Genomic DNA, 57671 nt, shown 5'->3' on the forward strand with positions numbered 1-57671 from the left:
ATTCCCGCTTATAAAAATCAGCTGCTGCTTCTTTCAAGAACGAATAGCCGCGAAAAGGGGGATATTTATGATAAAGGGGATTGGTTACAGCCTGCTGTGCCGACCGGACGATATGATCCGGCGTAGGCCGATCAGGGTTACCTTGCGCAAGGTTGATAACATGATGCCCCTCAGAAGTGACTTTACTTACGTCTTTGACCAGTTTAGCGAAAAACTGCTGAGGAAGGTTTTCTAATGTTTTGGAAGGTTTGAAATTTTTCATAAGACGCTCCTTTTGAAAGATTCTTGAAATTCTAGTAGCTTATGTTATATGGTTAAGGGAAAAAGTACAGCTAATTTTTTGAATATTGCGAGGAGTGTGGTTATATGGCTTTAAGGATAGCATGCATGCAGATTGATATCGAGTTTGGTGATCCGGAAAAGAACAGACAAACGGTGAAAGAAGAATTCCACAACTTGTTTCAGAGAGAAAAAGATCTTGATGTAGTCGTGCTTCCAGAATTATGGACGACCGGATATGATCTAACAAGGCTTGATGAAATATCTGACAAAGAAGGGACGAAATCAAAAGAATTCCTTTCCAACCTTGCTAAAAAATACAGTACCAATATTGTCGGAGGTTCTGTAGCCAAGAAAAGCGGCGGGTCCGTGACCAATACCCTGTATTCTTTTGCAAGGAGCGGAGAGCTTCTCGGCGAATACAGCAAGGTCCATCTGTTTAAGCTGATGGATGAGCATCATTACCTTTCTGCCGGCAGCAGCAGCGGGGCTGTCACCATTGAGGGGGTGCCTTCAGCCGCTTTTATTTGCTATGACATCCGCTTTCCGGAATGGATGAGAACCCACACGGCCGGAGGGGCAGAAGTCCTGTACGTTGTCGCTGAATGGCCGCTGGCAAGGGTGAATCACTGGCGAACCCTTCTGTTGGCCCGTGCCATTGAAAATCAATGTTATATTGTTGCCTGTAACAGGTGCGGCAGTGATCCGAACAATGAATTTGCCGGCCATTCGATGATCATCTCCCCATGGGGTGAAATACTTGCAGAAGCCGGAGAAGGCAGAGAAGTGATAACCGCTGACATCGATTTAACAAAAGTAAAAGAAGTAAGAAAGCAGATACCGATTTTTCAGGATCGCCGTCCGGAACTATATTAAGTTGTTTATGACCCCAATCTCATAATTATTTCTTTTTCCAGATATTCTTGTCATGCGTGGTCCGGTACTTCTGATAACCACTTCAAAGGATAATATGAAGTCACACACCCTCTTGTTTTTGTCAAGCCAATATAATTACAGCAACAGTAAGCTCGGGTATAATGAAAGAAAAAAACGAGGGAATTCTATGGCCAAAAAACGTTACGAGAATCTGGACAATATAAGCAACCAAAAATCATTAACTGATTTAATGAAGTGGTTCAAGGAAAGACGCAGCAAAGTAAAGGATTTAACGACTCAAATCCCTCATAACTCTGTAAAAGACATCAAGAAACTGCAAAACAACAGGGAAGAGCAAACCATCACCTGGATCGGCCATTCAACATTCCTGATCCAACTGAACGGCATGAATATCCTGACAGACCCTGTATGGGCGAAGAGGATGGGGGTGGGCAAGAGGCTGACCGAACCGGGATTGACGTTAACAGATATCCCTGAAGTTGACATTGTCGTGATCTCTCATGGACATTACGATCACTTAGACTTTGCTTCTATTAAAAGACTGAGGGGCAACCCGGTATTTTATGTTCCGGAAGGACTTCGGTCTGCCTTTACCAGAAGAGGTTACCAAAAGGTGAAAGAAGCGAACTGGTGGGATACCTTTAATGAAGGGGCGCTGAAAATCGATTTTGTCCCGGCTCAGCATTGGACAAAACGCACCCTGACCGATACCAATACCTCACATTGGGGTGGATGGGTATTCCGGGCTGAAGGCAGTAAACCGATTTATTTCGCAGGAGACACAGGATATTTCAGAGGATTCAGGGAGACAGCCGCAAGATTGTCACCTGAAATAATTTTAATGCCCATCGGCGCCTATGAACCTGAATGGTTTATGAAAGACAGCCACATCAATCCGGAGGATGCCGTCAAAGCCTTCACAGAGATGGAAGGGAAACTCTTCATTCCCATGCATTATGGTGCATACCGCCTTGCCGATGATACTGGGGATGAGGCATTGGAGCGACTATATGCTGAATGGGAAAGAAGAGAACTGGAAGCCGGAAAATTAAAGGTCTTCAACCTTGGAGAAACATTGTGGATGTGACCGATAGTATAAAATATTTGAGTACTGAAAGGTAAAGTTGAGTTTCCCAGAAAAATTAATCCGCCACTATTTTGCCCCTTTTGAATATATATGATTATTAGGATTGACAAAAGGAGGTATGCATCACTATGGCTGTACTTAAAGCCCCGGAAGCACACGTGAAACTTTTGGCAAGATTGATGAGGGCAGAAGCGGAAGGTGATGGACGTCTGGGTATGCTGACAGTTGGGAACGTCGGAGTGAACCGGGTCATTTCAAACTGCCTTGATTTCAAGGAATTACGAAACCTCAATGATATGGTGTATCAAAGACCGGGCGGATTTGAAGCGACTGTGAAAGGATATTTTTATCAGCGTGCAAGAGAGAAGGATATAGGGTTGGCAAGGCAGGTTATTAAAGGGTGGAAGTATCATCCAGCTTCCTATGCCTTGTGGTTCTACAGGCCGGAAGGGGACTGTCCGCCGACCTGGTATGACCAGCGCAATGTCGGCAGGTTCAAATCACACTGCTTTTTTGCACCAAGCCGCGAAGACTGTCCACAAGTGTATTTTTGATTCTGTTCAACTTGATACAAATCTGACGCTGAAAAGGGAAGGTGCCAACCATGCACCTTCCCTTTTTCGATTGGACACTAAATAAATAATTTGTTTTTCACCAGCAAAGTTTACAAAAAAATCGACAGGTTATGATATAACTAATACAGACAGAGTGAACAGGAGGAAAGAGATGCTGATAAAAACAATAAAGACCTACATAGAAGAAGAGATGAAAGAAAACAAAATTGAGTTGTTCTCTGACGAAAGGGTGTTTGCTGAGGAGAATGGTTTGCTGCCAGAGGGCAGTGCCATTGAGCCATTAGACGATACGGTCAGGTTTCACGATGCCTTAATCGAGAGAGTGGATAAAGAAACAGAAGAATTAATAAAAACAGAAGAAACACCACAGTTTTTACAGACGCCCGTCAATTTTGTAAAACAACACCCAAACGAATTTTTATATGTGGACAGCAAGTGGTTTGATCTCATTAGAGTGGACGGACTTACCCTTGAAGTGGATGATGTTTTTGGGCATTATAGCGTCCTTACGGGAATCAAGCAGCAGAAAAAGACTGGTAATGAATTCAAATCGCTGCTGGCAGCCAAGCTGAACGGTGGAGAAGAAAATATTCAGCTTATGTGGAATGATAAAGATGGACTTTTTGATCTGAATTTTTCACTTGATAAGCTGGAAGGATTCAATGAGAATGAATCACTCGCCAGAACATTGCAGCTGATTTATCACTTCTTATTTGAAGTGGTAAAAGAATTGGAAGCAGCTAAATTATAGAAAAGGCTGGGACAAAACCTGTTTTCGCAATGAATGTGTCTGAGTAAAAAGAATGGATTTCCGCTCCAGGTGCACGACTCCGCGGGGCGGGCGGTGAGCCTCCTCGGCTTTGCCTGCGGGGTCTCACCTGTCCCGCTAGTCCCGCAGGAGGTCGCGCACCTTCCGCTCCAATCCCCCTACGTTCAGGGAGCAGCGGTAAATAACCTTATAAGTAACATTTTTAAGATAAGAGCATAATAACATGAATGAACCGCAAGAAGTCAATAGTATATATCCTTGACCTCATGCGGTTTTATTTTCGAAAATTTCTGCATAAATCAATTGGTTTTCAACTTATGTCCCAGCCTCTATATTTTCCATCGCAAGGTTAATGATATGACCTTCTTCATGAACTCTTCAAACGTAAAATGGGGACCGTTTGTCTGGTTAAACCATGTCCGGACTGTTTCCATCAACCAGGAAGGGAGCGGCCTTCCATCAATGAACCTGTAATATTGTTCATACCCTTTCTTCAAGTACTCCCACCGCTGATCATTTCCAGGCTGGACATACTCTGACACATCAATGATTTTCACCCGGCCATTTTGCAGCATGATATTTTTTAAATGTATATCTCTCGGGTTGAGGCCAAGACTGCGGATATAGTCACGGGCAGCTTCTACTTCGTGGATCACAGAGGGTGGAATGCTGACACCCTGAAGGAGGCAGTCATAAAGAGTTACACCTTCTTCATAACTTAAGACAAGAAAATTATCGCCGCTTCCACATTTCCTCGAAAAAGAGGGATAATCCCCGATACGGTTATAGACCTGTTCCTCAATGGCCTTCTTGAACACTTTCTCTTCTGCATAGACTTTAAAAGCAAGATCAGGAACCAGCTTAGAGCGAAACACTGCTGCATCGGTACCTGTCCCGATTAAAAGGAGGCCCTCTGTATTTCCATCTATTGAGACAGGCTCATTATTGGGACTAGCTTTAATTTGCAGTTTGCTTAATAGGGGTATTACCGCCTGCCACTCTTCCTTCATAGTTTTCACTCCTATTTTCTCTTATTCTTATAGTATAGTATAAGAAAACAAATGAAATGAGGAAAAAGATGTTTATCCCAAAAGAATTTAAAGTCGAAGATGAGAAGCAGCTACTGCAATTTATTGAAGAAAACAGTTTTGGCATATTGTTTTCTCAAGACAGCGGCCAACCTCAGGCTACACACTTACCTTTTATCCTCTCAGACAAGAAGAAACCGGAATTAATCGGCCATATCGCCAAAGCAAATTCTCAATGGAAAACCATGGACGGAAAGCAGGTGCTGGTCGTCTTTTCCGGACCTCATTCTTACATTTCGGCATCCTGGTATAAGGATAGAAAGAATGTTCCTACATGGAACTATGTGGCGGTACATGTACATGGTACGGTTGAAATTATTACAAAGCAAGCTGAATTACTATCGATTTTAAAAGAATCAGTGAACTTCTATGAAAAAGAATTACCCACCCCTTGGACACTTGATCAAGAACAGGAGACGGTTAACCGGCTTTTGAACGGCATCATCGGATTTAAGATTAACATTGAGAGAATAGAAGGAAAGTGGAAGCTGAACCAGAATAAAAGCAAAGAGAATAAAGAGGAAGTCATCAAAAACCTCAGAGAGCAAAAAATGTATGATTCAGACATAATCGCTGATTTGATGGAAGAGGAGGGGGAGAATTGATCTTTGAGATGACCTATCAAGTAAGAGTAGAGGAATTCTCCCAGGCCGTTCATTGGTATAAAACGCTTTTAAACAAGGAGCCTGACTTTGCCCCGCATGAAAATTTTGCTGAGTGGAAAATCCTCCCGGGATGCTGGATTCAGGTATCAAGAGGAAAACCCTCACAGGGAAGCGGACCGATCCGCTTAGGGGTTTACAATATAGAAGAGGAACGCAAGCGGCTTTTGAAAGAGTTCCAAATGGTATCCTTTGAAATTAACAGCAGGGAAGAGGTCCCTGTAAAATGGGCAACATTCCAAGACCCCTGGGGCAATCAGATTGGATTTTTCGAATATTTGAATGAAGAAGAGAGAGACCTGAAAATAGATGAAGTTTTGGGAGGCAGTAAAGAGAGCTGGTAATACACCAGCTCTCTTTGTTTATCTTTAACTCTACATTGACAAAAGTCAGAAAAAACAACCCATTGAACGTTTTTGAAAGAAAATGAATTTTTATGATTGAAAAATGAAAAGGCTTACTTTATAATGAAGGTAATTCATATTGAATTGGAGGATTAACATGCTTACTCCAGAACGCCAGCAGATCATCCTGTCTTTAGTAAAAGAAAAAGGGGTCGTTAAGCTGCAGGAATTAATTGAAGAAACAAACGCATCAGAATCGACTATTAGACGAGATCTAATTCAATTAGAAGATGAAAAAAAATTAAAAAGGGTGCATGGCGGAGCTTCCTTGCTGCAAGGAAAAAGAAGTGAGCCAAGCATGACAGAGAAATCATTCAAAAACCTTCATGATAAAATTTCAATCGCTAAAGCGGCGGCTTCGTTCATCGAGGATGGAGATTCCATTTTCCTTGACGCCGGAACAACCACACAACAAATGATTTCTTTTCTTGATCAGAAGGACTTAACTGTTGTGACCAATGGAATTACGCTCATCGAACCACTGCTTGAAAAAGGCATCACCACATACCTGTTGGGCGGTGCCGTCAAAGGATCTACCCGGGCATTAATCGGGAGAGCGGCTTACGTAACTTTGAAAACCTACCGTTTTGACAAGTGCTTTATAGGAACAAACGGTGTGGATCTTGACTATGGCTACACCACACCGGATCCTGAGGAAGCGCTGATCAAGCAGACAGCTTTAGAACTTTCTCAAGAAGGATTCATTCTTGCCGATCACTCAAAAATCGGAGAAGTATCTTTCAGCAAAATTGCTGACATAGAGGAAGCCACGCTTGTCACCAATAAGACCAGCGAAACCATTCACCTATATGAGCAGCGAACTTCACTAAAGGTTGTGACAACATGATTTACACACTGACACTGAACCCCTCCATTGACTATTTCGTCACTGTAGAAGAATTAGCCATGGGGGAAACAAACCGAATGGAGCAGGAATCCAAGGCTCCAGGGGGAAAAGGCATAAACGTATCACGGGTCCTGACTTCATTGGGAATCGATAATACGGCATTAGGATTTTTAGGAGGATTTACCGGCCAGTATATCCTTGATGAATTACAAAAAGAAAGCATCAATACAGACTTTATCAAGGTGAACGGCGATACCCGCATCAACATTAAACTCCGCGGTCCAGAGGAAACAGAGATCAATGGCATCGGCCCGGAAATAACAGAAGAAGCATTGTCCGGTTTAATAGCACAGCTTGACCGGTTAACTAAAGGTGACGTCCTTGTCCTGGCAGGAAGCATTCCTGCTGCTATGTCTTCCAGCTTTTACGAACAGGCAATTGGGCAAGTACAGAGCAAGGGAGTCAAAATCGTTGTAGATACAACGAAAGAAAAACTGTTGGACGTGTTAAAATACAAGCCTTTCCTGATTAAACCGAATCATCACGAGCTGGGTGAATTGTTTGATGTATCCATCACTACGAAAGAAGAGGCTGTCCCTTATGGTCAGAAGCTTGTAGAGATGGGTGCCGAAAACGTTATCGTATCAATGGGCGGCAATGGAACAATGCTTTTCTCAGCCAATACAGCACGGTTTGCACCTGTTCCACAAGGAGAGCTTGTCAATTCTGTAGGAGCCGGGGATTCGGTAGTAGCCGGTTTCCTTGCAGCCTATCAGCAAACGGGAGACCCGCTCAATAGTTTCCGTTACGGAGCTGCGGCTGGAAGTGCGACTGCTTATTCTTCAGGCTTCTGTACAAAAGAAACCATTGAAAAACTGTTAGACCAAATAGAGATAGAGCCTATTACGGGGAGGGACTGAACATGAGGATTACAGAATTATTAAAAAAAGATACAATCATCCTCAATTTGAAAGCAGCTTCAAAAGGAGCTGTCATCGATGAACTTACATCAAAGCTTGATGATGCGGGCAAATTGAACGATCGACACCTTTTTAAGAAAGCGATTTTAGCAAGAGAAGAGCAAAGCACGACAGGAATTGGTGAAGGGATCGCCATCCCCCATGCCAAAACAGCGGCAGTCAAGACTCCCGCGATCGCTTTTGGACGCTCAACGGATGGGATTGATTACGAAGCACTAGACGGCCAAAACAGCCATCTATTCTTCATGATCGCAGCTTCTGAAGGAGCAAACAACGCCCATCTTGAAACATTATCACGCCTATCATCTCTATTGATGGATGATGCTTTCAGAAAGAAATTGTTGAGTGCAGCAACTGAAGAAGAAGTTCTGAATTTAATTGATGAAAAAGAAAAGGAAGTACTGGAAGAGGCAGAACCTGAAAGCACACCTGGAATTACAGGAAAAGTGTTAGCTGTTACAGCATGCCCTACAGGGATTGCCCATACGTATATGGCGGCTGATTCCCTTAAAGCCAAAGCGAAAGAAAAGAATATTGATATTAAGGTTGAAACCAACGGTTCCAGTGGAGCGAAAAACCAATTAACAAAAGAAGAAATCGAAAATGCTGTGGCGATCATCGTAGCAGCTGATACGAAAGTCGAAATGGAACGCTTCAAAGGGAAGAGAGTCATTCAGGTTCCCGTAGCTGAAGGAATCCGAAACCCTGAAAGCCTGTTGGACAGGGCGGTCAATGGTGACGCACCTGTTTACGAAGGCAGCGGAAAAGCGTCCGAAGAAACAGGAGAAGCAAAAGAAACACGCAGCGGTTTCTATAAGCACTTAATGAACGGTGTTTCTAACATGCTTCCATTTGTTGTCGGCGGCGGTATCTTAATTGCAATTTCTTTCATGTTTGGAATTGAAGCATTCGATCCTACTCACGAAACGTATCACCCAATTGCAGAAGCATTGATGACAATCGGTGGCGGTTCAGGTGCTTTTGGCCTGATGATCCCGGTTCTTGCAGCATTCATTGCGATGAGTATTGCTGACAGACCTGGTTTTGCTGCAGGTATGGTCGGCGGTTTCCTTGCAGCTTCCGGAGGCGGCGGATTCCTTGGCGGACTGATTGCCGGATTCCTTGCAGGTTATATTGTTCTTCTTTTAAAGAAAGCTTTTGCCAAGCTTCCTGATTGGATGGAAGGGTTAAAACCTGTATTGCTTTATCCTATTTTCGGTATTTTAATCACTGGCCTCATCATGTTGTTTGTTGTTAATGAACCAGTAGCTTTCCTTAACGAACAGTTACAAGAGTGGCTTGGCGGTATGGGAACGACCAACCTTGTTCTGCTGGGTCTTCTCCTCGGCGGTATGATGGCGGTAGACTTGGGTGGCCCGATCAATAAGGCAGCCTTCACATTCGGTATCGCGATGATCGATGCAGGAAACTTCGGACCTCATGCAGCTGTAATGGCTGGAGGTATGGCACCTCCGTTAGGATTGGCGCTTGCTACTACTTTCTTCAAGAGCAAATTCACTGCTCAAGAAAGAAAAGCGGGAATCACTTGCTACTTCATGGGTGCATCCTTCATTACAGAAGGTGCCATTCCATTTGCGGCAGCAGATCCCGGACGCGTAATTCCTTCGGCGATTGTCGGCTCAGCAGTAGCTGGCGGCCTTGCAATGGCATTCGGAATCGGCCTTCCTGCACCACACGGCGGACTCTTTGTCTTCCCAATCGTAAACGGAAATCCATTACTTTATCTTCTGGCCGTATTAATCGGTTCAGTAGTAACAGCATTAATGGTTGGATTCCTGAAAAAACCTATTAAGCAATAATGTAAAAAGTGAAGGTCAGCTAGGCTGATCTTCACTTTTTTGATCAAGGTTTTGTTCATTCATTACATCGCTTTTTCTTAAAATCGATGAACAGATTAGCGCTTAATATTAAAACGAAGACCTGTTCAAGTGCTGAACAGGTCTTCGTTTATGAAATAAGTCATTTAGCTTTCTGCAGGCATTCAGTGCTTCAAACGATGCTTATCTCCAACCCGGGCGGCCATAACCCCAGACTGGACGGCCAAATCCGTATCCATAGCCAGGTCTGCCATAACCCCAGCCCGGACGGCCATAACCCCAACCTGGGCGGCCGTATCCATAACCGTACCCAAAACCGCCAAAACCAGCAGCCGTACCTAAAGCCAGCAAAGGAAACAATAGTCTTTCATCCTGTTCATGAACTGCGAATCCATCTCTATACATAAGCAACCTCCTAAATATATGTTCGCAATATAATATGGAAAATAATTGGTTTCGTTTCTCCTTGCGGCAAAAAGAGGCTCGCCCCGCACTTCACTACTTTAAAGCGCTAAGAGGGACAGTCCCTCTTAGCGCTTTAAAGTGTTAAACAAAGAACAGGTTTTCCCAATAATGGGACTTGTTTTTTAACATTGTTCGGAAAAGCTAAGAAAAACAAGGAATGAGGAGGGAAATCATGCCTGAATTGCCGGAGATGGAAAATTACAAAAAACTGCTGCTGGAGCTCATTCAGAATAAGAGGATTTCAGAAGTTGAAGTAGGAAGGGGAAAATCGATCAATCTGCCCGTTGCTCAGTTTTCTGGATTGGTCCAAGGGCAAACAATAAAAAATATAACAAGACGAGCAAAGCATTTGCTGTTTCATCTGGAAAATGATGTAGTATTAGTATTGCATTTGATGCTCGGAGGCTGGATGTTTTTCGGAACTGAAGAAGAAAAACCCGACAGGACCATCCAAATACGATTATCATTTGGAAATCAACATTTATATTTTATCGGATTGAGGTTAGGGTATTTACATTTGTATAAAGGAAAGGCACATGCCGAGAAAGAGTTTGAAGACCTTGGACCCGAACCGCTGTCTCCGAATTTTAACGAACAACAGTTTCTTACTCTCACAGCCAAAAGACGGGGCAGGCTGAAAACGACCCTGTTGAATCAAAGCTTCCTATCAGGAATCGGCAACTGCTATTCAGATGAAATATGCTTTTATGCAGGATTACACCCTGAAAGAAAATGCAACGAATTGACCGGCCACGAATCCCGCCAACTATTCCTTTCGATGCAATTCATTTTAAATAATGCCGTAGAGAGCGGGGGTTACATGGAGGAACCTTTATACTCGGGAGACTCATTGACTGGCGGGTATACTTCCAAATGCCGTGTATATGACCGTGAAGGAGAAGCATGTTTCCGCTGCGGCAGTGTTGTTATCAAAGATGAAATCTCTTCAAGGAAAACATTCTACTGTGAGAACTGCCAGAAATAAGAAGGATTGATTATGTCAGCCTTGAAGATGCGAACCATATTAGTTACCACTCATTTAAATGCAGTAAAAGAAAAGGTGATACAAATTGGAAAAACTGAATGAACTTCATGAAGAATCCATCCTGGATACAAAACGGAAAATCAAAGAAGATATCTACCGTTTCATGGAAACAAAAGAATCCATTCCAACATTTGAAGACTATTTAAATGAAAGAATTCATTACATTGAACAACTTTGGATAAATGTATGGTTGAATAAGGTGACCAATTTTATCAGCAGAAGTGAAAAAAAAGCTTTTCTGCGGGACAGGGATTATGAAGTTGAGGGGGTAGATAAGAAACTCATCAATAAGGTTTTCCGCAATGAAATGAGATCTTACAAACCTTTTAATGTAATTCCATGGTTGAAAGAATTGGCTGAATATAAACCAGGGCAGTGGGAAGAACGCTATGAGGCAGCAAGGGAAGGCTATTTGCTCAGGTTGGCTCAAGAGAAAATTGAAGCGAAACAAAAAGAGGTTACAAGTGAAATTACAAAGGACCTGGCAAGACACTTTCAGGAACGGAAACAACAACTGTATATTCCAGTACGGTTTGCCGTTGCTCAAAAACTTGCCAGTGATTTAAAGGAAAAAGTCTGCTACCGCCATGTCGATACGTTCATGCTGGAAGAACAATTAGAAGAACTCGGACCTTTTAACCCTGAAGATTATCGTACGCTTTCAGAATTCTTCCAGGAACTGAATGGCCTGATTCACCGAACTCTCCACAGAGGAAGAAGTTATTGGGAATATGAAACCTATTACTATGTTTACGAAGAATTCGTTTCCAATTTTGCACTTAAAACGTTTCCTAAAACCTTCCTCAGCCAGATTTCAGAAGAGCAGCATGCTGCTTTCAAAGAAGCATTTGAGGATGAAATGACTTCTGACGATATTCGAAAATGGATACAGCATGAATTGATTGATCAGTCTCTTGTTTATATGGATCACCTCCAAGAGGAGTATGTTGATGATCTGCTAAAGCTTGCAGAGATTCCATATGATGAACAACTTCATGCAACTATTTACGAATCAGACTTGAAACAGCGGGAAGAAAGAAAAGCTGCCGAACTGGCCGAACTAGAACGAAAAAGACAAGAAGAAGACCGGATGATGAACGACATTTTCGGGAGAGAATACAGCGTTTCATTAGGCGGCATCACACGCTACATCCTTCACATAGGCGAAACGAATACCGGAAAGACGCATCATGCCCTTGAGAGCATGAAAAAGGCTGACAGCGGTCTATACCTCGCCCCATTAAGATTGCTGGCATTGGAAGTCTTTGACCGACTTAATAATGATGGCGTTCCATGCGATCTTAAAACGGGTGAAGAAGAAAAAACCGTCCCGGGAGCCCGACATGTCTCAAGTACCGTGGAAATGTTTTACGAAAAAGATGAATTTGATGTTGTCGTCATTGATGAATCTCAGATGATGGCAGACAAGGACCGGGGTTTTTCGTGGTACAAAGCAATTACTAAAGCCCGGGCAAGAGAAGTTCACATCATAGGGAGCCGGAATGTCAAACCGATGCTTCTTGGGCTGCTTGAAGACTGCGATATAGAAGTCCATGAATATACCCGCGATATTCCCCTTGAGGTAGAACCTCGCGAGTTTTCACTGAAACACGCAAAACGGGGAGATGCCATTGTCTGTTTCTCCAGGAGAAGAGTGCTTGAAACAGCTTCCAAGCTGCAAAATAACGGACATTCTGTCAGCATGATTTATGGAAGCATGCCACCGGAAACCAGGAAGAAACAGATGCAGCGATTCATCAAAGGTGAAACAAGGGTAATTGTCGCCACAGATGCAATTGGAATGGGGCTGAACCTTCCGATACGCCGGATTGTATTTCTTGAAAATGATAAATTTGATGGCACCAGGAGAAGAACCCTTACTTCTCAAGAGGTAAAGCAGATTGCAGGACGTGCAGGCCGGAAGGGGATTTACGACGTCGGAAAGGTAGCTTTTACGAAGGATATTAAAAAGATGGCCAAACTCCTCGAACAAGAAGATGAGCCTGTCCAATCCTTTGCAATCGCACCGACCAATTCTGTTTTTGAGCGGTTTCAAAAGTACTATCATGACTTGGGGCATTTCTTCGAGCTCTGGGGAAAATTTGAAAGTCCATTCGGTACCCAGAAAGCATCCCTGTATGAAGAACGAGAATTATATGAGCTTGTCAGAGGCACAGAGATTGAAGGAAGATTGTCCATGATGGACCTTTACGGATTTTTACATCTGCCGTTTTCCAAAAAAGAACCGGAATTGACTTCACAATGGCTGGAGACGATGGATGCTCTGATCAGCAACAGCGAGCTGCCTGAGCCAAAACTGAAACGAAAAAATCTCGAACAGCAGGAAGTCGCATATAAAGCGGTTGGACTGCATTTATTGTTTCTTTACCGGCTGGGAAGAGGGACGGAGGCCATATACTGGGAGCGGTTAAGAGAGGACATTGCAGATGGTGTTCATGAAAGCCTGGATACCGAAGTATCGACCATGACGCAAAAATGCAAACGGTGCGGAAAAAGACTGCCGACTGGTTTTAGTTTCCCAATATGTGACAGCTGCCACTACTCCCGTGTTAGGAAACGGGGCAGGGGCGGCCGAAGTGGCAACGGCAGACCTTAAGCTAAGTAAGTTAGATATTTCCGCTTCCTTTAGGGAGCGGGTTTTTCTGCATTTTTTGAAAAAGAACTAACTTCGCTTTAGAAAAAGAAAAAACCACACTTTACAAGAAAGCATGGCTCAATTAATCTCTATAAAAATTCTCTGTATAATAAGGCTGTGAGTCTTCGTTGAAAGCCACTCCAACACCCAGAAATTCATATTCTTCCTTTAAAATGTTTTTTCTATGGCCCATTGAATTCATAAGCCCCTCATGGGCAAAAATCGAACTAAACTGCCCATAGGCAAGGTTTTCACCCGCGACTGTAAAGGCCACATCGTCTTCCTCCATACGGTCAAAAGGCGATTGCCCGGCGAGGTTTGTATGGTTAAAGTAGTTGTTCTCAGCCATATCTAGACTATGATCACGAGCTGTCGTCCTTACATGGTCATCCCAGGTCAATATTGACAAGTCATGATTGACTCTGGCAGCATTTGTCAAGTCAAACAACTGATATTCAAAGCCTTCCTTTAATTGAGATGTGCCTTCCGAATAAATATCTTTTTTGTCATGTTCAAGGCTTTCATCAATGATTTGCATCCCTGTAACCGTGTTATTTTCATGCTTGTCATAAAAAACAGTCACATAGCTGTTATCAAGATGATAGATTTCATACTCTCCATCATTTTGCAGCTGATAATAGACCAGTCCTTTTCTCAGCTTTGTAATCGGCTCACCTAAGAGGCTGTGTATTTCTTCCTTAGAGCTGTTCAAGCCCACATTCCCGGCAGAAGAGATAAGATCCTGATTAGTATATAAACCGCTGACTTTATTGTTTTCATCATAGGCCACCATCAAAAAGTTCCGGTAATCCTGATGATAGGTTTTCCATTCTACACCATATTCATTAAAAGAAGATCGAACAGGGCTTCCTGCTGCCTGCTCAACAACCTCTTCATCATCTCCGATTTCGATGTTATGGATTGAAAATACTTGGTCTTCCGGTGCAGAGAGCTGTGGTTTACTGACTTCTACAGCTTCGGTTGTATCCTCGGGATTCTTTGCTTCTTCAATGGTATCCTCCAGCCCAAATATGATGGAACTGATTTTATCATTAATAGTGGTCAAAGCATTCTGAACTTCAGGTTTATCTTTAAATTCATCTATTTTTGCAATGGTGTCATTTATAAGGGAAGAATCAATATACTCCTCCCAATAAGGCTTTGTATTAAATGCGACCAGGACGATCAGCACCAATAAAAGTAGTCGTCTCATTGTTCACGCTCCAATCCTACTTCCATTCTACCCGATTTCTTCAGGTTCAAAAACTCCTGGACAGCCCGGCAGAGGATTTTTTTTGCGAACGATACCCAATAAGTGAATAAAAGCTGAATTCCAGCCTTAAAAGCCAGCAGGGGATTAGATATAAAGGATTACCGTTTTATTATCAGCTAGACAGGGTATCATAAAATTAACATTGAAATGAAACGATCCGTTTCTGTAATCTACATAGAAGGGGAATGGTAAGATGAAAATGTCACACGAAGAGAGAATTCAACTTCATGAATTCAATAACCTGACGAAATCATTAAGCTTTAACATGTATGACATCTGCTATACGAAAACCAGAGAAGAACGCGAGGCGTATATTGAGTATATTGATGAACAATATAATGCAGACAGGCTGTCAAAAATCCTCCATCACGTGTCGGATATTATTGGTGCGCATGTCTTGAATGTAGCGAAACAGGATTATGTTCCACAAGGGGCTTCGGTCACTATCCTTGTCTCTGAGGGGCCTATTGTCGAAGTACCGAATGAACACTTTGATGAATCGCCCGGACCGCTTCCGTCTGCTGTAACCATGCAGCTGGATAAAAGCCACATCACGGTCCATACCTATCCGGAATACCATCCGCATGAAGGGATCAGTACCTTCAGGGCAGATATCGATGTTTCAACCTGCGGCGAAATTTCCCCGCTGAAAGCGTTGAATTACCTTATTCATTCGTTCGACACAGATATCATGACGATGGATTACAGGGTCAGGGGGTTCACTAGAGATATCAATGGACACAAACTGTTTATCGATCACGACATCAATTCCATCCAAAACTATATTCCGGAAGAGATTAAAGACGAGTATGACATGATCGATGTCAATGTATACCCGCAAAATATATTCCATACGAAATGTAAATTGAAAGAATTCGACTTGAACAATTACTTGTTCGGATATACGAAAGACAAGCTGGATAAAGAAGAAGCAGAGGACATTACAAGCAAGCTGAAGATGGAAATGGATGAGATTTTCTACGGTAAAAATATGACAAGAGATTGAAGAAAAGCACCTTTTTAAGGGTGCTTTTCTTGTTGTTACTGGTTCTGTCCTTCAGCCAATGACTTCTCCGCAAGGGCAACAAGCCGTTTTGTCATTTCCCCTCCGACCGATCCATTGGCGCGTGCGGTTGTATCCGCTCCAAGTGTTACTCCAAACTCATTGGCGATTTCTTCTTTCATCTGGTTCAGGACGTTTTCTGATCCAGGTACCACAAGTTTGTTTCTTGCCATGGTCACATCACTCCCGTTGAAGGATTGAGCAGGAAGCCTGCTCAGTCTTAATCTTTCCTAGTAAGGACAATTCCATTAGCTCACCTTCAACATTCCACTCGCCAATTATTACTATTTTAAGAACCGGTTGGTGTTCCTTAAACGGTATACTAATAAGAAAAATTTCAAAAAACCAACAATACAAAATAATTCCTCATTATAGCAGCCAAACTAATGAAGCTAGCAGGAATAGAGCTGATAAAAGCAGAATTAAAAAGATTAGCATTGTTAAAGGGGGAAATGAAAGTGAATTCACATGAAATCGAATACCAATTGTACGGAGACGATATGCAGTTTGTCGAAGTCGAGCTTGATCCTAATGAAAGTGTGATTGCTGAAGCCGGCGCGATGATGATGATGGAAGACGGCATCGAAATGGAGACCATTTTTGGGGACGGTTCTTCAGGAGGAAAGTCTGGCTTGTTCGGAAAGCTGATGGGGGCCGGAAAACGGGTACTAACAGGTGAAAGCTTGTTCATGACAGTATTTACAAACCAGGGAATGGGAAAAAAGCATGTTTCATTCGCGGCACCTTACCCAGGAAAAATCATTTCAGTCGATTTAAGCGAATTGGGCGGGAAAGTCATTTGCCAAAAAGATTCTTTCCTTTGTGCAGCCAAGGGAGTCTCTGTCGGCATTGATTTCCAAAGAAAGCTGGGAACAGGCTTTTTCGGCGGTGAAGGATTCATCATGCAAAAATTAGAAGGCGATGGGCTTGCCTTTCTTCATGCCGGCGGAACCATCCACCGGAAAGAGCTGCAGCCGGGAGAAACCCTCAGAGTGGATACAGGCTGTCTAGTTGCGATGACAAAAGATGTTGAATACAACATCGAGTACGTCGGTAAAATTAAATCTGCTTTCTTTGGCGGAGAAGGTCTCTTTTTTGCAACAGTAAGAGGGCCTGGAACAGTGTGGGTGCAGTCACTTCCGTTCAGCCGCCTGGCAGACAGGGTCTTTGCAAGCGCACCTCAAGGCGGTGGCCGCTCCAAGGGTGAAGGAAGCCTGCTGGGAGGGCTTGGCGATTTATTGAATGGCGATGATTGATAGGTAAAAAAAACGGCTATTGATGCCGTTTTTTTTCATTTAAGCGGGAATTCGGGAATTCAAGCGTGTTTCATCTGAATCAGGGGGGAACTTCTCCAATTTCCTAAACTCGCACCTCGTACGTAGCTTTCTCAATGTTTGACTTCGCCTTTTCTCCAAACTCACACCTCGTTCATGCCTTTTTCAGGGTACAACTTGCCTTCATGAAAAGAATTAAACACATTATTCTTGATAAAAACCAGAGTTCAGCATTAACTCTAATACATTATTTTGTTAAACTATTAGAAAAGTCAAAAAAAGGAGTGGATGACAATCCTTTTAAAAGTAAATTGGGATCAAGTGAAAGAATTGAATTGGAAAAAGATTGTTACCTATTCTTTCGGTTCTCTTATTGCCATCATTGGAATTGGTATCTTAATTACCGTCATTACACTGGTGCTGCTGCAGAAGTATGATGACCGGTACCGGAATTCTCATCCGGAAGAGTTTGGAATGATATCGCTTCAAAGTTTCCCGGACAGTACTTCAAACAGTTTCACACTAGTGACGCAAAATACTTAGGAGGGGGAAGAGCTGTGTACAAAAAAGATCTATATGTTTTTGACAGTCACAGGCCAGTAGCTGCTGTGATCAGAAACTATCAAAAGGAAGACTTCCAAGCCCTGATACAAATTCAGAAGGAAAGCTTTCCGCCGCCATTCCCATCTGAGTTATGGTGGAATGAAAGGCAGCTTAAAAATCACATTAGCCTCTTTCCCCAAGGAGCTCTTTGTATAGAAGTAGAGGGTGAGATTGCAGGCTCAATTACAGGTATGATCACCCATTTTGATCCCCAGAATATACAACATACATGGTCAGAAGTGACAGATGACGGTTACATAACTACTCATGATCCTGAAGGAAACTCCTTATACATTGTAGATATTGGTGTTTCTCCGCGATTCCGGGGGCTCGGTTTGGGAAAAGCAATGATGCAATCGATGTATGAAATCGTGATAGAGCTTAAGCTTGAACGGCTGCTAGGAGGCGGAAGAATGCCTGGATTCAGTAATGTGGCAGGAGAGATGACGGCCTCTGAATACCTTGATAAAGTGGTAAAGGGAAAACTGAAGGATAACGTAATCTCTTTTCTGCTTCGATGCGGGCGTATGCCGCTCGATGTCATTCCGGGTTATCTCGATGACGAAGAATCTTGTCATTACGCTGCGCTGATGGAATGGAGAAATCCTTTTAAGAATAGCTGAATAGAAATTTTTCAAATTACAAAAGTTATTAAAAAACCTCTTGGACATGAGGTTTTTTTGTTTGGCTAATAAATCTTCATTGCTTTCAAAACGTTACTTCCAACACCACAATTCGACAATCTCAAAAGATTTAATTGTCATCTCCTGTCTGGTCTGCTATCATTCAATATATGACTGATATCTATCTGCTAGCAACCAGATATAAACCACTAGCAATACTGTTATGAAAGGAATTACAAGACCTATGAGCGATCAAAACAGAATTCAATTGAATGTGCGCATCAGCAAAGATACCGCCAAGCAGCTGGATGAAATTGTGGATTATTATCAAAAAAACACAAAGCTTGGGAGAGTATATAAAGGAGATGTACTGACAGATATTATTGAAAAGTCACACGGACTGATGGAAAAACAGAAAGCTATTCAAAATAGAAAATATTAAAAATCAAAAGCAGTCTAACCGCTGACGATTTTTTTCACTTAAAGAAAGCAGGGATTTAAACTTGAAGGATTTTCATTCATTAGGAATATCTGAAGCCATAGTAGAAAGGCTTCAAAAAAATAATGTCGTATCGCCTACTCCCATTCAGGAAAAAGCGATTCCGGCAGTCATGAAATACGTAGATGTTATTGCCCAGGCACAGACAGGGACCGGAAAAACCCTTGCGTTCATCTTGCCAATCATAGAAAACTTTGACTTTGAACAGCCGAATATACAAGCATTAATCGTAACCCCTACAAGGGAGTTGGCGCTCCAAATTACGGAAGAAGTCCGAAAGCTTATCCGGCATATTGAAGGGTTAAGTGTTTTGCCGGTATACGGCGGCCAGGATGTTGAAAAACAGCTCAACAAACTGAAAAGGAATGTAGGGATTGTCGTCGGAACACCAGGAAGGATTTTGGACCATTTAGGCAGGGGGACAATCGATTTAACTCAACTGAACACACTAGTCCTGGATGAAGCAGATCAAATGCTTCACATCGGTTTTCTAAAAGAAGTGGAAATGATCATCAGGGAAACACCGGCTTCCAGACAAACCTTGTTATTTTCAGCCACAATGCCAGATGAAATAAAAACTCTTGCCAAAAAACATATGAAGAATCCACAGTATATTAGTGTGGAGAGAAAGCAGGGACCAGCCAAAAGTGTTGAGCAGTTGGCAGTCTTTGTGGATGACAGAGCAAAACAGGACACACTCATTGAAATGATACATGAACAACGCCCTTACCTTGCCGTCATTTTCTGCCGTACCAAACGGAGAGTAACCAAATTGTATGAAGCTCTTGTATCGAATGGATTTACCTGCGATGAGCTCCACGGCGACCTGTCTCAGGGAAAACGCGAGAAGGTAATGAAACGGTTCAGGGATTCTGAATTCCAACTATTGATCGCTACGGATGTAGCAGCAAGAGGTCTTGATGTGGAAGGTATCACCCACGTATTCAATTATGATATCCCTGAAGATGCCGACAGCTATGTGCACAGAATCGGCAGAACAGGAAGAGCCGGTGAAAAAGGCTTGGCGATTACTTACTATTCGCCAAGCCAGAAGGACCTCCTTTCCCAAATTGAAAAAGAACTTGGCATTAAGCTGCCAAGGCGAAATATTGGAAATGTGGCTGAACGAAAAGAGAAGCCAAGAAGCAAACCCAAAAAAACTTCATCAAAACAAACTAGTCAAGGTAAAAACAGAAAAATGCAGGATGAGGGCCAAAAAAAGAATAGAAATAAAGCAGAAGATCGATCCAGCGGCAAAGGAAAAAGATCTTCTGAAACAGGTTCCCCACGTTCCGCCAAAGCATCTGGACAAAAGAGCAAACCAAGAAGAAACAGTAAATCTGAGTATCTTGAAGCCAAAGATATCAAACGCGGCTCTCTCACAAAAACTTCTTCCAAAAGGAAAAATGACAGCTCGAGCAGAAGCGGAAGCACTTCAAAAGGAAGCCGGGTTAAACCGGGTTCCCGTACAAATCGCAGCTCTTCGCCAATGAAAAACAGACGGAAAAAGTAACAAACAAAACGAGTATAAGTCTGCAGACTTATACTCGTTTTGTTATTGAATAAGGCTGCTTCTGCAACTCCCCCTTCAAATATACTATCTGCCAACAACACTTTGGTCGTTTACCCGATAATAATGTCCTCCATGAAAATCAACATACATGAAGGGATCACTTTTTTCTGTTAAAATAGGAATCTATTAAACCAACAGGAGAGAACTATCAATGAAATTCGTTTCGTGGAATGTTAATGGAATAAGAGCATGTGTCAAAAAAGGGTTCATGGATTATTTTAAAGAAGTAGACGCCGACATCTTCTGTATCCAGGAATCCAAGCTGCAAGCAGGACAGATTGAACTTGAATTAGAAGATTACCATCAATATTGGAACTATGCAGAAAGAAAAGGGTACTCAGGCACTGCCGTCTTCACAAAGAAAAAACCTCTGTCTGTTTCTTATGGGATTGGAATGGATGAAAGTGAGCCTGAAGGCAGATGTATAACCCTCGAGTTTGAAGACTTCTTTCTATTAAATGTTTATACCCCAAATTCCAAGAGAGACCTTTCGCGATTGGACGACAGATTGAACTGGGAAGAGCGGGTTAGAGAATATATTAAAGAACTCGATGCTGTAAAGCCAGTCGTATATTGCGGCGATCTCAATGTCGCCCATAAAGAAATCGACCTCCGCAACCCTAAATCAAACCAGGGAAATTCAGGGTTCACGGAAGAAGAGAGAGGCAAGATGTCGCTCCTTCTACAGGATGGATTCATCGACACATTCAGACATCTGTACCCTGATAGAGAACAATCTTATACTTGGTGGTCGTACATGAGTAAAGTCAGGGAAAGAAACATCGGATGGAGGATTGATTACTTCATAGTGTCTGACAGATTGAAGTCTCATGTACAAGAAGCGGGAATGCACGCAGACACTCTTGGCAGCGACCATTGCCCCGTGTTTGTTGAACTCCAAACCTAACCAAAAATGATCTGCGTCTATGCAGATCATTTTTCGTTAGGGTAATCACAGTATTCAATAATTGTGCCTTCAGTATCTGCAGGATTCAGGTAAATGAGCCGCCTTCCATGCTTATTAGTCCTCAGTGTTCCTTCAAGAGTGCGAATTCCTTGATCCTCGAGTTCAATAAGAGCTTTATCCAGATTTTCAACCCGGTAGGCAACATGGTGTACCCCTTTACCTTTTTGCTTAAAAAAGCGGGCAATCGGAGAAGTCGTATTATTCGTTGGGGACAGCAGCTCAAATTTATCGCCATTTATATCGATGATAGCAATTTCACTTTCAACCCCAGAGGCCTCGCTCCGATACCGGTCGACTAATTTCCCTCCCAGCACAGTTGTATAGATATGTATACTGTTGTCCAAATCTCTGACGGCAATGCCTATGTGGTCCAGTATCTTTTCCATCTCATCACTCCTTTTGCACCATCTATACTATATCAGGGAATACAGCCATAAAAAAGAAGACTGCATGCGCAGCCTCCCAAAAAGGAACTAGCAGTGTTTTTTATTTAGGAGAGCTTTGACTCCAAGTATGATGAGCAGAATTGCAAAAACAATAACTGCTACTACCCCAACTTGTGCAAAGAACTCAATAATGCCAACGCTTGGAAATTCTACACCTAAAGCTGCTAATCCAATCAAAGCATACCCAGCAACAAGTCCTGCCAAATAAACTAATATAGCATACATATTATATCCCTCCTTTATATATCAGAATATGAAAAGAAGGGAGGAATGCTTGGTCATATATCTATTTCTCTCATTTTTGATTCAAAAGGCCTGTACGCAGGATGAATTTCTTTTGTACAAAACTGTAAAATACATAACCGGAAGTCATTGCCAGAAGGTACAAGCATACATTGATAGAAAGACTTTATTAGGAAGTGAACCTTCAGTCCTGACTACTTTTCAAAATAAACTGGCAGCCTCGCTGTATGCCACGATGGCGATCTTCTTTTGGGGAATATCATTCGTTTCCGCCAAAATCGTCCTGGTTAAACTCGACCCATTCACCTTGATCGTCATGCGTTTTGGCATAGGAGCTGCATTTTTGCTCATCATCATTTTTTTCAGCAGGGAAAAGGTGAGTATACCATTGCACTATGTCCCGCATCTGTTTATTCTCGCCGTATTGGGCGTATTCAGCAATCAGTTGCTGCAAACATCTTCGCTATTATTCATTGATGCTTCATCAGCAGGCTGGCTTTTGTCAGTCACTCCCATTTTCACGGTCTTTCTATCAATGATCTTCCTGCATGAAAAAATAAACTTCCTTAAAGCATTCGGAATTATGATTGCTGTTATTGGTGTAATCATGGTCACGACTGCTGGAGAAGGCAAGGAATTTGGATTTGCCATCAATATCGGATTTATCCTTATGCTTCTCAGCACGTTAAACTGGGCGGTCTATACCGTTCTCTTAAAAGTCCTTAATATCCCTTTACCTTCTACAGTGGTTACCTTCTATATCAGTTTTCTCGGCTTGCTCGTTACGACGCCTTTCATCTTCCGCTCACGGGGGTGGGAGAGCCTTCCGTCTCTGACTCCGGTTGAATGGGGACATTTGTTATTCCTTGGCATATTTGTTTCGGGAATCGGTTATTGGTTCTGGGCAAAATCTCTTAATGTATTAGAAGCTTCACAGGCGGGAGTCCTTCAATACCTTGAACCGCTGGTTACCTTTACAGCTGCAATTTTGATCCTTCATGAAAAAGCAATGCTGCTCAGTATTGCGGGCGGGTTGATCATCATTGTCGGAGTTTCGGTGGTTAATGGGGATTTCTTTAGCAGATACAATCCACCCTGGCGGAACAGAAGGTAGTTTGAATGATTTTTTTCAATTCCTTGATTGGAAGTTATTACTGCTAAAAATAGAAAGACCCACCATACCATAATAGTGGATGGTGGGTTTTCTATTATATGAACAGTAAGCCAAGTGAAATAACAATACCGCTTATCACTAAGGTTATCGTACAGAATCCCATGATATCTTTTGCTTTCAACAATATAACTATTTTCCAAGCGGTCTGCTGGAGTGGAGGGTGAGGACTCCGATGTCTGTAAAAAGAAGGCCTAACACCAGGACTAGGAATGTTAAAATAGACAACAAACAAAAAGGGGTCAGGCAAGTATCGCTGCATTATCCGGTTAAAAAATGGAATCATCTTTCCCATTTGTACTCCTCCTTATTGTATGGTTGGTTCTAGTACCTACTAATATTTCAGAAATTTGCTGAATATTCCATTTGTTAGGCTGTATCAGCTCTTTAATAGTAAAGAAAAGCAGATTACGTTACACTAAAATAAGCAAAGGAAAAACGGAGGAGAGTATGGAGGATTCTAAGAAGCCGGAAATGAACGAAGATAAACTGGATGAGAGAGAGCACGATTTAGATGAACCAAATATAGAGGATTTTTTATTTGATGAAGAGGATGAGGATAAGAAGACGAAGAGTAAAATCAAATCTATTTCTGCAAAGGTGATCGCTTTTGCTATTGCCTTCAGTTTGGTTGTCAGTGTCCTTGCGGTTTGGGTCCGGGTGTTTAATATCCCTTCTTTCTCATTCCTTGAAAAGTCGAATGAACTATCAAAGATTGAAAACATCCAGGACTACAAAAAAGCTGTGGTAACAATTGAAGGCAATGGCAGTAAAGGAACTGGTTTTAACATATCAGAAGAGGGAACAATCGTGACCAATCATCATGTGATTGAAAATATGCTTCCGATCACAGTCATTTTCCCGAACGGGGACTTATTTCAAGCAGAAATTACAGAAGAATACCCTGAATTGGATATAGCCCTTCTGAAAATTGATGGAAATGAACTTCCCTACTTGGAAATTCAGCGAGAAGAAGAGTGGGGGAGGGGGAACTCCACTTATGTAATTGGAAACCCATTGGCCTATAACCAAATCGTCATGGAGGGAATTATTACAAAAGACGGGCAGACGATGCACTTATCCGCCCCTATCGAAAAAGGGAATAGCGGAAGCCCTGTCATTGATATGGAAGGCAAGGTGATAGGAGTCGTGTATGCGATGACGATTCCGACTCTCGGGAGCGAGGAAGACCCTGAGGGACTGGCTGTTCCTGTTGAGAGAATCCCAGTCCTTCAATAATCGTCACTTATTGGTTAATTCTGTCAGGATAAAACAAAGTTCTTCATTTCCATACATCTCGAGAACAGCAAGCAGTGATGAAAAAGGGATATTATCTGATTCTTCTTTAGCCACGGTTGTGTCAATTGCTTCTTTCAAAAGAGGATTCTCTGCCTGATCAGGGTATGCCCTTGTATATATCTCAATAGGATCCAGATCATGATTTACACACCACTGAGCAAAGAGGAGCACCATCAATTTCTCTTCTTGTTGATATTTTTCAATTATTTGTCTCTCATTTAAATTGTGACTCATCATCATTCTCCTTTATGTCAGTCTGAGTTTATTTCCGATGTTTCCCGGGAAACCGCAGAATATGACAGTTTTCATTCGTCTTGGAACAGAGTTCTTAATCTATCATAAAATTTAAGGCGCTGTTTGTCGAATAAGTGTATAATTGCGGAAGATTAACCAGAAATTATATTATAGAAGTAGTGAAAGGAATGCATTTTTTATGGAAATTACTGGACATACAGTCGAGAAACTGAAAGATCCCACAGGTATCTTGACTGGTGAGCGTTACGAATACATTCTGAATGTCGAAGTATCGGAAGAGGATGAGCTATTTACTGAAAATGGCCTGCTCATCAAAGCCATTTATGCCGTCGACGAAAAAGGCGCCCGTGTCGCTCAATATTACCTTATGGAAGAATCCACTGAAAAATATTTCGATTTTGAGCTTGAAGAAGAGGAAGAAGAATTAGTTACTACATATATTACGGAACATCATAAACCGGAAGAATCAGAATAACGAAAGGAGAATGCCCAATGGAAAACGTAAAAGTTGGAGAAGTATTCACACTGATAGGAGAAGATGACCAAGAACAGGACATCGAGGTGCTGGCAACCTTAACATTGGAAGGCAATGACTATGCAGCTGTCGCTTTTGCAGATGATGTACGGGAACAATCTGAGGAAGACATGGATATCTTCTTTCTAAAAGTCGACTCTGACGGAGACTTGACTGGAATTGAAAGCGATGATGAGTTCGCAAAAGTATCTACAGCTTTTGCCGAGAATATGAAATTGTAGATTTCAGAAGAACCCGGGAAGCTCGGGTTCTTTTTTCTTTGATGTGCAAGATACTCTAAAGAAGTTTGTTCCCTGTCTTTTTCCTTTAAAGAGTCAGGCCCGCCTGCTAAAGTTGGAATATTATTGTTTTGAAAGAAGTGTGAAGAAATTGTCCAGGTGGGTTTTATATAGTTTATTATTTTTGCTGATGGTGATTTGGGGATTTAATGTGTCTGCCATCAAGATTCTTGTCACCCAGTTTCCACCTGTATTTATACAGGGTATCCGGGTCATGTTGGCCGGTGTTGCGGTCCTTTTGTTTTTAGCTTTAAGAAAAAATTTTCAAAAAGTATCACGAAAAAATTTGCTGGGGATATTCTTTGCTGCTCTGTTTGGGGTACTGGGGCATCATTTATTTCTCGCGATTGGCTTGACGTCCACAAGCGCAACAAATGCAGGGCTCATATTGGGGCTGGTGCCATTATCCACTTCGGTCATGGCCATGATGTTCTTGAATGAGAAACTGACCTTTTTAAAAACATTGGGGGTTCTATCTGCTCTATTCGGGGTATATTTAATTGTGATGAATGAACAGGGAACTCTTTCAGGATTGTCTGCTGGTGACTTATACATTCTTGGCGCCGTCCTTACCCAGGCTGTCAGCTTCATTTTGATCAAGAAACTCAGTGTAAGCATTGACTCAAGGCAAATGACGGGACTGATGCTTTTCATCGGATCAATTCTTTTGATCGTTTCCAGTTTCTTTTTTCAAGAAGAACCGGTTTCAGTGACTGGCCAGCCAGGGTATGTATGGTGGGTGTTAGGAGGGTCTGCAATCATCGCAACGGGTCTCGGGCACATGCTGTACAACTACAGTATTCATCAACTCGGTGCAGGAGCGACGTCCATTTTCATCAATTTGACACCATTTTTCTCGATTGTCGGCTCTTCCATATTTCTCGGTGAGCACATACAGTCCAAACACATGGTTGGTTTTTGTTTTATCGTGCTGGGTGTTCTGCTTGGAACAGGGTCTGTCAGGGCATGGATCAAGAAGCGCAGGAATCAAAATCAATTATCTGCTTAAAATAAACCTATCTCAACAGTAGAAAAAAGGGAGCATTGTCATGATCTTCTTATTTCTGTTACTTATGACAGGCGCACTGATAGCAGGGTTGGTGCAAAAGTATATCCTTCGTATAAAAGAACCGGATATCGAAGAACTATGGATTGAACTTCATAAACAGGAATGGTATAAGGAGATGGAAGCAACCCCTGAATACAAGGAATTCCTTGACCTTTCGAAGCGTGAAGGACTTCTGCAAGACCCTTATTATGTCAGAAAGATCATTGATAAAGAGGGGCATCGTGAAGGGTTTATCAATCATATAAGAAATCAGGCAAACTGAAAGACAGCGGTTCTAAGGCCGCTGTCTTTTTTCATACGTTATTTCCTCACCCAAAATAGATTTTTTTCTGTCTCTTTTGTTTGCTGGATGACTTCAGCTATCGCAGAAGTCAGACTGTGCCGGCCTTGTGCATCATGTCCGGTTTCCCAGAGCATCATTCCGCCGAATTCATTCTCTAATGCCAATTCTGTTTTTCGTTGAATCGTTTTTTTACCATTGTAATGATAGGTAAGGCCGTCCATTATTATGGAATCCTTACCGGCATTTTCCGCTCCATGCTTTATGACAGCAGAATAGGAGATGGCCGGCTTTGCAGGGTCTTCGGGCTGTGCATAAAATGGAACTCCAAGGACCAATTTATCCTTAGAGAGGCCATGTGCTTCAAAAAGATTGCCCCAATACTTCACGACGTTTTCAGTATAGTGGTAAGGAGATAAGTTTGCTGCATTATAGCCTCCATCCCAATGGCCATCATAAGCCATGATGTTGACGTAATCAACATCCTTGAACATCGAAGGAGGGAAGACGACCGACTTGTTTTCCTGTCCGGTGACACTATCAACCTTTGCATAAACCGCAATGGACAGTTCTTTCTCTTTTTCATCAAGTTTTGCGTTCAATTCTTTAATAAAAGCGGCCAGATGTTGCCCATCCTCTTGTGAACGAGGGTGTTCAAAATCAACATCGACTCCATCAAGATTTTCAGCATTAACTATATTGTACAGTTCATTGACCAGTCTTTTGCGGGAACCTGGATCAGCGATGGCTTTCTTGAAATAAGGGTAAGATTCCCCGCCTTCAATATGGAACCAGCCTCCAACTGCCAGCAGCACTTTTGTATCATGTTTTTTTGCAAGCTCAACCGTTTTCCGTAAGTTTTCCCAAGCATAATCACCGCTCAATAGTAGTTCTCCATTTGCCGATGGATGTGCAAATGAAAAAATGACATGGCTCAGCTTAGCATAGTCTGTTTTCGCCGGTTCATGATAATCCTGTACATAACCTATTAAAACCTTGGAATCAACAGGCTGTTGTTCAGGAACCGCTTTTGCGGCTAAATTCATATGTTCCGTCCGTTCAGAGTGCAGATTGTTATCTCCCTTAACTGATGTAGCTTCGATATATGATACACCGGCATAGAAGCCCCCAGCGAAAGTAAACGTGATAATGACCGACAGCAGTATGATCAATTTCTGCATTAATGGAACACCTCCCATTATTCTTCAACTTTAAAAAGTTTAACAGAAAAAGAGGGAAGTCAGCCTTGGTAATATCAACCTGTTATTCTATCAGTAAATCCATAAAATAAGTTAATGTGTATACAGACGCCACAATTGTAAAATACTAGGAATTGATAATTGCTTGATACTATAAAAATGGACTTACGGAGTGATGAAATGAAGGCTGTAACCTATCAGGGTAAGTATTCGGTTGCTGTAAAAAAAGTTGAAGCACCAAAAATCCAGGACCCTCAGGATGTCATCGTCAGAATTACCTCCACGGCAATCTGTGGTTCTGACTTGCATCTCTATCAGGGAAATTTCCCGCTGCCAATCGGCTATGTAATCGGGCATGAGCCAATGGGGATCATTGAGGAAGCCGGACCTGAGGTAACGAAGGTAAAGAAGGGCGATAGAGTAGTTATTCCGTTTACAGTCGCCTGCGGTACCTGTCATTATTGCAATCACCACTTAGAGAGCCAATGTGATAATTCAAATCCTCACTATGATTCAGGCGGGTTGCTTGGTTATTCTGAGAAATTCGGAAACTACCCTGGCGGACAGGCGGAATATCTAAGAGTTCCTTATGGAAACTACACTCCTTTTTTGATTCCGGAGAGTTGTGAATTGGATGATGAACACTTATTGTTTTTGTCTGATGTATTACCGACTGCCTACTGGAGCGTTGAGAACGCAGGTGTCAAAAAAGGAGATACCGTTATTGTCCTCGGCTGCGGGCCGGTAGGGCTCATGGCTCAGCAGTTCGCCTGGAAAAAGGGAGCTGAACGTGTCATTGCGGTTGATTACTATGACTACAGATTGAATAAGTCAAAGAAAATGAATAATACAGAAACCTTTGATTTCACTCAGTATGATGATATGGGGGAAACGCTCAAGGAACTGACAAAAGGTGGAGCCGATGTCGTCATTGACTGTGTAGGGATGGATGGAAAGAAATCCCCGTTGGAATTTGTGGAGCAAAAACTGAAATTGCAAGGCGGGACACTCGGGCCGATCCAAATCGCAACAAAAGCTGTCAGAAAGTGCGGTACCGTCCAACTGACGGGTGTGTATGGCGGACTTTATAATATGTTTCCATTGGGGCCATTCTTTTCGAGAAATATTACCATCAAGATGGGACAGGCTCATGCCAGAAGCTATATGCCCGCGATGTACGACATGATAGTCAAAGGGGAAATCGACCCAACCGCTATCATCACACACAAGCTGCCTTTAGATGAAGCAGCACATGGTTACAATATCTTTAACAAGAGAGAGGATGACTGCATTAAAGTCATTCTTCAGCCATAAATGAAATTGAAGAATTCAGCTGTCGTTTGCGGCAGCTATTTTAATTGAATAAAGGAGTTGGCATTCCAAAACGAGAAGTAATAGTGGAAAAGAAAATACATTTGATTAGATGAGGGAAAATATGAACAATTTGAATGGGTATCATCTGCCTGATGAAGTATTGTCTGCCTGGGAAGACAAGCTGCTCCCTGACTATGATATTTTTTTCTTTCGTGACAATCCGCAATATGTCACTTGTGAAGAGTTCCGCCCTGAAGACAGAACTGCCTTCTCGCTGGATGTCAAAACCAGTTTTGCCACCTGGTCGATCAGCAGGGACGCAAAGTATTACTCAAAAATCACAAATAAGGATTTTATATTATTAACTGAAGAACAGCAGAAGGAGATCCTGGAACAGCAATGGCTGCTTGGGAGGGGAATGCTTTTTCTCGAAGATGATTTAAAAGCACTTTTCAAAGATGAATCGGCAGAGGCTCTTGAAGTTTTGCTTCAATCTTCTTTTTTCAATAAGGAAATCAACAAAACAGTCTATATGATCCAGGGACATCTATTCGCCTTGTTCACTGCTGGGGCAAAAAGGGAGTTCCTATTAAGCTATGCTGCCCTGTGGACAGTTGATCATCCTGTGCTCCCGCAGCTGCCTCAAAGCCTCTGTATGAAACTAATGGAAGAATTCACTGGTATCTCACCTTTCTTTGATTCGTTTTCAACGAAAAATGGACCGAATTGTCTTGCTGCAACAGCGGTCGCAGCAAGCAATAACCCTAAGCTAATTGAGGAGTGGATGCAGCCCGAGCGCTTTGCTTCTATATTAAAAACAGAACAATACAATCCTGTATCTGCGGAATACTTGCAAAAACGGGATGTTTTAGTCTGGAAAAACCAGCAAGAACAGATCGTCCATGCCGCTTACCTGTTAAGTGCAATCTATTGTTTTAACAAACACGGACAAACCATGTTTAACCCTTGGCAGGTTCAGAAAGCAGAAGATGTAATAGCATCATGGAATCATGAAGATTTGAATATGCAGGTTTACAGAATAAAACATACTTAAATGTGAAAGGAAGTTAGAAGATATGAATAACAGCATTACAACTAAGATTAAGATTCTAAATCCTGTACATGAAATTTTTGAAGCACTGGCCACCCCTGAGAAAATGGCAGCGAGCCATGAGCGGCAATCAGTACGCCACTCCTTATAAAAATCAAAAAAAGGGCAGCGAATGGTAACGGGTTCGGTTTTGGAGTACACAACTAAAAAATGCACATCAAAATGAGTGACAATTCGCATCGAATTTGTCACTTGTTTTTTCTTGATTTAGCGGTGTTTATGCCAATAATTATGCTCTTTTTGTATGATAAAATGTAACCCAAAATGCAGGTGACAGAACTTTCTGTTCTTCTAAATTTGTTGTGCGGTTTCCGATACATTTAAGTGACAGATATTTTTAAAAAAAGGTCAGTATGTATGATAAAATGAAAAGAACAGAATCTTCCATTAACGGAGCAGATTACTTGAAGAAACTCACGAGTTGGCTAAAAATGCTGTTAGCTTAAATAAAGGGAAATTTTCCCGTTAAATGCAGATTAGAAGTAGTTTTTGATAAAATAAGGGGAATTTTTCCCTCTATTTCAGTCAAAGGTACCTATTTTTACAATTTTTGATTCAAATAAGAGGAATTTCTCCCGCTATTTAAGCTGTTTTCAGCACAATTTGCTAAATAAGGGGAATTTTTCCCTTTATAAATCTCAACTAGCAGAGAACCTGATTTCATTTTTTTAAGAATGCAAAAGGTGAACGGTGGATCTGATGCTCAACTATTCAGCCATCTGGGGCGTTAATTGAATAACCGGCAATAAAAAAAACCGGTCAGGTGCACATCAGCCTCTGACCATTTTTTTATTCAGATATGATTGAATTTCAACTACAAAAGCTCCACAATTTCATTTGTTAATTAGATGTTTGTACTTCAAAACTGAACCCGTTAAGCGAATGCCCTTTTTTTGATTTATATAGCAACTGACGCCAGCAGTTCTTCGATATCCTGCTCCATATCAATGGGATCGGTTGTACACTCAAACCGCTTCACAACTTCACCATTGGTATCAATCAGGAATTTAGTGAAGTTCCACTTGATCGAGTAATCGTCTGTCAGATATTCCGGGTGCTTGGCATTGAGAAGCGGGATTAAGATCTTTGCCACCGGATGTGCTTTATTGAAACCATCAAATGATTTTTGATGGGTCAGGTAATTAAACAAAGGATGCATATTTTCATCCCTGACATTAACCTTCTGGAACAATGGAAAGTTAACCCCATAATTCAGCAGACAGCTGTTTTGGATTTGTTCATTAGAATCCGGCTCCTGATTGTCGAACTGGTTACAAGGAAAGCCCAATATCACAAACCCTTTATCTTTATAGCGGTCATACATTTTTTGCAGGTCTTCATACTGATAAGTGAATCCGCATCTGCCGGCTGTATTGACAATCATGACCACCTTGCCTTTATATTCTTCCAGTGCTTTTTCAACACCATTCATTGAAACCGCTGAATAATCATAAATACTCATTCTATTACCTCCTGGATTATATTTAATAGTATCAAAGAACTATGTAATAAGTCATACATTCATTATACATGTTCAATACAATCAATCAATTAAATTGCCTCAAGTTAAGCGTGCCCAACATTTCCACCCCAACCTTCACTATCATTAAACCCACTTCCCAACCAGCACTTTCGAAAAAATCATACTAAATAGTTTGATATTCTGATTTGATATGTTAGAATGCTTATAAATAAATAGTCACCAAAACCACTGGGGGAGCCTTGTAAAGGCTGAGATTAAGGTATAACTTTAAGACCCTTTGAACCTGATCTAGTTCATACTAGCGGAGGGAAGTGCAGCGATTGATTACGATTTTCAAAGATTAATCAAGCCGCCTTCCTGCATATTCAGGGAGGCGGCTTTTTTATTTCCAGAAGTATTCACCAAAGGGGTTATCATTATGAAAAAACCTGTGCTGCATGCCGTTACCACTGGTGGGAAATCGGTTGAAGACACGGTGTCCGAGGCTTTACTGATCAGTCCATTTGTTGAGGCCATACATATAAGGGAACATGCCAAGACTGCCAGAGAAATATTTGAGCTGACGCAACTGATGATTAAAAAGGGTGTCCCTTCGGATAAGATCATTATCAATAACAGGGTAGATGCAGCAATGGCTGCCGGAATCAGCAGAGTTCAGCTGGGCTATCATAGTTTGCCTGTCAGTACTGTCAGAAATGCCTTCCCACAACTCTCGATCGGAAAATCCGTTCATTCCTTACAGGAAGCACTTCAAGCAGAAAGAGAGGGAGCGGATTATATTTTGTATGGCCATGTTTTTGAAACAGGCTCTAAATCGGGGCTGAAGCCTAATGGTTTAGAAGATTTGAGCTCCATTACCGCATCGCTTACTATACCAGTCCTGGCCATTGGGGGCATTAAGCTGGATAACCTGCATAAAGTTGTTAAAGCCGGTGTCTCTGGTATTGCTGTCATGTCAGGATTATTCAATACAGACAAACAAACAGAGACCGCCATAGCCTATCAAAAACAATTGGAGATGGTGTTTCATGAATAAGAAATACGACCTTATTGTTGTCGGAGGAGGAATTATCGGGAGCTCTATCGCATTTCAGCAAACAAAACTGGGCAGGAAGGTACTTATTCTTGATAAAAATAAATTATCATCCGAGGCATCCTCTGCCGCAGCTGGAATGCTTGGAGCTCAGGCCGAGATTGATGAAAACCTTGCCATGTTAAAGCTTGCCCTCAAAAGCCGCAGGATGTTTCCAACTCTGATTCAGGAGTTGGAGGAACTTACGGGCATTCATATTGGGCTTGTTAATAAAGGCATGATCAAAGTTGCACAAAATGAAAAAGAAATTACTTTATTACAAGAACAGGTTCAGTTCCATCGAGAGTGGGATTCCGGAGTCAGATGGCTGGACGGTCACACTTTGAAACAGCATGAACCTTTTCTTTCATCCCATCTATCAGGCGGGATGCTGATCCCGAATGACGGTCAACTCCAGGCTCCGCAATTATCACAGGCTTTTGCCAAAGCCGCCATGGCTAAAGGAGCGGACGTTATTGAATTTTGTGAAGTGGAGAAGCTGCTTTACAACCAACTAAGTGTGGAAGGTGTTAAGACATCGGTGGGGACATTTACCGCCGCGAATGTTGCCGTTACTTCCGGGGCTTGGGCTGGAAAACTTTTAGAAGAGACAGGAATTTCATTAGATATTTACCCTGTTAAGGGCGAGTGCTTCTCTGTCATTCCATCTCGCCCGCTGATCAATGCAACCATCTTTTCCGATCAAGGATGTTATATTGTCCCCAAAAGAGATGGCCGGATGATCATCGGGGCGACTAGCTGCTTGAACAGTTTCGATAAGAATGTTTCTTTGAAGGGGATTTCTGCCTTGTCCAAAAAGGCTCTTTCCCTGGTCCCCGACATCGGCAACGCAAGCTGGGAAAAAGCCTGGGCAGGAATACGTCCTCAGACGGGAGATGGTTTGCCCTATATAGGGATCCACCCTTCCATTGAAGGCCTTTATATCGCTGCAGGCCATTATCGTAACGGAATTTTATTAAGCCCGATAACAGGAAAAATAGTTTCGGATCTGATTGAAAATAGCGTTACGGATGAAGAAAGCAAATTATATGAAGCTTTCAGAGTTAACCGTACCAACCAAAGAATTTCCACTTCATAGGAGGATGTCCAATGAATCTAGTGATTAATAGTGATGCAGTGCAGGTTCCTGACTCTATAGAGACAGTGGAAGAAATGCTGGCACACTTTAAATTAGACAAGAAAGTCGCCATCGTAGAATTGAACGCTGAGATCTTGGAAAAAAGCAAACATGCAGAAACCAAGTTAGCCAATGGAGATATAGTTGAAATAGTACATTTTGTAGGAGGCGGATGAACATGTTGAAAATTGGTTCTTATGAATTTAAATCCAGATTGCTTTTAGGTACTGGTAAATATCCCGACTTTGATACCCAGAAGAAAGCCGTTGATGTGTCAGAAACAGAAGTACTGACGTTTTCCGTTCGACGCATGAATATTTTCGAACCGAGCCAGCCTAACTTTCTTGAAAAATTGGATACTGAGAAGTACACGCTGCTGCCTAACACAGCGGGTGCCAAAACAGCAGAGGAAGCTGTAAGGACAGCCAAACTCGCGAAGGCATCAGGCCTTTGTGACATGATCAAGGTCGAAGTGATCGGTGATTTTAAAACACTGCTGCCTGACCCGATCGAAACACTGAAAGCAACAGAAGAACTTCTGAAAGAAGGCTTTACCGTTCTTCCTTATACATCTGATGATGTCCTGCTCGCAAAGAGACTGCAAGAGATGGGTGTACATGCCATCATGCCTGGTGCTTCTCCTATTGGATCAGGCCAGGGGATTATCAACCCGCTTAATTTAAGCTTCATTATTGAGCAGGCAACAGTACCGGTTATTGTTGACGCCGGGATTGGTTCACCTGCGGATGCAGCTTATGCCATGGAGCTTGGTGCTGATGGCGTCCTTTTGAATACAGCTGTATCAGCGGCAAAGGATCCTGTTAAAATGGCGGAAGCAATGAAGCTTGCGATAGAAGCAGGCCGACTGGGATACGAAGCTGGACGGATTCCGAAGAAAAGATATGCAACGGCAAGCAGTCCCCTGGAAGGAATGAGTACTGTTTGACTGAACGCTATTCAAGACAAGAACTATTCAGCGGGATAGGAATGGAAGGCCAGAAAAAACTGGCGGAGAAACATGTACTTATCATAGGGGCCGGTGCGCTTGGAAGCGGCAATGCAGAAGCACTGGTTCGTGCAGGTGTCGGCAAAGTAACGATTGTTGACCGTGATTATGTCGAATGGAGCAACCTGCAGCGCCAGCAGCTGTACACAGAACAGGATGCCAAGGAACGTACACCCAAAGCTGTTGCAGCCAAGAACCGGCTCGATCAGATTAATTCGGAAGTCAAAGTGAAAGCAATCGTGACAGATGCTACAGTAGAAGATTTTGAGAGATTGCAAGATGGTATCGATCTTATTCTTGATTCTACTGATAACTTTGATACAAGAATGATCATAAATGATATATCCCAGAAATATAAAATTCCTTGGGTTTACGGCGCCTGCGTAGGGAGCTACGGAATCTCTTATACCATAATTCCAGATGAAACACCCTGCCTGCATTGTTTAATGGAATCCGTACCCCTTGGCGGTGCAACATGCGATACAGCAGGTATCATCAGCCCTGCTGTCGGAATGGTGGTTGCCTGCCAGACAGCTGAAACATTAAAAATTCTGGTGGAAGATTATTCCCACATTCGAAAGAAACTTGTAACCTTCGATTTATGGCAAAACCAAAATGCTTCAATTGCAGTAGGCAGTTTAAAAAAAGACGAGTGTCTCTCATGCGGTACTAAACCAACCTACCCATTTTTACAATATGAGAATCAAACGAAAACGGCTGTCCTCTGCGGAAGAAACACAGTCCAATTGCGGCCGCAGTCCCATCAGGATAGGGATCTGGAAACTTTGGCTGACACGCTGCGCAGCGCTGGGGGCAAGGTGGAAAGAAATCCATTCCTGCTTTCTTGTGAGATGGATGAGCACCGCCTGGTACTATTTAAAGACGGACGGGTACTGATTCATGGCACCAAAGATATTACAGAAGCGAAGAAAATCTATCACCGCTATTTAGGTTAGGAGGTTTAACATGGAAACAGTAAAAGCACTGACCATTGCCGGATCGGACAGCGGTGGCGGAGCAGGCATCCAGGCAGACCTGAAAACCTTTCAGGAATTGAAAGTATATGGGATGTCCGCCATCACAGCCGTAACGGCACAGAATACGTTGGGGGTCCAGGGCGTTTACCCTATGTCGTTGGAGGCCATTAAAGAACAACTCGGATCCATTGCCGTCGACCTTGCCCCTCAGGCTGTCAAAACAGGCATGCTGTTTAACAGTGATGTGATTGAAGTGGTGGCAAAAGCCATTGGCAAGTACCAATGGAACAATATTATTGTCGATCCGGTGATGATCGCCAAAGGAGGATCTCCACTTCTGCAAGAAGAAGCCATTGAGGCATTAAGGAAAAAGCTGATCCCGCTCAGCACTGTCATTACACCGAATATTCCTGAAGCTGAAGTAATTACCGGAATGAAAATTGACAGTTTCTCCAGACGGAAAGAAGCGGCTAATGCCATGATTGAATTGGGTGCACAGTCGGTAGTCATTAAAGGGGGACATGATGAAAGTGATTCCGCAGATGATCTTTTTTATGATGGAGTCACTTTTGAGACATTCAGTAAACCCCGGCTCCACACCAGTAATACTCACGGCACAGGCTGTACTTTTTCGGCAGCCATCGCAGCACAGTTGGCGAAAGGGCATTCTCTGCAGCAAGCCATTCAAGTAGCAAAATCATTCATCCATGAAGCCATCAAACAGGACCTCAAAATCGGTTCAGGACATGGACCTACCAACCACTGGGCCTATAACAGCCAGGAGCTGACACATGTTGAAGCTTAAGGAATCACTCTCTATATATTTTATTATGGGCAGTGTCAATTGCAGCGGAGATCCAAAGTCAGTGCTGCTTGATGCGATATCGAACGGTGTGACGATGTTCCAGTTTCGTGAAAAAGGGGAAGGTTGTCTCCAGGGTGAAAAGTCCATAAGGCTTGCAAAAGAGCTCCAGGCGATCTGCAGGGACCATGCTGTACCTTTCATTATTAATGACGATATTGAGTTGGCATTGCTACTTGATGCGGATGGAGTGCATATTGGTCAGGAAGATGATCATCCTCATCAAGTAAGGAAGCGTATCGGCGATAAGATCCTGGGGATATCGGCACATGATCCCGAAGAAGCAAGAAGTGCAATAGAAGCTGGTGCGGATTATCTGGGTGTCGGGCCGATGTTCCAGACAACAACAAAATCAAATACAAGGCCTGTCAGCGGCCCTGGTGTCATTAAACAGATGAGGACAGAAGGAATCCATCATCCGCTTGTCGGCATCGGGGGGATTACGCATAGGAATGCCGCACAGGTATTACAAGCAGGGGCAGATGGGATTGCAGTCATATCTGAAATCAGCAATAGTCCTTCTCCAAAGGATGCCGCTGCAAGATTAAAAGCTATAACGGATAATGTTAATCTGTGACTATACAAAACCCGGCTGGTCCAAAAGTCGGGTTTTGTATTATTTTTCAGAATTTTTTACAAAAATCGAAACATTCCTCTCTCTCCATTCGTCTAAATGGTAAAGAATTGTGAAGGGGAGAATATAAGTGAACTTTGAACAGAAGAAAACAGTACTGTTATTGATGGTAGCTTCGACGATTATCGGCATTGTCATTCGGCTTTTAGACGTCAGCCGTTCTTCACATGAACTCTTTTCCTTTTACAGTCTGGATATTCTGGCATTGTTGATCATCCTGGCCTGCAGTACAGCGGGACTTATACTATTAAAGGTTGAACCGGCACAGTTCGGAAAACAAAGGGGAATGTTTAGTGACGAATGATTTCTATTGTGATGAAGTATTAAGCGGCAAGACGAGAGTTGATAAAGTGAAAGAAACGAAAAACATATTGGCCTATCACCATACGAAACCCTTTTACCCTGTACATATTGTGGCCATTCCAAAGAAACACATTTCTTCTCTCATAACCTTGGAAGAGAAAGACTACGATTTATTGATGGAATTGATGCTGTCCATCAAAGAAATTGCGGCCTGGGTAACCGAAGAATACGATTCATGCAAAATCGTCACCAACCTGGGTAAATACCAGGACTCCAAGCATCTTCACTGGCATATCGTATCCGGTGATCCAATAGGAGGAAATCAGTAATGACAGAAATATATAATTGAATAGTTTCTTCAGGCACCTGTTCCTTTTAGTAGGATACAGGTTTTTTTTTCAGTCTAACGGAAAAGTTTTTTATAACATACTATATTCTTCCTTCAACATTAGCTACATAAGCCGATAATACTAGTATGGATATTGGCCAAAAGAAAGAGAAAAGACCAATACAAGAAAACTTATTGAGGGATTAGGGGTTGCTTTTATGAAAAAATTGTTATTCAAGGGTTCCAGGAAAACCCAAGAAAAATCAAGTCATTCCGCAGATATCTTCAGGGATCAGGTTAAGATTGATGTTCAGTCTGCCAATTATATAAAGCAAATGGAAATGATCAATTTGACCATGGATGATTTATGTTACATCAAAAAGCTGCAGCCATTTGTGAGTGGTCAGCTTGAAACCATAGTCGATCAATTTTACAAAAACCTCAGCAATGAGCCAGCACTGCTCGAGATCATTAACGATAACAGTTCAATTGAACGGCTGAAAAAGACTCTGCATAAACACATAGAGGAAATGTTCAATGGAATCATTGACAACTCATTCATTAAACAGCGTTTTGTCATCGCCCATGTGCATGTCCGCATCGGGTTGGAGCCAAAGTGGTATATGTGTGCGTTCCAGGATTTGTATCAATCTTTGCTTGAAATCATTGACAAGAATGCGGAAAGCTTTGAAGAATACAAGCTTTACAATCTTGCGGTTTCAAAAATATTGAATTTGGAGCAGCAGATCGTACTGGAAGCGTATGAGCAAGAAAACGACCGAATCCGTTCTGAAGCCGAAGATCTTAAAAAGAACATGATCCACAACGTTAACCGTAATGCTGAGGAACTTGCTGCCATTAGTGAAGAAACAAGCTCCGCCATCCAGGAGGTCGCCAATAAATCAAGGGAAATCGAAAGCGTCACTCAATTGGGATCTGAAATTGCCATCACGACTGAAGAACAATCAAACGAAGGAAAGAATAAGCTGAAGAGATTGGAAACTGTTATGAATGAAGCAGAGGCCAATATGAATAAGATATCTACTGATATGGAACAGCTCATTTCCAGTTCGAAAAAGATCGAGCAAATTGCTGTCATGGTTACAGCCATCGCTGATCAAACCAACCTTCTTGCCTTGAATGCCGCGATTGAAGCAGCACGCGCAGGAGAAAATGGCAAAGGCTTCGCAGTCGTGGCAGGAGAAGTAAGGAAGCTTGCCGAAAATACGAAAGATGCCGTCTCACAAGTCGGAAGTCTCATCAGCGAAATCAATGTTTCTTCATCTGCCATGTCCAAGACGATCCATGAAGTCAATGGGGGCATCCAGACAGGAGCGGTTGAAACAAAAGAGACAAATGCGTTCTTCGACCAGATACTTGCGTCCATGCTGCAAGTCAAGCAGCAGAATATGCAGATTGCCAAAGATATGGCTGACTTAACGGAGATTTTCGAAGATATCAGCGGAGCCGTGCAGCAGGTTGCTGTCACGTCTGATGAGCTTTCAACGGTTACAAACTCAATTGACTAGGGTTTCAGATCAAAAGGAAAATATTTCTTAAGAATATATTGACTTAAACCTGAAGATGCTTTATATTAATAAAAAATTTATATCAAACGAAGATAAGGACATGAGTTCTACTTAAACGGTCTACAGAGAGGGAAGGCACGGCTGAAAACTTCCTGACGCAGAGAGATGAACTTACCGCCTTGGAGTTGTATTGGTGAAACGAAAGTAATCAATACCGCAGATGCTGCGATAAAGCACCTGAAGCCGCCAATTTTTCAGAATGGCGGGAAGCTGGGTGGAACCACGGGTATAACACACACTCGTCCCTTTTACAGGGATGGGTGTGTTTTTTATTTTATAACGGAATAATGATAGCGATGACAAGGACATGAGTTTTTCATATATGCTCTACAGAGAGGGAAGGCACGGCTGAAAACTTCCTGATGCAGACAGAAGAATTTACCGCCTTGGAGCTGTATTGGTGAAACTCTTAGTAATCAATACCGCAGATGCAGCGATAAAGCATAAATGAAGCCGCCTCTGTATGTTCTTGGCGGGAAGCAGGGTGGAACCACGGGTATGACACACACTCGTCCCTTTTTAGAGGGATGGGTGTGTTTTTTATTTCTAATTTTATATAGGGAGTGGAGCAGCCATGAGTAAAGTACTCATTAAGTTTCCAGATGGAAATGAAAAAGAATATTCTGCGGGGATTTCATTAGAAGAGATTGCTTATTCAATCTCCCCCAGCTTGAAAAAGAAGTCAGCAGGCGGAAAAGTAAATGGTATAGTGTATGATATGAGACGCCCGATTATGGAAAGCGCAGATATTGAATTATTTGATATTCATTCACCCGAAGGCATTGAAATGATGAGGCACACTGCAGCACATATTCTTGCACAAGCGGTAAGAAGGATCTACGGTAAAGTCCTATTGGGAGTGGGACCTGTCATTGAGAATGGTTTTTACTATGATATGGATCTTGATACTAACATTGCAGAATCAGAGCTTGGACTGATTGAGAAAGAAATGAAGAAAATCATTTCAGAAAACCATCCTGTCCAACAGGAAGAGGTATCCAGGGATGAGGCCAAAGAACTTTTCGCCGAGGACCCTTTTAAATTGGAACTTATAAAAGACATTCCAGAGGGAGAATCCCTGACACTATACCGCCAGGGAGAATTCGTTGATTTATGCAGGGGGCCGCATGTTCCATCGACTGGTTTTCTGAAAGCAGTCAAATTAACTCATGTTTCAGGTGCTTACTGGAGAGGAGACAGCAGCAATAAAGTTTTGCAGCGAGTGTATGGAGTTGCTTTTCCAAAGCAGGGTGACCTTGAAGATTATTTCCATTTTATTGAAGAAGCTCAAAAACGAAATCATAAGAAACTGGGAAATGAACTGGAATTGTTTATGTTTTCAGAAGAAGCACCGGGTATGCCGTTCTATTTAAACAACGGCCAAAAGATGCGGAATGAACTTGAGTCATTCTTAAGACAGTTGCAGCATTCATTTGATTATGAAGAAGTACGGACACCTATCATGATGAACCAGCGGCTATGGGAACAGTCGGGGCACTGGGATCACTACAAAGACAACATGTACTTCTCTGAAGTCGATAATCAAAAGTTCGCACTGAAACCTATGAATTGCCCTGGTCATATGCTGATTTTCAAAAACAAGCTTCATTCCTACCGGGATCTGCCGATCAGAATGGCTGAATTCGGCCAGGTTCACCGCCATGAATTCAGCGGTGCGCTTAACGGGATGCTAAGGGTCCGGACATTCTGCCAGGACGACGCGCATATCTTTGTGACACCTGAGCAAATCGAAGGCGAAATCACTTCCGCATTGAAATTAATCGATTATGTATACAACACTTTCGGTTTTCAATATGATATCGAATTATCTACACGACCGGATGATTACATGGGTGATGAAGCACTGTGGGTCCAGGCAGAAAACGCGCTGCAAAATGTATTGAATAAACTCGGCTATAAATTCAACATCAATGAAGGCGACGGAGCTTTTTATGGACCTAAGATTGACATCCACATCAAAGACGCCCTGAAGAGAAGCCATCAGTGTGCGACTGTACAGCTGGACTTCCAGATGCCTGAGAAATTCGATTTGAATTATATAGATGAAAACAACCAGAAGGTCCGTCCAGTGGTTATCCACCGTGCCGTATTCGGTTCGATCGACCGCTTCCTCGGAATCCTGATCGAACACTTTGCTGGTGCGTTCCCACTCTGGCTGGCCCCGAAGCAAGTCAGCGTCATCCCTGTTTCAAATCAGCACCACCAGCAGTATGGTGAAGAAATCGTCCGACGTATGAAACAAGAGGGCATTCGTGTTGAATTAGACAATAGGGAAGAAAAGCTCGGTTATAAAATGAGGGAAGCACAAATGAAAAAGATCCCGTTTATTCTTGTTATTGGCGATAATGAGCTGGAAAATCAATCGGTCAATGTAAGAAAATACAGCGGTAAGGATTCAGAAGAAATCAAGCTGGAACAATTTATTGTTTCTCTTAAAGAAGCGATAGAAAGCAAAAGCCTTCAATAAAACAGAAAAACACCTGCCTTTAACGGCAAGGTGTTTTTCTATTTATAAAATTCAGGAAATATAATGAAATACAGAAACGAAAAAGGTAAAATACCAAAGGTACGAACTTTTTACATAAGGAGAGGATTTCATGGATTTAATGAATAAATGGGAACAGGCTGATCAATATTTCAGTGAAAAACTTCTCGGGGAAGATTCTATTATGGAATCAATTTTAAAAAGAAATAAAGAGTCCGGACTGCCAGAGATTGATGTTTCACCAAATCAGGGGAAATTTCTTCACTTACTGGTAAAATTGAATGGAGCCAGAAGAATCCTGGAAATCGGGACACTCGGCGGCTACAGCAGTGTATGGATGGGAAGAGCACTTCCAGAAGATGGCCAGCTTGTCACTCTCGAGTACAGTGAAAAACATGCAAGTGTGGCTGAAGAGAACATCCGCTCAGCTGGTTTGGAGAATAAGATCAGCATCATGACAGGTCCCGCTCTGGACACACTTCCCACTCTAAAAGAGAAGGGATACCCAGAGTTCGATCTGATATTTATCGATGCAGACAAACCTAATAATCCGCATTATCTCAATTGGGCATTAGAGTTTTCCCGCCCAGGCACAGTCATCATCTGTGACAATGTCGTAAGAAAAGGGAATGTCATTGATGAGCACAGTGAAGACCCGAGCATCATAGGCACCCGCCAGATGATCGACCTGCTTTCAGGCAATCCCAGAATCGACAGTACCGCTGTGCAAACAGTAGGCAGTAAAGGGTATGACGGTTTTGTGATAGGAATCGTCAAGTGAAATTATACTGATTCAAATTGGAGGGATAAAATGGTCACATTAAAACCCATGACTAATGAGGAGTTTGAAAAATTCTTAGCAAGAGCTGTCATTAATTATGCAGACGAAAAAGCAGCAGCAGGAAATTGGACAAAGGAAGAAGCGCTGGAAAATTCTAAAAAAGACTTTGAACGGCTGCTCCCTGATGGTGCCGAATCGGAAAATAATCACCTCTATACAATAATAGTTCAAGAGACAAACGCTGGTGCAATCTGGCTGGCAGAAATCGGCAATCAAACAGGATATATATATGACATTTACCTGGAGACAGAGCACCAAGGAAAAGGGTATGGCAAACAAGCTATGCTTGAAATCGAAAAGGTTGCTAAAAATTTAGGGCTTTCGAAAATCGAGCTTCATGTATTCGCCCATAATAAGACTGCAAGGAATCTATATGAAAAACTAAATTATGAAACAACTAATATTATCATGGCTAAAAAACTTTCTTAATAAAAGAAACCACCGGCATAGGCACAAATTCCGGTGGTTTCTTTTATTTAATTGGGTAAAACCGATCTCAGACTAGCTTAAACTCCTTTTTATCACATCATCATGGTGCATTATACCAAGAATGAACAAACACAACTGACTTTAGACCAATCTGCTGATTGAAAAAAATTCTGAAAAAGGTCTTGACGTCATTACCAGGTTCCTTGTATAGTCTTATATATACTTTAGTGCATAAAAGCATAAAAGCATAAAAGCGTTAAAGCAGAAAAGCAATTCACACACAATTACATATATGACAGTGTACGAAAGCAGTAGCGGGTAAGCGGGCAGTTACAGAGACTGAATGGGTGGTGTGAATTCAGGCAGCTTACAAGTGAATTACATCGTACTTTACAGCTGTCACACAATGAAGTGGATGGAAGTATTCTTCTTTCATCAACAAGGGTGGTAACGCGGAGCTCCTTCGTCCCTTATGGGTGAAGGGCTTTTTTGTATTCTTTTTTATAAGGGGTGCGGCAAAATGGTGATGACAAACGAAATGATTTCATTAGATTTTGAAAGAGTTAGTGAAACGGAACAACATGAAAGGCTGGATCACTTCCTAAGCCGAATGAAACCAAGAAGGGTAGTAAAATCCTTTTCATCCAGGGAAGTGTCAGAAGAAACACTCAGAAAAGCAATCTTGGCAGCAGGAACCTCTCCGTCAGGGGCAAACCAGCAGCCATGGTCATTTGTACTTGTGTCAAATCATGACTTGAGGACACAGATTAGCCAGAAATTGAGAGAGGATAAAAATATCATTGAGACAGCCCCATACCTTGTGGTCTTATTCAAGCAGAAGCACGGGGTGGAAGAGAACGAGGCGGGAGAGATGGTGAAGGTAAAACACTATTACCCTAATGAATCAACTGGGATTTGCGGAGGATTCTTTATTACTGCATTGAACCAGGCAGGTCTTGATTATCATCTGCACAAACCTATGAAATCTTTATCCAGGATGCTTAACAGACCAGACAATGAAGAGGCATTCATGCTCTTTTCCATAGGGATTGCTGAAGAATACAAAGTTTCAAAGAGTCATAGACCTGGGGACCATATTTCTTCAGATACAAAATTCAAAGTATCTTCTTTGATCTCCAATAAGCCTGATTCTATTTCAAAAGATTACTATAACAGTATCCGGAAGCGGCGGAATGTCAGGGACTTTTCTACAGAACAGGTTGACAGATCCTTGCTTGAAAAAGCCTTCCAGGCATTGGAGTCAAGCCCCTTTCAGGATTCTTACCGATTCGCTGTGATTGGCGACAGGGAGACGAAACAATTGATTAGGGATAAGGCTGAACAGGAAGAAAAGATCTTTTATGAAGAGAAGATCACTGATGAGTGGAGAGAGGCACTGAAACCGCTCGGTACGAATTGGGAAAAGGCACATCTTACGGATGCCCCATTCCTTATCATCGGATTTAAGGTAAGCATTGAGGAAGACAAGGAAACCATTTATTCTCATAAATCAAAGCCGGTTCTTGCATCAGCTGTCAATACAGGTATCCTGATGAGTGCCATCCATCATGCCAACCTCTGTATGCTGACCCATACACCGAGCCCTATGACATTCTTACGAGACCTGTTAGAACGGCCTAAAAATGAAGTGCCCATTGTCGTGGTTCCGGTCGGCTATCCGGCTGATAAATGTGAAGTGCCGAATATCAGTAAAAAACCTTTGGAAGAAATTCTAACAACCATCAAAGAAAGTGAAGGTGAACAACATGAAAACTGAATTAAAACGTGATTTAGGAAAGTGGCATGGATATGCCTTGATGATTGGCGGCATGATTGGTTCCGGTATCTTTGTCGTTACCGGAGAAGCCGGAGGGCAGGCCGGACCATCGGTGCCTTTTGGATATGTCGTCCTTCTTCCTGTACTTCTATGTTCCGCTCTGGCATACCTGATTTTCATGAGCTCTCCGCTGGGTAATAGTCCAGGAGGAGCTTATGTCCATATAAGCCGAACTTTCAATAATTACTTTGCCGGGTTCTTGTTCATGTGGTTCCAGTACATTGCACTGCTTGGTGTCATGGCGATCATGGCAATTTCCTTCGGCGATTACCTTACAGGAGTGATAGGAGGAGGGAACACCGCTATATTGGCTACTGTTCTATTAGTAGTATTCTATCTTTTGAATATCGTCGGTGTTAAATGGTTTGGCGTAGTTCAGCTTGTCATGTCGGCAATCCTATTTATCTCTATCTTGGTTCTTGTTGTACCTGGTATCTTCTTTATAGAAACGCAGAATTTTTCACCAATGCTCCCAAACGGGTGGAGCGGTTTTATCGCCATTCTTCCCTCTCTATTCTTTGCTTATTTTGGTTTCGAACAACTGGCACAGGCAGGAGGGGAAATGAAAGACCCGCAAAAAGCAATGCCAAGGACAATGCTGATCGGTTCATTTGCGACCGTCATCATTTACTTCCTGATTTCGATTGTTGCCTTCGGTGTTGTTCCATACGACCAGCTTGCCCAATCACAAAGCGCAATGTTCGATGTAGCGTCCGTTTACCTGCCGGCTGGAGGAAAGTGGATTGTTATGACAGGGATCATCATGGCCTTTGCCACAACTTTGAATTCCTTAGTGATGGTTGTTTCGCGAATCCTATTCGCCTTTGCTGAAGATCGAGTAATACCAGTCGGCATTGCCAAGGTAAATAAACGTTTTAATACACCGCATATTGCCATAACCATCAATACGATCATTGTTCTGTTCCTGATCTGGACAAGAACATTGGATTACCTGCTGAATGTATCGCTGCAAGGCATGTTCCTCATGTATATCGGTCATGCAATTGCAATGATGGCTTTGCCTTTCGTCCGCCCTGCATTATTTAATACCGCTTTGATTAAGCCGAAGCTGCCTTTGATTTTCTTCTGCGGTCTCTTTTCTTTAAGTGTACTGATTTTCTTCAGTTTCACACTGATCATGTCAGTTATTAAGATGCTGCTGATCTGGACTGCCGCAGGGATCATAGTATTCCTGGTCGGTAGATATCAGGGAAAAAGTAAGGAGTTTGACTATCAACTCCAATTAGAATCTGCCTGGAAAGATGAAAACCCATCACAGGCCATTTAATAAATATGACTGCTCACCACTAAAAAAAAACGGACTCCCTGATACAGAAGGGAGTCCGTTTTTTTTAGCAGGAAAACAACATTTTAAACCTCATATATCTATACATAATCCTTGCATGCCTTCCTTCTGGCGAATCTTCATGGATATGAGGGAGGAGCCGCTCCAGGAATTCTTCATCACATTGGCAGGAAGGTCCATAACGGCTATAACAATCATCATGAGCTTTACAAGCAGCATCAACCTCATTCAACGGGGCACCAGGTCCACTGCAGCCAGGTCCGCAGTACTTATAACCTGGAAAAAGACAAAGACGGGGACCAGAACATCTGTTTTCTCTCCGTTGCATTACCATTCCTCCTTATAAGGTTTGTATATATCAGCATATTCAGATGAAACAATATGGCTTGTTTTAAAGCCTATTGAAAACAGAAACTTGCTCCAAACCGGGACGTCCGTTGATACATTAGCATTTCACTCAACATATGATGCATAGAGAAACCCTTTGAGAGGAGGTTCAATATGTTCGGTAACTTCGAGAAAAAGACAGGCGTGAAAATGGATGACATCATGAAACTCGCTCAATCTGTGCAGAACACAAACTTTAAAGATGAACAGCAAGTGAGAAAGATCATTAAAAGAGTGGCTTCACTTGCCAATAAACCTGTTTCCAAAGAAAAAGAAGAAATGCTTGTCAAAGCCATCACAAGCGGGAAAGTTCCTAAAGATATGAATGAAATTCAGAAAATGATCAATAAAAAGCAGTAAGTAAACAAATGGCAGCCTGAGATCAGGCTGCTGTTTTGTTTGTTGGGGACGATCTCAGGAAGAAATATAATTTTTCAAAAACTAGTTGCTGAAAATTCTGAATTGTATTAATATTTACATAATAAGTGTTCGCTTTATAGAAGGGTGTGTATTTTTAGTACAAAAAAAGGAGGAGAGAGAAATTTAACTTAGGTAAGGATAGCGGGATATGATGAGGGGTTTTATAAATTATTTTTTTCCGTAAGAATAAAAAGGAAATCATAACGAAATTACATCATACAGTTATAGAAGAGCTTCCAATGAGATAGTACTGAAGGAGCTTTATTATTTTGATGGAACTGGTACGGACGTCGCGATGTATCACAAAAGTTAAGGAGGGAAGCTTATTTGATTGATACGAACAATCCCGTACCCTATCACCTGCAGATAAAGGAAATTATTGCAAAAGAAATAGCGATTGGAATCCATAAGGAAAGGATACCAAGTGAGAGAGATTTGATGGATCGATTTTCAGTAAGTCGTACTACTATCCGTGAAGCCATTTCACATTTAGTAAGTGAGGGGATTTTAGAAAAGGTGCATGGAAAAGGTACATTTATTTCGCAGAAAACACCTGTGCATGAATGGCTTGATTCGTTAAATAGTCTTACTGACACTGTGAAAAAAATGGGAATGGAACCAGGATCCCGTGTATTGAAAACTGCACTCGTTAAAGAAGATCGATTAATTGCGGATATGTTGAATGTTGATATTATTTTTACAATAGAACGACTTAGAACAGCTGATTCAATCCACATTGCAATTGAAAGACATTATTATGCGAGTGAAATAGGATTAAAGTTAGCAGAATATGATTTGGAATCCACAACCATATACGACCTCCTGGAAAACGATTTAGGAATAGAAATGGAGCAGGCTGAGCAGTTCATTTCCAGTAAAGTGGTTTCTAAAAAAGATGCTATGAATCTGGGAATACCAAGCGGTTCTAATATTCTATGTGTGGAAAGAGTCATTACAGATACTAAAGGGGAACCAATTGAATATTATTCAAGTATTTTCAGGCCAGATATGTACGTTTTCCGAATAAAGACAAAGCGCAAAAAGAAGTAGAAAAAATTTGCAGCGATTAGGAGAGGAGGCGCTGATTAAATGGCTGAGTTGTTTTTACCGAAGTGGACTAAGGTGGGGGTCAATTCATTTCACCAAATGGGAGAAGTAGCAAGAGAACTCCACGCCACTCATTTATTTGTGGTTACAGGCTCTTTATTTACAAAAGACCCTTTTAATTCTCAAATGGAGGAAATCATTAGAAAATATGGTTTAAAAGCTACATTTTTTTCAGGTTCTAAGGGTGAACCCACTACTGACGAATTGAACATGGCACTGTCTAAAGCGCAAGAGTGCAAAGCTGATTGTGTAGTAGCGGCAGGGGGCGGCAGTGTAATTGACTTAGCTAAAGCTCTTTCTGTAATGGCAGTCAACAGGGGAATCAGTCTTGATTGCATTCCGGATATGACAAGGATGAAGAGGCTTCCCTTAATAGCCATCCCCACAACAGCAGGCACTGGATCTGAAGCAACAAAGGTGACAGTCATTACAGATTCTGAAAGCAATATCAAAAAAAATCCAGCACATTATCAACTGATCCCTGATGCAGCTATTCTTGACCCCATATTAACCGTTAGTCTGCCAAGACAAATGACGGCTTACACAGGCCTTGATGCTTTAGCACATGCAATGGAGGCGTATGTTTCCACAAAAGCAACACCCATGAGTAGCCATTTTGCATTAGAAGCAATACGCATAATAGGCAAATGGCTTCCTAAGGTATATAAAGATTTAGATGATCTGGAGGCCAGGGAAAATATGCTTCTTGGAAGTTTCTATGCAGGAGTTGCATTTACCAATGCTTCCACCAACCTTGCTCACGCAACTGCAAGACCATTAGGGGCAAAGTTTCACATTCCTCACGGGTTGAGTGTGGCTCTATTGATGCCACTTGTTATCGAGGAAGGCCTGGATGTTTCTAAGAAGAGTTATGCCGATATAGGGATTGCTCTTGGAGGTGATAAGCAAGCCTCTAAGACAGAAATGGCGAGTTATACCCTTTCTAAAGTACGTCATTTCAATCAAGAATTCCAAATATGGCAAGATGGATCACAGTATATTAGGAATCGCAATCAATTTTCAGAAGCAATTCCCTATCTAACTCGAGATGCATTAGCTGGAAATGGGATTAAGACGAACTGTAAGGTACCAAACGAAAGCGATATTGAGAGAATCTATAAAAATCTATTAAATGTTTTAGAGGTTCATCAAGAAGTTCACTAGGCAAAATTAATTTGACTATAAAGGCTTTTTGATAGCAGGTCCTTAACGCTTAAGTTTGTAAACGCTTACTAAGAAGGCGCAAATCCTTTACATACACCATTAGTAGCTTTTCAAAAGGAAATTAAGTGCAAATATCACTGAATTATCAGGAGGGGAATTATGGGAGAGATGACAGGCGGCGAAGTAATTGCCAAGATGTTACGTGCTGAAAGTGTTGAGAAAGTATTCGGGATAATTGATGGGACTTATTTTGGGTTTTATTCGAATTTAGAAAATAATGGTGTCAATTTAATTACTCCCCGACATGAAACGAGTGCTGCACATATGGCTGGTGCCTATGCCAGAATCACAGGAAAATTAGGTGTCTGTATGGCCAGCAACGGACCTGGAGTTGCAAATATTTTACCAGGATTAGTCGTAGAAGAAGGGGAAGGAAACCGAGTCCTTGTCATTACAAGTGCCCGCAGGACCGGCATTATGTATCCTGACCGGGGTGGTACTTACCAATGTTTTGATCAAACAGGTGTCATTTCCAAAATCGCCAAATGGAGTGAAGCAGTTCCATCCTTTGACCGAATCCCAGAAATGATGCGGACAGCCTTGAGGAAATGCTATGAAGGGCGTCCCGGTGTAGTCCATATTGATATACCGGAAAACATCCTTAATTCAAAGCAGAAATGCGACCTTTCATTTTTGCAGCCGCACCAATATAGAGTTACTGAATTGCCCGGGGCTTCAGAAAATCAACTGAACAGCGCAGCAGAACTACTTATTAAAGCAGAATACCCTATCATCCATGCAGGAAGCGGAGTGATTCATGCACATGCCTCTGAAGAAGTAGAAATGACGGCGAATCTCTTGCAATCAATGGTGACGACAAGCTGGGCTGCCCGTGGAGCAATCCCTGAGACAAATCCGCTTATGCTTCCAATGATTCATATCGCAACCAATAATAAGTTAAGAAATGAAGCTGATGTAGTTCTCGTTCTTGGATCAAGACTAGGAGAAACGGATTGGTGGGGGAAAGCTCCTTATTGGAATTCAAACCAAAAAGTGATTCAAGTTGACTTGGACCCAGGCATATTGGGTGCGAATAAGCCGGTGGACCTGGCTATTCAGGCAGATGTGAAAACCTTTTTGACCCAACTTTACGAGCAGCTAAATAATCGCAGAAATGAATTATCATTAGACAAGCGAAAAGCCAAAAACGAGAAAATCATCTCTGAAAAAGAGAAAAACCGTAAAAAACTGAATCAACATTTAGAAGATATGGCTGTGCCAATGAATTCAGCACATGTCCCTGCAGTTTGCCAGAAAGCTTTTCCGGAAGATACAACGTTTGTTCTTGATGGGGGCAATACAGTAATATGGTCCAATTTTTTCTATCAAGTCAATAAACCAGGTTCTGTTATCTCAACATATAAATTTGGCATGCTGGGGGCTGGACCAGGTCAGGCACTCGGAGCTGCAGCAGCAAATCCGGAACGACCTGTGTGCTGTATAATCGGTGATGGGGCAATGGGCTTTCACCCACAAGAAATTGAAACGGCTGTCAGAAATGATCTACAGGTCATTTTTCTTGTGATGTGTGATAAGCAATGGGGAATGGTGAAGATGAACCAGCAATTTGCGCTTAAACCAGTCAAGACACTAATAAAAAAATCATTAAGCCCTGAAGAAACAATCAATGCGGATTTAGGGGTAATCCAATTTGATCAACTTGCTGAGAGTATGGGAGCCCATGGAGAACACGTCAATGACCCTAGAGATCTCCAGGCAGCAATTGAGCGGTCTCTAGAAACTGGTAAATGTTCAGTCATTCATATTGACGTTGATCCTGTAAAGCATATGTGGGCACCTGGACTAAAGTATTTTAAAGATATGCATCAAGAACCGAAAGGGAAATAATGAGTATTGATCAGATACAACTTAATTTCAGTCCGACTACTCTTACTATCTTAAATATTGTTATTGGTTTCATTATGTTTGGAGTAGCATTGGATTTAAAACTATCTGATTTTAAAAGGACATTCTCTACCCCTAAACCCATTTTGATAGGAATTACAGCCCAGTTTTTATTGCTGCCAGCTTTGACATTTCTGTTGGTTTCAATGATTAATCCGGTTCCAAGTATAGCATTGGGATTATTCATGGTTGCTGCGTGCCCTGGTGGTAATCTTTCAAACTTCATTACCTACCTGGCAAAAGGGAATACGCCTTTGTCCATCTCAATGTCCGCAGTTTCTACCGTAGTTGCAATCTTTATGACCCCTGTAAATGTCATGTTTTGGGGGTCTCTATATCCCGGTACAGATTCATTGATCCGGTCTTTTACGATAAACCCTGCTGATATGTTGTTTACAATTTTTCTTATGCTCGGTCTCCCGCTTGTGGTAGGAATGTTAATCCGATATAAGCATCCTGAATGGGCAGCAAAGGTTAATAAAGCGATGAAGTACGTTTCCATTGTATTCTTTATCTTATTTCTTTTGGCATCCTTAATCTCCAACTTCAATTACTTTGTTGAGTTTGTAGGAATGGTGGTTTTTGTGGTCTTTTCACAAAATCTAATCGCCATCCTTTCCGGGTATTTTTCTGCTAGATTATTCAGGCTTCCGGAAGGAGATCGCAGAGCTATCGCTATTGAAGTAGGGATTCAGAACTCCGGATTAGGATTGGTCTTGATCTTCAATTTCTTTAATGGTTTAGGAGGTATGGCTATTGTTGCTGCATGGTGGGGAGTGTGGCATTTAATTTCAGGACTATCAATGGCAGCTTTCTGGTCAAGAAGGGAACCAAAAGCTGCACCACCTGTAAATGGGGGGATTCAGGCATGAACATATTGATTACGGGGGCAGCTGGATATCTGGGAAGTACGCTTTTAAAAAAACTAATTGAGAGAATCGATCATTCAGACCTAAAATGGAATATCATTGCAGCAGACATTAAACAAATATCCATAAATCACCCTAATGTTAAGTATGTAGAATTAGATGTTCGTTCCCCAAAGGTGGCAGATGTCATTTTGCAACATCAAATCGGGACCGTTGTTCACCTGGCCTCCATTGTGACACCCGGCAGGAAAAGTAACCGTGATTTTGAATACTCTGTTGATGTACTTGGTACAGAGAACATCTTGAAAGCCTGTGTTGCCAATAATGTAAAACGGATTATTATCACTTCAAGCGGAGCGGCATATGGTTATCATCCGGATAATCCTGAGTGGATCAAAGAAGAACAGCCTATTCGAGGAAATGAAGCATTTGCCTATTCATATCATAAGCGCCTCGTGGAAGAGCTCATGTCCAGATATAGAAGAGAGCACCCTGATTTAGAACAAGTGATTTTCCGCATCGGAACCATACTTGGTGAATCTACCAATAATCAGATTACAGCGCTGTTTGAAAAGAAAATGGTACTAGGAATTTCCGGTTCAGAAAGTCCTTTTGTCTTTATTTGGGATCAAGATGTCGTAGAATGCTTGTTAAGAGCGATAAGCGGAAGCAAAACAGGAATCTTTAATGTCGCCGGAGATGGAGCACTTTCTATTGGTGAGATAGGATCCATACTGAGAAAGCGTGTACTGCGCATACCAAATTGGGTTATAACGCCATTGCTTTTCATCTTAAAACGATTGTCCTTAACGCAGTATGGAGAAGAACAAGTCAACTTTTTGCGCTATAGGCCAGTATTGGATAACCAAAAATTAAAGAGTGAATTTGGCTATGTACCTAAATATTCTTCCAAGGAAGTTTTTGAATACTTTTTATCAAAGAAAGCGAACAAGGAGGTAACCATTTCGTCTTTAAATCGTGAGAAGACAAAGGTCGGCTAAGGCTGACCCTTCACGAAAGGGGGATAAAGGTGAAAGAAAGAGAACTGCTCAAACACAAAAGAATTCTGATTACAGGTGCAGCGGGCGGCTTAGGACAGGAGCTTTGTTTAGCATTTGGAAGAAGAGGGGCTGTAATTCTTGCGCTCGACATACATCCTAAGCATCTGGAGTCGTTAAAGAGGCTTCTGAAAGACAATAATATTCAATGCGAAATATACGTATGTAATATTGCTGACAAACAACAATGTAAAGCGGTTATTAAGAAGATTGAGAGTCTCTACTCCTCTATTGATATGGTAATTCATAATGCAGGAATCTCCCATCGAAGTACATTTATGGATACAAAACTAGAAGTCCTGGAAAACATTATCTCTGTAAATGTGAATGGAACGATTAATCTTACCCACTTTACACTGAATCAAATCATGAAAAATAAAGGATCCTATGTTGTTGTCTCAAGTGTCGCAGGGTTTGCTCCCTTAATGGGGCGAACCGGTTATGCAGCGAGCAAACATGCTCTCCATGGGTTCTTCGAAACACTTCGTGCAGAGGTGGAAGATTATGGAGTTAAAATTCTAATGGTCTGTCCCTCCTTCATGAAAACAGCGATGGAACATACGGCCTTTGATGGTGATGGCAAACAAGTGTCAAAGAATAAGCAAACAGTCGGCAATGTATTAACCCCTGTATTTGTAGCAGAACAAATTGTAAAAGGAGTGCTATCCAGCAAGAAAAGGATATATATAAGTCCCATAGCAAAATTTTCACTAATATTCAGTCGACTGATCCCTGATGTGTACAATAAGATAATGAAAAGGAGAATGATTGCTGAATTCAAGCAAAATCCAGAAGAAACCAAGATATAAAAGGATTATGTATCCTTCAATGGAAAGTGGCATTCGATAAAGGATTGCCGCTTTTTTCTTGTATTCATCCTTCCATAAGAAGTACACTAGTTACTGCATATCAAAGAGGGAAAGGTCGTTATTATGAAGAAGTTACTGCTGGCCGGTGGAGGCCATTCGCATATACAACTATTAAAGAGATTAAAAGAGGACGCTATTAACGATGTTGAAGTAACATTGATATCACCCTCCAAGTATCAGTACTTCCCTGAGTTGTTTCCAGGCTTTGCAGAAGGAATCTACAGTGAAGAAGAAATACGTATTGATTTAGAAAAACTCTCCATTCATGCGGAAGTTCGATGGATGGAAGGGGCGGTACTATCAATCGATCCCCAACAGAAGCTCGCATTGACTGCCGGAGGAAACATACTCCATTTTGATCTTATTTCTTTTAATATTGGTACAATGACAAAGGGGGCAGACCAAATTCCTCTATCAGATGATATCTACACAATAAAACCCAATTATCAATTTGCTAATGCAATAGAGTCTATCCGTGGAGCAGAAAAACTTATAGTTGCAGGAGAAGAGTCATCAGCAATTGAAATCAGTTCTGCCCTGCAATCCTGGCGAATGAATCATGGAATACACACTCCTGTGACGTTCATCAGTAGTCACAGGCTGCTTCCTGATGAACGGGAGGATGTCAGCCAAAAGATCTTTGGAATACTCAAGCATCGGAATATACTGCTGAGAACTAAAACAGAGGTTAGTAAGATTAATGGCAACAAAATAATAACAAATTCCGAAGAGATACTTTTCGATAAGCTGCTGTTGGCAGGGAACACAAAAGCTCCGGATATATTCAAGCTTTCAAAGCTTCCTGTCGACGAAAGCGGCTATTTATCTATAGAAGAAACACTTCAGGTCAAAAAGTACCCATTTATTTTCGCTGCAGGAGAATGTGCCGTTATAACAGGACATCCGCAAATGACCCATACAAGTCACAATTCATCCATCAAACAAGGAAACGTACTTTTTACGAATATAAAAGGGTACATTGAGACAGGTGAAGGTGAATTATTTTTTCCCGAAAGAAAAAGCCACTTACTTTTACATATTGGAAACAAAAAAGGGCTTGCTGTCTATAAAAATCGAGCATTTTACGGTTGGTTACCTTGGGTTTTGAGACAATATCGAAATAAAAAACTCTTAGAATGATTGCTACCTAAAGAAGAAATAGCGCAAAATCTTCCTTCTCCGCATACCTTTAATAAATGAGGAGGGGATATATCGATGAAATTACCAGCAGTTGACCTGGGACTGATGTCCGAACATTTAGCAGCACATGAAGGAGTCATAAATAAGCTTAAAATTTATCATCAAATGGTTCACAATGAAGATTTAAAGAAGATACTGAGAATCCATATAAATACATTAAGACACCATGTCGCTGCCATGCTGATGTTGATAAATCCAAATCGAATGGAAAAAGTCCAATTAGCAGATTTACCTAAAACAACCTTAAACGAACCCGTTGAAAGCTTAGCTGAATGGGAAAAAGATATAGCTCTTGAAAGCCGATCTACCGCAAAGTTAATGGGTACAAACAATTACAATTCTGCCGCAATGATGAAAGATGAAAATGTAAAATCCATTCATGTTAAAATGGCTGAACAGGATATTGAGTTCCAAATGATGTATAACCGGCTGATCAAGGCCTACGATGGAGATTTCGTACCGATGGCATCACCAGAAATGCAATGGATGACACTGCAGAAGTATCAGCATGTTTTAGAGGAATAGAAATAGTAAAATATACTCCTTCAGGGCTTAAGAAATAATTACTATCTTTACCAAGACACCAAAATTTTTTGGTGTCTTTTTGCAATCCAGAACACTCGTTCGATATGATGGTAGTGAAAGGAGGTTTTAACATGATTAAAAGAAGCTTAACAATAGAAAGGATCATTGACCTTTACAATGAAGGGGAAAGCACCAAAAAAATAGCTGAAAAGGCTGGCGTTTCACAAAGATATATCCGGATGTTATTATCAAAACATAATGTACAAAAAAGACCCCATGGAAGCTGGAAGAGAAAACATAATCTTAATGAACATTACTTCAAGAAATGGTCAAATAATATGGCCTACATCCTTGGCTTTTTTTGTGCTGACGGATTCATAGCAACTGATAACCAATCAGTAAGTATATCACAAAAAGAAAGAAGTATATTACTACGAATAAGAAGTGAATTGGAGTCGAATCAACCTCTTTACTATAATTCAGATTCTGGTGTCTATATGTTGCACTTTCATAGCAAAATAATTAAAGATGACTTAATAACACTACACGGAATTACCCCAAATAAATCACACACACTTAAGTTCCCGAAAATACCTCCAGTTTATTTATCACACTTTATAAGAGGCTATTTTGATGGATACGGCTTTGTAAAATATGAAAGGAGTGTTGTAAGCTTTGTTGGCGGATCAAGGCTGTTTATGAATAGACTCAAAGAAATCATTGAAACATTAGGTTTTGATACAGAACTACAACAATTTGATAACTGTTATAGGTTGTTTCTAACTGGCAGAAAATCCATTCAAAAGTTCTCACGATGGATTTATAAGGATAAAGACTTGTATTTAGAAAGAAAATTTCATGAGTTTAGCAAAGAAAACCTGCCGCTTGAAAAATTAAAAGATAATAAATTAAAACGTACTAAAACTGCAGTGAAAGCCAGGAAAGAAAAATTTTTAAGCCTTGTTAATAATAGAAATAGCATCGACGAAGCAATAAAACAAATCGGAATACAAAAATCCACTTTCAAAAAATGGATTTCCAGTGATATGCAGTTTAAAGAAAAGTTTGATCAAAGCCAGTCTAATAAAGGGAAGTAATAACTTTCCTTTATTTTTTATTTTTTTCAAGT

At 41.7% G+C, this 57671-nt stretch carries 63 protein-coding genes, 3 pseudogenes, 1 riboswitch and 1 other annotated feature (1 of these 68 running past the window's edge); of the genes and pseudogenes, 52 read left to right on the top strand and 14 right to left on the bottom strand.

Going from position 1 to position 57671, the window contains the following annotated elements:
* Positions 1-262 carry the beginning of an aminotransferase class I/II-fold pyridoxal phosphate-dependent enzyme gene (locus M1E09_RS11830; RefSeq protein ID WP_456271078.1) on the bottom strand. Its footprint begins 923 nt before the window's first position, so the window shows 262 of its 1185 coding nt (coding positions 1-262); the start codon lies at positions 260-262; the stop codon falls past the left edge of the window.
* Between the two features lie 104 nt (positions 263-366).
* On the opposite strand from M1E09_RS11830, the gene M1E09_RS11835 reads away from it, so the two are divergent.
* The 4 genes from M1E09_RS11835 (at position 367) to M1E09_RS11850 (ending at position 3589) form a co-directional block, all read left to right on the top strand.
* Positions 367-1155, top strand: a complete 789-nt coding sequence (locus M1E09_RS11835) for a carbon-nitrogen family hydrolase (RefSeq protein ID WP_456271079.1) — start codon at positions 367-369, stop codon at positions 1153-1155.
* Between the two features lie 187 nt (positions 1156-1342).
* Positions 1343-2263: an MBL fold metallo-hydrolase gene (locus tag M1E09_RS11840; RefSeq protein ID WP_456271080.1), complete on the top strand. Its 921-nt coding sequence runs from the start codon at positions 1343-1345 to the stop codon at positions 2261-2263.
* A gap of 128 nt (positions 2264-2391) precedes the next feature.
* On the top strand, positions 2392-2817 hold the full coding sequence (locus tag M1E09_RS11845) for a cell wall hydrolase (protein ID WP_456271081.1): 426 nt from the start codon (positions 2392-2394) through the stop codon (positions 2815-2817).
* Positions 2818-2989: 172 nt separating this feature from the next.
* Positions 2990-3589: a hypothetical protein gene (locus M1E09_RS11850; protein WP_456271082.1), complete on the top strand. Its 600-nt coding sequence runs from the start codon at positions 2990-2992 to the stop codon at positions 3587-3589.
* Between the two features lie 347 nt (positions 3590-3936).
* On the opposite strand, the gene M1E09_RS11855 is transcribed toward M1E09_RS11850, so the two are convergent.
* Complete coding sequence (locus tag M1E09_RS11855) at positions 3937-4617, bottom strand: serine/threonine protein kinase (RefSeq protein ID WP_456271083.1); 681 nt, start codon at positions 4615-4617, stop codon at positions 3937-3939.
* A 68-nt stretch (positions 4618-4685) separates the two neighbouring features.
* On the opposite strand from M1E09_RS11855, the gene M1E09_RS11860 reads away from it, so the two are divergent.
* From M1E09_RS11860 to M1E09_RS11880, 5 genes are all read left to right on the top strand, one after another.
* Complete coding sequence (locus tag M1E09_RS11860; protein ID WP_456271084.1) at positions 4686-5300, top strand: FMN-binding negative transcriptional regulator; 615 nt, start codon at positions 4686-4688, stop codon at positions 5298-5300.
* Complete coding sequence (locus M1E09_RS11865; protein WP_456271085.1) at positions 5297-5701, top strand: VOC family protein; 405 nt, start codon at positions 5297-5299, stop codon at positions 5699-5701. The genes M1E09_RS11860 and M1E09_RS11865 overlap by 4 nt, the downstream gene beginning before the upstream one ends.
* Positions 5702-5858: 157 nt before the next feature.
* Positions 5859-6608: a DeoR/GlpR family DNA-binding transcription regulator gene (locus tag M1E09_RS11870; RefSeq protein ID WP_456271086.1), complete on the top strand. Its 750-nt coding sequence runs from the start codon at positions 5859-5861 to the stop codon at positions 6606-6608.
* Positions 6605-7528, top strand: coding sequence for a 1-phosphofructokinase (pfkB, locus tag M1E09_RS11875; protein WP_456271087.1), 924 nt, complete (start codon positions 6605-6607; stop codon positions 7526-7528). Before M1E09_RS11870 ends, pfkB begins: the two co-directional genes overlap by 4 nt.
* A gap of 2 nt (positions 7529-7530) precedes the next feature.
* The gene (locus M1E09_RS11880; protein WP_456271088.1) at positions 7531-9408 is read left to right on the top strand and encodes a PTS fructose transporter subunit IIABC; all 1878 of its coding nucleotides are present in this window, start codon (positions 7531-7533) and stop codon (positions 9406-9408) included.
* Positions 9409-9609: 201 nt separating this feature from the next.
* Here M1E09_RS11880 and M1E09_RS11885 read toward each other — a convergent pair whose 3' ends face one another.
* Positions 9610-9831, bottom strand: coding sequence for a hypothetical protein (locus M1E09_RS11885; RefSeq protein WP_456271089.1), 222 nt, complete (start codon positions 9829-9831; stop codon positions 9610-9612).
* Positions 9832-10063: 232 nt separating this feature from the next.
* On the opposite strand from M1E09_RS11885, the gene M1E09_RS11890 reads away from it, so the two are divergent.
* Together M1E09_RS11890 and M1E09_RS11895 are read left to right on the top strand one after the other, a co-directional pair.
* The gene (locus M1E09_RS11890) at positions 10064-10876 is read left to right on the top strand and encodes an Fpg/Nei family DNA glycosylase (protein ID WP_456271090.1); all 813 of its coding nucleotides are present in this window, start codon (positions 10064-10066) and stop codon (positions 10874-10876) included.
* Between the two features lie 85 nt (positions 10877-10961).
* Entirely contained in the window at positions 10962-13553 is a 2592-nt protein-coding gene (locus M1E09_RS11895) for a DEAD/DEAH box helicase (protein WP_456271091.1), read from the top strand.
* Between the two features lie 121 nt (positions 13554-13674).
* Here M1E09_RS11895 and M1E09_RS11900 read toward each other — a convergent pair whose 3' ends face one another.
* Positions 13675-14805: a CAP domain-containing protein gene (locus M1E09_RS11900; RefSeq protein WP_456271092.1), complete on the bottom strand. Its 1131-nt coding sequence runs from the start codon at positions 14803-14805 to the stop codon at positions 13675-13677.
* A gap of 253 nt (positions 14806-15058) precedes the next feature.
* Here M1E09_RS11900 and speD point away from each other — a divergent pair, with 253 nt between their 5' ends.
* Entirely contained in the window at positions 15059-15871 is an 813-nt protein-coding gene (speD, locus tag M1E09_RS11905; RefSeq protein WP_456271093.1) for an adenosylmethionine decarboxylase, read from the top strand.
* Between the two features lie 35 nt (positions 15872-15906).
* On the opposite strand, the gene M1E09_RS11910 is transcribed toward speD, so the two are convergent.
* Entirely contained in the window at positions 15907-16101 is a 195-nt protein-coding gene (locus M1E09_RS11910; protein ID WP_456271094.1) for a small, acid-soluble spore protein, alpha/beta type, read from the bottom strand.
* A 285-nt stretch (positions 16102-16386) separates the two neighbouring features.
* Here M1E09_RS11910 and M1E09_RS11915 point away from each other — a divergent pair, with 285 nt between their 5' ends.
* From M1E09_RS11915 to M1E09_RS11925, 3 genes and pseudogenes are all read left to right on the top strand, one after another.
* Positions 16387-17184 carry a TIGR00266 family protein gene (locus tag M1E09_RS11915; protein WP_456274970.1) on the top strand — a complete coding sequence of 266 codons (798 nt, stop codon included), beginning with the start codon at positions 16387-16389 and terminating at the stop codon, positions 17182-17184.
* A gap of 306 nt (positions 17185-17490) precedes the next feature.
* Positions 17491-17745, top strand: coding sequence for a hypothetical protein (locus M1E09_RS11920; RefSeq protein ID WP_456271095.1), 255 nt, complete (start codon positions 17491-17493; stop codon positions 17743-17745).
* 65 nt (positions 17746-17810) lie between these two features.
* Positions 17811-18140 (top strand): annotated as a pseudogene (locus tag M1E09_RS11925) (GNAT family N-acetyltransferase); the annotation flags it as partial.
* A gap of 242 nt (positions 18141-18382) precedes the next feature.
* Here the strand turns inward: M1E09_RS11925 and M1E09_RS11930 are convergent.
* Positions 18383-18436: a lactocin 705-alpha family bacteriocin gene (locus M1E09_RS11930; protein WP_456274971.1), complete on the bottom strand. Its 54-nt coding sequence runs from the start codon at positions 18434-18436 to the stop codon at positions 18383-18385.
* 236 nt (positions 18437-18672) lie between these two features.
* Here M1E09_RS11930 and M1E09_RS11935 point away from each other — a divergent pair, with 236 nt between their 5' ends.
* The 3 genes from M1E09_RS11935 (at position 18673) to M1E09_RS11945 (ending at position 21407) form a co-directional block, all read left to right on the top strand.
* On the top strand, positions 18673-18870 hold the full coding sequence (locus tag M1E09_RS11935; RefSeq protein WP_456271096.1) for a hypothetical protein: 198 nt from the start codon (positions 18673-18675) through the stop codon (positions 18868-18870).
* 61 nt (positions 18871-18931) lie between these two features.
* The gene (locus M1E09_RS11940; protein ID WP_456271097.1) at positions 18932-20440 is read left to right on the top strand and encodes a DEAD/DEAH box helicase; all 1509 of its coding nucleotides are present in this window, start codon (positions 18932-18934) and stop codon (positions 20438-20440) included.
* A 211-nt stretch (positions 20441-20651) separates the two neighbouring features.
* On the top strand, positions 20652-21407 hold the full coding sequence (locus M1E09_RS11945) for an exodeoxyribonuclease III (RefSeq protein ID WP_456271098.1): 756 nt from the start codon (positions 20652-20654) through the stop codon (positions 21405-21407).
* Between the two features lie 26 nt (positions 21408-21433).
* Here the strand turns inward: M1E09_RS11945 and M1E09_RS11950 are convergent, their stop codons facing one another.
* Entirely contained in the window at positions 21434-21853 is a 420-nt protein-coding gene (locus tag M1E09_RS11950; protein WP_456271099.1) for a VOC family protein, read from the bottom strand.
* An 87-nt stretch (positions 21854-21940) separates the two neighbouring features.
* Positions 21941-22138 (bottom strand): hypothetical protein, encoded by a 198-nt coding sequence (locus M1E09_RS11955; RefSeq protein WP_456271100.1) that lies wholly within the window; start codon positions 22136-22138, stop codon positions 21941-21943.
* A gap of 112 nt (positions 22139-22250) precedes the next feature.
* Between M1E09_RS11955 and M1E09_RS11960 the strand changes: the two genes are divergently transcribed.
* A complete protein-coding gene (locus tag M1E09_RS11960) occupies positions 22251-23270 on the top strand; it encodes a DMT family transporter (RefSeq protein ID WP_456271101.1) in 1020 nt (339 codons plus the stop codon).
* A gap of 94 nt (positions 23271-23364) precedes the next feature.
* Here M1E09_RS11960 and M1E09_RS11965 read toward each other — a convergent pair whose 3' ends face one another.
* Positions 23365-23622: a hypothetical protein gene (locus M1E09_RS11965; protein ID WP_456271102.1), complete on the bottom strand. Its 258-nt coding sequence runs from the start codon at positions 23620-23622 to the stop codon at positions 23365-23367.
* A gap of 155 nt (positions 23623-23777) precedes the next feature.
* Between M1E09_RS11965 and M1E09_RS11970 the strand changes: the two genes are divergently transcribed.
* Entirely contained in the window at positions 23778-24566 is a 789-nt protein-coding gene (locus tag M1E09_RS11970; RefSeq protein ID WP_456271103.1) for a S1C family serine protease, read from the top strand.
* Between the two features lie 3 nt (positions 24567-24569).
* On the opposite strand, the gene M1E09_RS11975 is transcribed toward M1E09_RS11970, so the two are convergent.
* Positions 24570-24860 (bottom strand): hypothetical protein, encoded by a 291-nt coding sequence (locus M1E09_RS11975; RefSeq protein ID WP_456271104.1) that lies wholly within the window; start codon positions 24858-24860, stop codon positions 24570-24572.
* A 199-nt stretch (positions 24861-25059) separates the two neighbouring features.
* Here M1E09_RS11975 and M1E09_RS11980 point away from each other — a divergent pair, with 199 nt between their 5' ends.
* The 4 genes from M1E09_RS11980 (at position 25060) to M1E09_RS11995 (ending at position 27025) form a co-directional block, all read left to right on the top strand.
* Positions 25060-25356 carry a DUF6509 family protein gene (locus tag M1E09_RS11980; protein WP_456271105.1) on the top strand — a complete coding sequence of 99 codons (297 nt, stop codon included), beginning with the start codon at positions 25060-25062 and terminating at the stop codon, positions 25354-25356.
* Positions 25357-25373: 17 nt separating this feature from the next.
* The gene (locus tag M1E09_RS11985) at positions 25374-25637 is read left to right on the top strand and encodes a DUF1292 domain-containing protein (RefSeq protein WP_456271106.1); all 264 of its coding nucleotides are present in this window, start codon (positions 25374-25376) and stop codon (positions 25635-25637) included.
* A 208-nt stretch (positions 25638-25845) separates the two neighbouring features.
* Positions 25846-26703, top strand: coding sequence for a DMT family transporter (locus M1E09_RS11990; RefSeq protein WP_456271107.1), 858 nt, complete (start codon positions 25846-25848; stop codon positions 26701-26703).
* Positions 26704-26743: 40 nt separating this feature from the next.
* Positions 26744-27025 (top strand): hypothetical protein, encoded by a 282-nt coding sequence (locus M1E09_RS11995; protein ID WP_456271108.1) that lies wholly within the window; start codon positions 26744-26746, stop codon positions 27023-27025.
* Positions 27026-27063: 38 nt separating this feature from the next.
* Here the strand turns inward: M1E09_RS11995 and M1E09_RS12000 are convergent, their stop codons facing one another.
* Entirely contained in the window at positions 27064-28224 is a 1161-nt protein-coding gene (locus M1E09_RS12000; protein ID WP_456271109.1) for a glycosyl hydrolase family 18 protein, read from the bottom strand.
* Positions 28225-28422: 198 nt separating this feature from the next.
* Here M1E09_RS12000 and M1E09_RS12005 point away from each other — a divergent pair, with 198 nt between their 5' ends.
* Both M1E09_RS12005 and M1E09_RS12010 read left to right on the top strand, forming a co-directional pair.
* On the top strand, positions 28423-29556 hold the full coding sequence (locus M1E09_RS12005) for a zinc-dependent alcohol dehydrogenase (protein WP_456274972.1): 1134 nt from the start codon (positions 28423-28425) through the stop codon (positions 29554-29556).
* Between the two features lie 121 nt (positions 29557-29677).
* Complete coding sequence (locus M1E09_RS12010) at positions 29678-30610, top strand: hypothetical protein (RefSeq protein ID WP_456271110.1); 933 nt, start codon at positions 29678-29680, stop codon at positions 30608-30610.
* 955 nt (positions 30611-31565) lie between these two features.
* Here M1E09_RS12010 and M1E09_RS12015 read toward each other — a convergent pair.
* Positions 31566-32129, bottom strand: coding sequence for a glutathione peroxidase (locus M1E09_RS12015; protein ID WP_456271111.1), 564 nt, complete (start codon positions 32127-32129; stop codon positions 31566-31568).
* Between the two features lie 241 nt (positions 32130-32370).
* Positions 32371-32477, top strand: a riboswitch (TPP riboswitch).
* Between the two features lie 91 nt (positions 32478-32568).
* On the opposite strand from M1E09_RS12015, the gene tenI reads away from it, so the two are divergent.
* The 16 genes and pseudogenes from tenI (at position 32569) to M1E09_RS12095 (ending at position 46960) form a co-directional block, all read left to right on the top strand.
* On the top strand, positions 32569-33186 hold the full coding sequence (gene tenI / locus M1E09_RS12020; protein WP_456271112.1) for a thiazole tautomerase TenI: 618 nt from the start codon (positions 32569-32571) through the stop codon (positions 33184-33186).
* Positions 33179-34321: a glycine oxidase ThiO gene (gene thiO, locus M1E09_RS12025; protein ID WP_456271113.1), complete on the top strand. Its 1143-nt coding sequence runs from the start codon at positions 33179-33181 to the stop codon at positions 34319-34321. The genes tenI and thiO overlap by 8 nt, the downstream gene beginning before the upstream one ends.
* Positions 34322-34332: 11 nt before the next feature.
* On the top strand, positions 34333-34536 hold the full coding sequence (gene thiS / locus M1E09_RS12030; RefSeq protein ID WP_456271114.1) for a sulfur carrier protein ThiS: 204 nt from the start codon (positions 34333-34335) through the stop codon (positions 34534-34536).
* Positions 34533-35306: a thiazole synthase gene (locus M1E09_RS12035; protein WP_456271115.1), complete on the top strand. Its 774-nt coding sequence runs from the start codon at positions 34533-34535 to the stop codon at positions 35304-35306. The genes thiS and M1E09_RS12035 overlap by 4 nt, the downstream gene beginning before the upstream one ends.
* Positions 35303-36322, top strand: a complete 1020-nt coding sequence (locus M1E09_RS12040) for a thiazole biosynthesis adenylyltransferase ThiF (RefSeq protein WP_456271116.1) — start codon at positions 35303-35305, stop codon at positions 36320-36322. Before M1E09_RS12035 ends, M1E09_RS12040 begins: the two co-directional genes overlap by 4 nt.
* A gap of 10 nt (positions 36323-36332) precedes the next feature.
* Positions 36333-37148 (top strand): bifunctional hydroxymethylpyrimidine kinase/phosphomethylpyrimidine kinase, encoded by an 816-nt coding sequence (gene thiD, locus M1E09_RS12045; RefSeq protein WP_456271117.1) that lies wholly within the window; start codon positions 36333-36335, stop codon positions 37146-37148.
* Positions 37135-37782 (top strand): thiamine phosphate synthase, encoded by a 648-nt coding sequence (gene thiE, locus M1E09_RS12050; RefSeq protein ID WP_456271118.1) that lies wholly within the window; start codon positions 37135-37137, stop codon positions 37780-37782. Before thiD ends, thiE begins: the two co-directional genes overlap by 14 nt.
* A 127-nt stretch (positions 37783-37909) precedes the next feature.
* Complete coding sequence (locus M1E09_RS12055; protein WP_456271119.1) at positions 37910-38143, top strand: hypothetical protein; 234 nt, start codon at positions 37910-37912, stop codon at positions 38141-38143.
* Positions 38133-38471, top strand: a complete 339-nt coding sequence (locus M1E09_RS12060; protein ID WP_456271120.1) for an HIT domain-containing protein — start codon at positions 38133-38135, stop codon at positions 38469-38471. The genes M1E09_RS12055 and M1E09_RS12060 overlap by 11 nt, the downstream gene beginning before the upstream one ends.
* Positions 38472-38826: 355 nt before the next feature.
* Positions 38827-39189: pseudogene (locus M1E09_RS12065) on the top strand (protoglobin domain-containing protein); the annotation flags it as partial.
* 9 nt (positions 39190-39198) lie between these two features.
* Positions 39199-39999: a methyl-accepting chemotaxis protein gene (locus M1E09_RS12070; protein ID WP_456274973.1), complete on the top strand. Its 801-nt coding sequence runs from the start codon at positions 39199-39201 to the stop codon at positions 39997-39999.
* Positions 40000-40346: 347 nt separating this feature from the next.
* Positions 40347-40579 (top strand) — a binding site (T-box leader).
* A 54-nt stretch (positions 40580-40633) separates the two neighbouring features.
* Positions 40634-42547 carry a threonine--tRNA ligase gene (thrS, locus tag M1E09_RS12075; RefSeq protein WP_456271121.1) on the top strand — a complete coding sequence of 638 codons (1914 nt, stop codon included), beginning with the start codon at positions 40634-40636 and terminating at the stop codon, positions 42545-42547.
* 130 nt (positions 42548-42677) lie between these two features.
* On the top strand, positions 42678-43346 hold the full coding sequence (locus M1E09_RS12080; protein ID WP_456271122.1) for an O-methyltransferase: 669 nt from the start codon (positions 42678-42680) through the stop codon (positions 43344-43346).
* 30 nt (positions 43347-43376) lie between these two features.
* A complete protein-coding gene (locus M1E09_RS12085) occupies positions 43377-43835 on the top strand; it encodes a GNAT family N-acetyltransferase (protein WP_456271123.1) in 459 nt (152 codons plus the stop codon).
* Between the two features lie 520 nt (positions 43836-44355).
* On the top strand, positions 44356-45612 hold the full coding sequence (locus M1E09_RS12090; protein WP_456271124.1) for a nitroreductase family protein: 1257 nt from the start codon (positions 44356-44358) through the stop codon (positions 45610-45612).
* Positions 45602-46960 (top strand): APC family permease, encoded by a 1359-nt coding sequence (locus M1E09_RS12095; RefSeq protein WP_456271125.1) that lies wholly within the window; start codon positions 45602-45604, stop codon positions 46958-46960. The genes M1E09_RS12090 and M1E09_RS12095 overlap by 11 nt, the downstream gene beginning before the upstream one ends.
* A gap of 90 nt (positions 46961-47050) precedes the next feature.
* Here M1E09_RS12095 and M1E09_RS12100 read toward each other — a convergent pair whose 3' ends face one another.
* Together M1E09_RS12100 and M1E09_RS12105 are read right to left on the bottom strand one after the other, a co-directional pair.
* Positions 47051-47206: a hypothetical protein gene (locus M1E09_RS12100; RefSeq protein ID WP_456275057.1), complete on the bottom strand. Its 156-nt coding sequence runs from the start codon at positions 47204-47206 to the stop codon at positions 47051-47053.
* Positions 47202-47312, bottom strand: a pseudogene (locus tag M1E09_RS12105) (phospholipase); the annotation flags it as partial. The pseudogene M1E09_RS12105 and the gene M1E09_RS12100, both read right to left, overlap by 5 nt.
* 167 nt (positions 47313-47479) lie before the next feature.
* On the opposite strand from M1E09_RS12105, the gene M1E09_RS12110 reads away from it, so the two are divergent.
* From M1E09_RS12110 to M1E09_RS12155, 10 genes are all read left to right on the top strand, one after another.
* Positions 47480-47725, top strand: coding sequence for a stage VI sporulation protein F (locus M1E09_RS12110; RefSeq protein WP_456271126.1), 246 nt, complete (start codon positions 47480-47482; stop codon positions 47723-47725).
* A 387-nt stretch (positions 47726-48112) separates the two neighbouring features.
* Positions 48113-48835, top strand: coding sequence for a GntR family transcriptional regulator (locus M1E09_RS12115; protein WP_456271127.1), 723 nt, complete (start codon positions 48113-48115; stop codon positions 48833-48835).
* Between the two features lie 39 nt (positions 48836-48874).
* The gene (locus M1E09_RS12120) at positions 48875-50056 is read left to right on the top strand and encodes an iron-containing alcohol dehydrogenase (protein ID WP_456271128.1); all 1182 of its coding nucleotides are present in this window, start codon (positions 48875-48877) and stop codon (positions 50054-50056) included.
* 159 nt (positions 50057-50215) lie between these two features.
* The gene (locus M1E09_RS12125; protein WP_456271129.1) at positions 50216-51964 is read left to right on the top strand and encodes a thiamine pyrophosphate-binding protein; all 1749 of its coding nucleotides are present in this window, start codon (positions 50216-50218) and stop codon (positions 51962-51964) included.
* The gene (locus M1E09_RS12130) at positions 51964-52893 is read left to right on the top strand and encodes a bile acid:sodium symporter family protein (RefSeq protein ID WP_456271130.1); all 930 of its coding nucleotides are present in this window, start codon (positions 51964-51966) and stop codon (positions 52891-52893) included. Before M1E09_RS12125 ends, M1E09_RS12130 begins: the two co-directional genes overlap by 1 nt.
* On the top strand, positions 52890-53891 hold the full coding sequence (locus tag M1E09_RS12135; RefSeq protein WP_456271131.1) for an SDR family oxidoreductase: 1002 nt from the start codon (positions 52890-52892) through the stop codon (positions 53889-53891). Before M1E09_RS12130 ends, M1E09_RS12135 begins: the two co-directional genes overlap by 4 nt.
* Positions 53892-53920: 29 nt before the next feature.
* The gene (locus M1E09_RS12140) at positions 53921-54757 is read left to right on the top strand and encodes an SDR family oxidoreductase (protein ID WP_456271132.1); all 837 of its coding nucleotides are present in this window, start codon (positions 53921-53923) and stop codon (positions 54755-54757) included.
* Between the two features lie 123 nt (positions 54758-54880).
* A complete protein-coding gene (locus M1E09_RS12145) occupies positions 54881-55957 on the top strand; it encodes an NAD(P)/FAD-dependent oxidoreductase (RefSeq protein WP_456271133.1) in 1077 nt (358 codons plus the stop codon).
* A 75-nt stretch (positions 55958-56032) separates the two neighbouring features.
* Positions 56033-56542 (top strand): hypothetical protein, encoded by a 510-nt coding sequence (locus M1E09_RS12150; protein ID WP_456271134.1) that lies wholly within the window; start codon positions 56033-56035, stop codon positions 56540-56542.
* Between the two features lie 131 nt (positions 56543-56673).
* Positions 56674-57639 (top strand): LAGLIDADG family homing endonuclease, encoded by a 966-nt coding sequence (locus tag M1E09_RS12155; RefSeq protein WP_456271135.1) that lies wholly within the window; start codon positions 56674-56676, stop codon positions 57637-57639.
* Positions 57640-57671: the final 32 nt, after the last annotated feature.

This window comes from Bacillus sp. AK031 (genome assembly GCF_053903065.1).

Coding starts and splice junctions, on each gene's coding strand:
- M1E09_RS12110 (WP_456271126.1), top strand. CDS start 47,480: ATGTTCGGTAACTTCGAGAAAAAGACAGGCGTGAAAATGGATGACATC.
- M1E09_RS11975 (WP_456271104.1), bottom strand. CDS start 24,860: ATGAGTCACAATTTAAATGAGAGACAAATAATTGAAAAATATCAACAA.
- M1E09_RS12145 (WP_456271133.1), top strand. CDS start 54,881: ATGAAGAAGTTACTGCTGGCCGGTGGAGGCCATTCGCATATACAACTA.
- M1E09_RS11955 (WP_456271100.1), bottom strand. CDS start 22,138: ATGTATGCTATATTAGTTTATTTGGCAGGACTTGTTGCTGGGTATGCT.
- M1E09_RS11850 (WP_456271082.1), top strand. CDS start 2,990: ATGCTGATAAAAACAATAAAGACCTACATAGAAGAAGAGATGAAAGAA.
- M1E09_RS11935 (WP_456271096.1), top strand. CDS start 18,673: ATGAGCGATCAAAACAGAATTCAATTGAATGTGCGCATCAGCAAAGAT.
- M1E09_RS12010 (WP_456271110.1), top strand. CDS start 29,678: ATGAACAATTTGAATGGGTATCATCTGCCTGATGAAGTATTGTCTGCC.
- speD (WP_456271093.1), top strand. CDS start 15,059: ATGAAAATGTCACACGAAGAGAGAATTCAACTTCATGAATTCAATAAC.
- M1E09_RS12000 (WP_456271109.1), bottom strand. CDS start 28,224: ATGCAGAAATTGATCATACTGCTGTCGGTCATTATCACGTTTACTTTC.
- M1E09_RS12125 (WP_456271129.1), top strand. CDS start 50,216: ATGGGAGAGATGACAGGCGGCGAAGTAATTGCCAAGATGTTACGTGCT.
- M1E09_RS12015 (WP_456271111.1), bottom strand. CDS start 32,129: ATGAGTATTTATGATTATTCAGCGGTTTCAATGAATGGTGTTGAAAAA.
- M1E09_RS11860 (WP_456271084.1), top strand. CDS start 4,686: ATGTTTATCCCAAAAGAATTTAAAGTCGAAGATGAGAAGCAGCTACTG.
- thiD (WP_456271117.1), top strand. CDS start 36,333: ATGGAAACAGTAAAAGCACTGACCATTGCCGGATCGGACAGCGGTGGC.
- M1E09_RS11880 (WP_456271088.1), top strand. CDS start 7,531: ATGAGGATTACAGAATTATTAAAAAAAGATACAATCATCCTCAATTTG.
- M1E09_RS11885 (WP_456271089.1), bottom strand. CDS start 9,831: ATGTATAGAGATGGATTCGCAGTTCATGAACAGGATGAAAGACTATTG.
- M1E09_RS12130 (WP_456271130.1), top strand. CDS start 51,964: ATGAGTATTGATCAGATACAACTTAATTTCAGTCCGACTACTCTTACT.
- pfkB (WP_456271087.1), top strand. CDS start 6,605: ATGATTTACACACTGACACTGAACCCCTCCATTGACTATTTCGTCACT.
- M1E09_RS11835 (WP_456271079.1), top strand. CDS start 367: ATGGCTTTAAGGATAGCATGCATGCAGATTGATATCGAGTTTGGTGAT.
- M1E09_RS11840 (WP_456271080.1), top strand. CDS start 1,343: ATGGCCAAAAAACGTTACGAGAATCTGGACAATATAAGCAACCAAAAA.
- M1E09_RS11890 (WP_456271090.1), top strand. CDS start 10,064: ATGCCTGAATTGCCGGAGATGGAAAATTACAAAAAACTGCTGCTGGAG.
- M1E09_RS11870 (WP_456271086.1), top strand. CDS start 5,859: ATGCTTACTCCAGAACGCCAGCAGATCATCCTGTCTTTAGTAAAAGAA.
- thiS (WP_456271114.1), top strand. CDS start 34,333: ATGAATCTAGTGATTAATAGTGATGCAGTGCAGGTTCCTGACTCTATA.
- M1E09_RS12120 (WP_456271128.1), top strand. CDS start 48,875: ATGGCTGAGTTGTTTTTACCGAAGTGGACTAAGGTGGGGGTCAATTCA.
- M1E09_RS11855 (WP_456271083.1), bottom strand. CDS start 4,617: ATGAAGGAAGAGTGGCAGGCGGTAATACCCCTATTAAGCAAACTGCAA.
- M1E09_RS12135 (WP_456271131.1), top strand. CDS start 52,890: ATGAACATATTGATTACGGGGGCAGCTGGATATCTGGGAAGTACGCTT.
- M1E09_RS11965 (WP_456271102.1), bottom strand. CDS start 23,622: ATGGGAAAGATGATTCCATTTTTTAACCGGATAATGCAGCGATACTTG.
- thrS (WP_456271121.1), top strand. CDS start 40,634: ATGAGTAAAGTACTCATTAAGTTTCCAGATGGAAATGAAAAAGAATAT.
- M1E09_RS12155 (WP_456271135.1), top strand. CDS start 56,674: ATGATTAAAAGAAGCTTAACAATAGAAAGGATCATTGACCTTTACAAT.
- M1E09_RS12080 (WP_456271122.1), top strand. CDS start 42,678: ATGGATTTAATGAATAAATGGGAACAGGCTGATCAATATTTCAGTGAA.
- M1E09_RS11950 (WP_456271099.1), bottom strand. CDS start 21,853: ATGGAAAAGATACTGGACCACATAGGCATTGCCGTCAGAGATTTGGAC.
- M1E09_RS12035 (WP_456271115.1), top strand. CDS start 34,533: ATGAACATGTTGAAAATTGGTTCTTATGAATTTAAATCCAGATTGCTT.
- M1E09_RS12150 (WP_456271134.1), top strand. CDS start 56,033: ATGAAATTACCAGCAGTTGACCTGGGACTGATGTCCGAACATTTAGCA.
- M1E09_RS11900 (WP_456271092.1), bottom strand. CDS start 14,805: ATGAGACGACTACTTTTATTGGTGCTGATCGTCCTGGTCGCATTTAAT.
- tenI (WP_456271112.1), top strand. CDS start 32,569: ATGAAAAAACCTGTGCTGCATGCCGTTACCACTGGTGGGAAATCGGTT.
- M1E09_RS11920 (WP_456271095.1), top strand. CDS start 17,491: ATGACAATCCTTTTAAAAGTAAATTGGGATCAAGTGAAAGAATTGAAT.
- M1E09_RS11985 (WP_456271106.1), top strand. CDS start 25,374: ATGGAAAACGTAAAAGTTGGAGAAGTATTCACACTGATAGGAGAAGAT.
- M1E09_RS12090 (WP_456271124.1), top strand. CDS start 44,356: ATGGTGATGACAAACGAAATGATTTCATTAGATTTTGAAAGAGTTAGT.
- M1E09_RS11910 (WP_456271094.1), bottom strand. CDS start 16,101: ATGGCAAGAAACAAACTTGTGGTACCTGGATCAGAAAACGTCCTGAAC.
- M1E09_RS11980 (WP_456271105.1), top strand. CDS start 25,060: ATGGAAATTACTGGACATACAGTCGAGAAACTGAAAGATCCCACAGGT.
- M1E09_RS11970 (WP_456271103.1), top strand. CDS start 23,778: ATGGAGGATTCTAAGAAGCCGGAAATGAACGAAGATAAACTGGATGAG.
- M1E09_RS12100 (WP_456275057.1), bottom strand. CDS start 47,206: ATGAGGTTGATGCTGCTTGTAAAGCTCATGATGATTGTTATAGCCGTT.
- M1E09_RS11995 (WP_456271108.1), top strand. CDS start 26,744: ATGATCTTCTTATTTCTGTTACTTATGACAGGCGCACTGATAGCAGGG.
- M1E09_RS11845 (WP_456271081.1), top strand. CDS start 2,392: ATGGCTGTACTTAAAGCCCCGGAAGCACACGTGAAACTTTTGGCAAGA.
- thiE (WP_456271118.1), top strand. CDS start 37,135: ATGTTGAAGCTTAAGGAATCACTCTCTATATATTTTATTATGGGCAGT.
- thiO (WP_456271113.1), top strand. CDS start 33,179: ATGAATAAGAAATACGACCTTATTGTTGTCGGAGGAGGAATTATCGGG.
- M1E09_RS11945 (WP_456271098.1), top strand. CDS start 20,652: ATGAAATTCGTTTCGTGGAATGTTAATGGAATAAGAGCATGTGTCAAA.
- M1E09_RS12085 (WP_456271123.1), top strand. CDS start 43,377: ATGGTCACATTAAAACCCATGACTAATGAGGAGTTTGAAAAATTCTTA.
- M1E09_RS12005 (WP_456274972.1), top strand. CDS start 28,423: ATGAAGGCTGTAACCTATCAGGGTAAGTATTCGGTTGCTGTAAAAAAA.
- M1E09_RS12095 (WP_456271125.1), top strand. CDS start 45,602: ATGAAAACTGAATTAAAACGTGATTTAGGAAAGTGGCATGGATATGCC.